At 66.8% G+C, this 57,671-nt stretch carries 45 protein-coding genes and 1 tRNA gene (1 of these 46 running past the window's edge); 8 read left to right on the forward strand and 38 right to left on the reverse strand.

Going from position 1 to position 57,671, the window contains the following annotated elements; all coding sequences use genetic code 11:
- Positions 1 to 2,389: 2,389 nt before the first annotated feature.
- The 3 genes from VF557_14655 to VF557_14665 all read left to right on the forward strand — a co-directional run bounded on the left by VF557_14655 (position 2,390) and on the right by VF557_14665 (position 5,967).
- A complete protein-coding gene (locus VF557_14655; GenBank protein HEX8081449.1) occupies positions 2,390 to 2,827 on the forward strand; it encodes a hypothetical protein in 438 nt (145 codons plus the stop codon).
- A gap of 76 nt (positions 2,828 to 2,903) precedes the next feature.
- Positions 2,904 to 4,451 carry a ParB N-terminal domain-containing protein gene (locus VF557_14660; GenBank protein HEX8081450.1) on the forward strand — a complete coding sequence of 516 codons (1,548 nt, stop codon included), beginning with the start codon at positions 2,904 to 2,906 and terminating at the stop codon, positions 4,449 to 4,451.
- Between the two features lie 511 nt (positions 4,452 to 4,962).
- Complete coding sequence (locus tag VF557_14665) at positions 4,963 to 5,967, forward strand: hypothetical protein (GenBank protein HEX8081451.1); 1,005 nt, start codon at positions 4,963 to 4,965, stop codon at positions 5,965 to 5,967.
- A gap of 744 nt (positions 5,968 to 6,711) precedes the next feature.
- On the opposite strand, the gene VF557_14670 is transcribed toward VF557_14665, so the two are convergent.
- Positions 6,712 to 8,133, reverse strand: a complete 1,422-nt coding sequence (locus VF557_14670) for a hypothetical protein (GenBank protein ID HEX8081452.1) — start codon at positions 8,131 to 8,133, stop codon at positions 6,712 to 6,714.
- A complete protein-coding gene (locus VF557_14675; protein ID HEX8081453.1) occupies positions 8,130 to 9,920 on the reverse strand; it encodes an SIR2 family protein in 1,791 nt (596 codons plus the stop codon). Before VF557_14675 ends, VF557_14670 begins: the two co-directional genes overlap by 4 nt.
- A 559-nt stretch (positions 9,921 to 10,479) precedes the next feature.
- Here VF557_14675 and mobF point away from each other — a divergent pair.
- Both mobF and VF557_14685 read left to right on the forward strand, forming a co-directional pair.
- Positions 10,480 to 16,005 carry a MobF family relaxase gene (gene mobF, locus VF557_14680; GenBank protein HEX8081454.1) on the forward strand — a complete coding sequence of 1,842 codons (5,526 nt, stop codon included), beginning with the start codon at positions 10,480 to 10,482 and terminating at the stop codon, positions 16,003 to 16,005.
- 369 nt (positions 16,006 to 16,374) lie between these two features.
- Positions 16,375 to 19,332 carry a DEAD/DEAH box helicase family protein gene (locus VF557_14685; GenBank protein HEX8081455.1) on the forward strand — a complete coding sequence of 986 codons (2,958 nt, stop codon included), beginning with the start codon at positions 16,375 to 16,377 and terminating at the stop codon, positions 19,330 to 19,332.
- 225 nt (positions 19,333 to 19,557) lie between these two features.
- Here the strand turns inward: VF557_14685 and VF557_14690 are convergent, their stop codons facing one another.
- The 4 genes from VF557_14690 to VF557_14705 are packed head-to-tail and all read right to left on the reverse strand — an operon-like array spanning position 19,558 to position 21,963.
- Entirely contained in the window at positions 19,558 to 20,514 is a 957-nt protein-coding gene (locus tag VF557_14690) for a nucleotidyl transferase AbiEii/AbiGii toxin family protein (protein HEX8081456.1), read from the reverse strand.
- Positions 20,504 to 21,064 (reverse strand): type IV toxin-antitoxin system AbiEi family antitoxin domain-containing protein, encoded by a 561-nt coding sequence (locus tag VF557_14695; protein ID HEX8081457.1) that lies wholly within the window; start codon positions 21,062 to 21,064, stop codon positions 20,504 to 20,506. Before VF557_14695 ends, VF557_14690 begins: the two co-directional genes overlap by 11 nt.
- Positions 21,065 to 21,116: 52 nt before the next feature.
- On the reverse strand, positions 21,117 to 21,419 hold the full coding sequence (locus VF557_14700; protein HEX8081458.1) for a LuxR C-terminal-related transcriptional regulator: 303 nt from the start codon (positions 21,417 to 21,419) through the stop codon (positions 21,117 to 21,119).
- A 37-nt stretch (positions 21,420 to 21,456) separates the two neighbouring features.
- Positions 21,457 to 21,963 carry a hypothetical protein gene (locus VF557_14705; protein ID HEX8081459.1) on the reverse strand — a complete coding sequence of 169 codons (507 nt, stop codon included), beginning with the start codon at positions 21,961 to 21,963 and terminating at the stop codon, positions 21,457 to 21,459.
- A gap of 1,425 nt (positions 21,964 to 23,388) precedes the next feature.
- Between VF557_14705 and VF557_14710 the strand changes: the two genes are divergently transcribed.
- Positions 23,389 to 24,165 (forward strand): trypsin-like serine protease, encoded by a 777-nt coding sequence (locus tag VF557_14710; protein ID HEX8081460.1) that lies wholly within the window; start codon positions 23,389 to 23,391, stop codon positions 24,163 to 24,165.
- Positions 24,166 to 24,449: 284 nt separating this feature from the next.
- On the opposite strand, the gene VF557_14715 is transcribed toward VF557_14710, so the two are convergent.
- The 13 genes from VF557_14715 to VF557_14775 form a co-directional block, all read right to left on the reverse strand.
- A complete protein-coding gene (locus VF557_14715) occupies positions 24,450 to 25,742 on the reverse strand; it encodes a hypothetical protein (protein ID HEX8081461.1) in 1,293 nt (430 codons plus the stop codon).
- A gap of 4 nt (positions 25,743 to 25,746) precedes the next feature.
- A complete protein-coding gene (locus VF557_14720) occupies positions 25,747 to 26,043 on the reverse strand; it encodes a hypothetical protein (protein HEX8081462.1) in 297 nt (98 codons plus the stop codon).
- On the reverse strand, positions 26,040 to 26,654 hold the full coding sequence (locus VF557_14725; GenBank protein HEX8081463.1) for a hypothetical protein: 615 nt from the start codon (positions 26,652 to 26,654) through the stop codon (positions 26,040 to 26,042). The genes VF557_14720 and VF557_14725 overlap by 4 nt, the downstream gene beginning before the upstream one ends.
- Positions 26,642 to 27,895: a TraM recognition domain-containing protein gene (locus VF557_14730; protein HEX8081464.1), complete on the reverse strand. Its 1,254-nt coding sequence runs from the start codon at positions 27,893 to 27,895 to the stop codon at positions 26,642 to 26,644. The genes VF557_14725 and VF557_14730 overlap by 13 nt, the downstream gene beginning before the upstream one ends.
- A gap of 264 nt (positions 27,896 to 28,159) precedes the next feature.
- A complete protein-coding gene (locus VF557_14735; protein HEX8081465.1) occupies positions 28,160 to 28,645 on the reverse strand; it encodes a hypothetical protein in 486 nt (161 codons plus the stop codon).
- A gap of 37 nt (positions 28,646 to 28,682) precedes the next feature.
- Positions 28,683 to 29,855 carry an NlpC/P60 family protein gene (locus VF557_14740; protein HEX8081466.1) on the reverse strand — a complete coding sequence of 391 codons (1,173 nt, stop codon included), beginning with the start codon at positions 29,853 to 29,855 and terminating at the stop codon, positions 28,683 to 28,685.
- 3 nt (positions 29,856 to 29,858) lie between these two features.
- Positions 29,859 to 31,211 carry a hypothetical protein gene (locus VF557_14745; GenBank protein HEX8081467.1) on the reverse strand — a complete coding sequence of 451 codons (1,353 nt, stop codon included), beginning with the start codon at positions 31,209 to 31,211 and terminating at the stop codon, positions 29,859 to 29,861.
- 200 nt (positions 31,212 to 31,411) lie between these two features.
- Positions 31,412 to 32,953 (reverse strand): SCO6880 family protein, encoded by a 1,542-nt coding sequence (locus tag VF557_14750; protein ID HEX8081468.1) that lies wholly within the window; start codon positions 32,951 to 32,953, stop codon positions 31,412 to 31,414.
- Positions 32,950 to 34,461, reverse strand: coding sequence for a hypothetical protein (locus tag VF557_14755; GenBank protein HEX8081469.1), 1,512 nt, complete (start codon positions 34,459 to 34,461; stop codon positions 32,950 to 32,952). The genes VF557_14750 and VF557_14755 overlap by 4 nt, the downstream gene beginning before the upstream one ends.
- Positions 34,458 to 35,255 (reverse strand): hypothetical protein, encoded by a 798-nt coding sequence (locus tag VF557_14760; GenBank protein HEX8081470.1) that lies wholly within the window; start codon positions 35,253 to 35,255, stop codon positions 34,458 to 34,460. The genes VF557_14755 and VF557_14760 overlap by 4 nt, the downstream gene beginning before the upstream one ends.
- A 56-nt stretch (positions 35,256 to 35,311) precedes the next feature.
- On the reverse strand, positions 35,312 to 35,641 hold the full coding sequence (locus VF557_14765) for a hypothetical protein (protein ID HEX8081471.1): 330 nt from the start codon (positions 35,639 to 35,641) through the stop codon (positions 35,312 to 35,314).
- Between the two features lie 11 nt (positions 35,642 to 35,652).
- The gene (locus VF557_14770; GenBank protein ID HEX8081472.1) at positions 35,653 to 36,624 is read right to left on the reverse strand and encodes a hypothetical protein; all 972 of its coding nucleotides are present in this window, start codon (positions 36,622 to 36,624) and stop codon (positions 35,653 to 35,655) included.
- Between the two features lie 76 nt (positions 36,625 to 36,700).
- Complete coding sequence (locus VF557_14775; protein HEX8081473.1) at positions 36,701 to 37,477, reverse strand: hypothetical protein; 777 nt, start codon at positions 37,475 to 37,477, stop codon at positions 36,701 to 36,703.
- A gap of 407 nt (positions 37,478 to 37,884) precedes the next feature.
- On the opposite strand from VF557_14775, the gene VF557_14780 reads away from it, so the two are divergent.
- Positions 37,885 to 39,741, forward strand: coding sequence for an AAA family ATPase (locus tag VF557_14780; protein HEX8081474.1), 1,857 nt, complete (start codon positions 37,885 to 37,887; stop codon positions 39,739 to 39,741).
- A 443-nt stretch (positions 39,742 to 40,184) separates the two neighbouring features.
- Here VF557_14780 and VF557_14785 read toward each other — a convergent pair whose 3' ends face one another.
- The 14 genes from VF557_14785 to VF557_14850 form a co-directional block, all read right to left on the reverse strand.
- Positions 40,185 to 41,462, reverse strand: coding sequence for a restriction endonuclease (locus VF557_14785; GenBank protein HEX8081475.1), 1,278 nt, complete (start codon positions 41,460 to 41,462; stop codon positions 40,185 to 40,187).
- Positions 41,463 to 41,660: 198 nt separating this feature from the next.
- Entirely contained in the window at positions 41,661 to 44,249 is a 2,589-nt protein-coding gene (locus VF557_14790) for a hypothetical protein (protein HEX8081476.1), read from the reverse strand.
- 25 nt (positions 44,250 to 44,274) lie between these two features.
- Positions 44,275 to 44,985 carry a hypothetical protein gene (locus VF557_14795; GenBank protein ID HEX8081477.1) on the reverse strand — a complete coding sequence of 237 codons (711 nt, stop codon included), beginning with the start codon at positions 44,983 to 44,985 and terminating at the stop codon, positions 44,275 to 44,277.
- Positions 44,985 to 45,374: a pilus assembly protein TadG-related protein gene (locus tag VF557_14800; GenBank protein ID HEX8081478.1), complete on the reverse strand. Its 390-nt coding sequence runs from the start codon at positions 45,372 to 45,374 to the stop codon at positions 44,985 to 44,987. The genes VF557_14795 and VF557_14800 overlap by 1 nt, the downstream gene beginning before the upstream one ends.
- An 80-nt stretch (positions 45,375 to 45,454) precedes the next feature.
- The gene (locus tag VF557_14805) at positions 45,455 to 45,874 is read right to left on the reverse strand and encodes a TadE family protein (GenBank protein HEX8081479.1); all 420 of its coding nucleotides are present in this window, start codon (positions 45,872 to 45,874) and stop codon (positions 45,455 to 45,457) included.
- A gap of 38 nt (positions 45,875 to 45,912) precedes the next feature.
- Positions 45,913 to 46,353, reverse strand: a complete 441-nt coding sequence (locus VF557_14810) for a TadE family protein (GenBank protein HEX8081480.1) — start codon at positions 46,351 to 46,353, stop codon at positions 45,913 to 45,915.
- A 16-nt stretch (positions 46,354 to 46,369) separates the two neighbouring features.
- Positions 46,370 to 46,567, reverse strand: a complete 198-nt coding sequence (locus VF557_14815) for a hypothetical protein (protein HEX8081481.1) — start codon at positions 46,565 to 46,567, stop codon at positions 46,370 to 46,372.
- A 52-nt stretch (positions 46,568 to 46,619) separates the two neighbouring features.
- Positions 46,620 to 47,510 (reverse strand): hypothetical protein, encoded by an 891-nt coding sequence (locus VF557_14820; GenBank protein HEX8081482.1) that lies wholly within the window; start codon positions 47,508 to 47,510, stop codon positions 46,620 to 46,622.
- A gap of 5 nt (positions 47,511 to 47,515) precedes the next feature.
- Positions 47,516 to 48,472, reverse strand: coding sequence for a type II secretion system F family protein (locus VF557_14825; protein ID HEX8081483.1), 957 nt, complete (start codon positions 48,470 to 48,472; stop codon positions 47,516 to 47,518).
- A gap of 2 nt (positions 48,473 to 48,474) precedes the next feature.
- Entirely contained in the window at positions 48,475 to 49,860 is a 1,386-nt protein-coding gene (locus VF557_14830; GenBank protein HEX8081484.1) for an ATPase, T2SS/T4P/T4SS family, read from the reverse strand.
- Entirely contained in the window at positions 49,857 to 50,720 is an 864-nt protein-coding gene (locus VF557_14835) for a hypothetical protein (protein HEX8081485.1), read from the reverse strand. Before VF557_14835 ends, VF557_14830 begins: the two co-directional genes overlap by 4 nt.
- Positions 50,717 to 51,400, reverse strand: coding sequence for an SAF domain-containing protein (locus VF557_14840; GenBank protein ID HEX8081486.1), 684 nt, complete (start codon positions 51,398 to 51,400; stop codon positions 50,717 to 50,719). The genes VF557_14835 and VF557_14840 overlap by 4 nt, the downstream gene beginning before the upstream one ends.
- A 15-nt stretch (positions 51,401 to 51,415) precedes the next feature.
- Positions 51,416 to 52,357, reverse strand: coding sequence for a hypothetical protein (locus VF557_14845; GenBank protein HEX8081487.1), 942 nt, complete (start codon positions 52,355 to 52,357; stop codon positions 51,416 to 51,418).
- Positions 52,345 to 53,052, reverse strand: a complete 708-nt coding sequence (locus VF557_14850) for a hypothetical protein (GenBank protein HEX8081488.1) — start codon at positions 53,050 to 53,052, stop codon at positions 52,345 to 52,347. Before VF557_14850 ends, VF557_14845 begins: the two co-directional genes overlap by 13 nt.
- Positions 53,053 to 54,174: 1,122 nt before the next feature.
- Here VF557_14850 and VF557_14855 point away from each other — a divergent pair.
- Positions 54,175 to 55,380, forward strand: coding sequence for a site-specific integrase (locus tag VF557_14855; protein HEX8081489.1), 1,206 nt, complete (start codon positions 54,175 to 54,177; stop codon positions 55,378 to 55,380).
- 57 nt (positions 55,381 to 55,437) lie between these two features.
- On the opposite strand, the gene VF557_14860 is transcribed toward VF557_14855, so the two are convergent.
- The 5 genes from VF557_14860 to VF557_14880 form a co-directional block, all read right to left on the reverse strand.
- A tRNA-Val gene (locus VF557_14860) sits at positions 55,438 to 55,512 on the reverse strand.
- Positions 55,513 to 55,652: 140 nt separating this feature from the next.
- Entirely contained in the window at positions 55,653 to 56,072 is a 420-nt protein-coding gene (locus VF557_14865) for a TIGR02611 family protein (GenBank protein HEX8081490.1), read from the reverse strand.
- A 202-nt stretch (positions 56,073 to 56,274) separates the two neighbouring features.
- Positions 56,275 to 56,730 (reverse strand): hypothetical protein, encoded by a 456-nt coding sequence (locus VF557_14870; GenBank protein ID HEX8081491.1) that lies wholly within the window; start codon positions 56,728 to 56,730, stop codon positions 56,275 to 56,277.
- The gene (locus VF557_14875) at positions 56,730 to 57,203 is read right to left on the reverse strand and encodes a lipopolysaccharide assembly protein LapA domain-containing protein (GenBank protein HEX8081492.1); all 474 of its coding nucleotides are present in this window, start codon (positions 57,201 to 57,203) and stop codon (positions 56,730 to 56,732) included. Before VF557_14875 ends, VF557_14870 begins: the two co-directional genes overlap by 1 nt.
- Before the next feature lie 132 nt (positions 57,204 to 57,335).
- Positions 57,336 to 57,671, reverse strand: the end of a protein-coding gene (locus tag VF557_14880; GenBank protein HEX8081493.1) for an FAD/NAD(P)-binding protein. It continues 1,521 nt past the right edge of the window; the window shows 336 of its 1,857 coding nt (coding positions 1,522-1,857); its start codon lies off the right edge, out of view — the gene reads right to left on this strand; its stop codon occupies positions 57,336 to 57,338.

The raw sequence follows: 57,671 nt of genomic DNA on the forward strand, positions 1-57,671 counted from the left end.
CTTTAAGCGTCACAGTCCTGGCGGCGCCTTCGCCGGCCGGTTGTGGGTGAGCTGAGGCCGCACCGGCCCCGAGGGAGGCCGCCGCGACCATCGCGAGAACCGAAGTGCCGAGGAGAGTCGTCGTGTTTCGCTTCATCTGAGGCTCCTGAGTTGTCACCAGGGAGACGATCTCGCTGGTCTACTCGGAGTTCGTAGCCACTCGCCGAACCGCTTGGAGAGGCTTCGAAACCGGTTTGGCCAGGCACTGCGGCGCCGGGGGGCCTCGGGCCGATGGGGACGCATCCGGCGCCGGGATGAAGGGCCTCCCGAGGGATCACCCCCATCCGTACCGGGGCTGACTCTCGGGGCCAGCACACATGACTCTGCCCACCGGCACCGCCGGAGTCCTCCTCACCCCCGAGCAGTCGAGAGCCTGCTCATCAAGCCCGTCCTGGCCGCCAGCGTGGCGCTCAAGCGCTTCGGTCGGCACTGTCCGAACAACGGTCCCTGGCACACTTGAAGTAATCCGCGCATTTCCCGAACCTCAAGTCCATGAAGCAAACCTGGCCGCCGCGCTCGCTACTGCAGTAGCCATCCTCGCGGCTCAGATGAAGAACCCCATCCCCTCCATCAGTTAGCACGCTGGCGGTCCGTTGAGCCGATGACCATAGGCCGATGACGGGCCACCTGGTACCGATCAGCCCGCCGCGCCGCGCCCATCGTGAGGCGTAAACATCGACGACATGGTCCAAATACGTCAGGTGCCGAGCGAGCCTCAGACAGGTGCTACCGCCGTAAGACACTTTGGGAGTCCCCGCCCGCAGCCACCTCGGGCAGATGCTCAGGCATCACTTTTCCTTCGGAGCCTACCGATTGTTCCCGATATGGGCGGTTCGCGGGCACCCTGGAACACAGCAGGCCGTGCAGTTCAGCGCCGACGGGCGGCACAGTGGCAACCCTGGCGTGTGTCAGGGTCGCCGGTGTAAGACAGTCGCGAGTCGCCAGCCGGAGGTTCGCCGCATCTGGCGGCACAGTGCTAGGCATGACGATCTCCGACGTGCCTGGTCGCCATACCGGTCGCCCGCATTGCTCCGTCACTCAGGCGCATTCACCTGGTGACCGGACAGGCGAACCCATAATCCCCCTCATACAGAGCTGTGGAAGGCGCAAGCGGCCCATCGACGAAGCCGAACTCAACTGCGAGGTCGGCCCTGTCGACACGGCCGCTGGCGCTCAGGAAGTACCGAAGACCACTTCCGCACCTACAGGCATAGCGAGGCCAGGAGTTTCGATGGACGGATGGAAGAGCACTGCCGTCGCCGGGATAGGCGTGAGTAGCGCGAGTGTGGCAGGCACAATGATGCATCCGAGCCTAGGGGACTGGATCTTTCTCCTCCTGCTAGCGGTGCTCGCGTGCGTGCCTCAACTCACCGAGCTGTACAAGGAGTTCAACATTCACCGCGAGGACCGGTGGGTGCTTGATGATGAGGGCCGTACGAATCGCGACATTGCTAGGCGAACGGGTGTGCCGCTGCCGCCGCCGGACCGAACTCAGCCGCCACCGGTCGCGCCGGCGCCTCGCCCAGGACTACCCCGCAGGGTGATGTTGCGTTGGCTACAGCGCCGGGGCGACCCGTGAGAGCCGTCGACGTGGTGGTGAGGTGGCTGGTGACACCCCTGAACTTCTCACAAGCGCGGCGTCGAATCCTGCCAGGGCGTTCGAAGCGGCGTTCTCAGGCAAAGCAAGTCCGAGAATCCGGACGCCCAGGCGGGGCTGGCGCCGCGCCCGGTGGATCACGGTTTGCGCCTCGACGAGCTCGCCGAGGGTTGCGGGGTGTGAGGAGGCGAGGCAGGTAAGTGCGGTGCGCTCGTCGGCAGGTTGAAGTCCTAGCTTCAGCGCCTGTTGGTAGTCGGAAACGACTTTGGCTCTCGACCCGCGCGGCCGTGCCGGGGGTGAGCGACTAGGGCTCCCGTTTTGCATGCCGGCGTCCTGGCTGGCGCGCAGCATCGAGGGAGTGGAGTACGCGGCCACGCTTGTCCGCCCACCGTTGGATGTCGGTAGTGCGGTACAGCTTGCCCGCAACCAGCTCCTGGACGGCCTCTGGCCAGTCCGGCTCCTTCTGGAGCTGTACGAGGCGCGACGGGCTAATGCCCAGGAGCTGAAGCAGCTCGGCGCGCATCACGAACTCGGGAAGTGTGCTCACCGGCGCGCCGTCCTAGACATGCGCGCACTGTAGCAAGTCGCACTAAAGATAAAGATCTGCCTTTCATTATCCTGTTGCTTGCTACCTGTAGCATGCTACACTATGGCTATCGACAGGGGTGCTCGATCCCCTGCCCTACGTGCAGGAGGTAACCAACAAATGTCAGCCACAACCACCGAATGGCGCGCCATTGCGCGGGCGCCACGATGACCGACGGGACCGGCGAAGAAGTCGCCGCCCTGCTGCAGTCGGTCGGAGCGCGCGCGGTCGAACCGCACCGGGTACTCCGCGGCCACGACTTCTTCCCGCCGCCGGAAGAGCTAGCCCAGATCCCGGCCCTGTATGCCACCGACGGCGTACCGCTCGCCCGTAAGACGATCATGTTGCACTACTTCACCGCCGGCTGCGACTGGTGGATCTGCGAACTGGATCGCCGCAGCGGCACAGCGTTCGGCTACGCCTGCCTGGGCAAACCCGAGGGCGCCGAGTGGGGATACGTCGACCTGTACGAGCTGTGCAGGCTGGCCATCCCCACGCTTTCCCCGGTGGTGGTGCAGCGCGATCTCGACTGGCACCCCACCCCGGTTGCCCAATGCCATCTGCCGGGTCACCTGACCTCAGTCGTCTACTCCCTGCAGTCGTAACGGGTGCCCGGCCTACTGGAATTAGGCCGGGCACCCACTCCAACAGAATCCCACACCCGAGAGGAAACACATCAGCATGCCCAGCCGCACCAACACTGCACCCACCCAGGCCGCCGCGCAACCGGACCCGAGCAGCGCCGCGACGGCCACGGCCGAGACCTTCGAAGGCCGCAGCGAACTCGTCCACCTGGACCCCCGCACCCTGCTGATAACGGACAACATCCGTCGCAAAGGCGACCTGACGGACGAGTTCGTCGCCTCCATCCGCCAGCACGGGGTCCTGGTGCCCATCGTCGCCCTGAGCACCAGCCAGGGGGCACAGGTCCGCTACGGCCAGCGCCGCACCCTGGCCGCGATCGAGGCCTGCCGACCCACCGTGCCGGTCATGCTCCTCACGGGCGAGATCGGCGAGGACCTGGACCGCATCGTTGAGCAGTGGCACGAAAACGAACACCGGACCGGCCTATCAGTCTCTGACCAAGCCGCCGCCGCCGAGCAGCTCGCCGCATTCGGCCTCAGCGCTGAGATGATCAGCAAGCGCCTCCGGACGCCTAAGCGGCGGATCGACCGAGCGCTGCAGGTTGCCAAGTCCGAGCTGGCGAGCAAGTCGGCTGATCGCTACGACCTCACCCTGGAACAGGCAGCCGTACTCGCCGAGTTCGAAAAGGACACCGAGACCGTGACGGCGCTGATCGCTGCCGCCAGGAAGGGCCCGGTGTCCTTCGAGCACGTCGCCCAGGTCGCCCGCGACGCCCGAGCACGCGCCGAGCTGATCGCCACCGCCGAGGCCAAGCTGGACAAGGCAAACGTCCGCCGCATAACGAGCCAGGAGGCCAAGCAGACCGGCACCTCCGCCCTGAACGACCTAACCAACGGCACAGACCGCGACCCGATCAAACCCACCCAGCACAAGAAGTGCCCCGGCCACGCCGCCTACGTCTCCGAGAACTGGCGCGGCGTTGAAACCGTGTACGTCTGCACCGACTGGCGCAAGCACGGCCACAAGAACCGCTGGGCCAGCTCAGCCAGTCTCTCCAGCACCCCTTCTGCGCCGATGACCGCGACCGAGGCCGACGCGCTCACCGAGCAGGCCCGCACGGAGCGCCGCCGGGTGATCGACAACAACAAGGCCTGGGCCAGCGCCGAGAAGGTACGCCGGACCTGGTTGAAGTCCTACCTCACCCGCAAGACCCCGCAGAAAGGCACCACCACCTACATCGCGGCCGAGCTGGCCCACGGCGACCACGCGCTCCGCCGCGCCATGGAAAGCCTCAGCATGCTGCCCGAACTGCTGGGCTGCAAGGGACGCCTTGACCTCGCCGCCACCGCCGATACCACCAGCGAGGGCCGGGGCCAGGTCATCGCCCTGGGGATCATCCTCGCCGCGATGGAGTCCAGCGTGACCCGAGAAGCCTGGCGAACCCCTCAGCCCGCCGCCAAGCGCTACTTCCGCTTCCTCGCCACGATCGGCTACGAACTGTCCGACGTGGAGCAACTCGTGCTCAACAAGCCCCGCACCCGCCGCCCGGCCGACTCTCCCGCCGCCGTGGCAACTGTCGCTGGAGCAGCCCCGCTGGAGGACCAGTCCGCGGGAGTCCCAGCCGGTGACCAGGCAGTGGCGTAGCGGCCAGCACTCGGGCTAGCACCGTCCGCACTGCGGACGGTGCTAGCCCGTACTACTTCCTCAATTGCCGCGGAAGCTCAGTACCCTGACCACTTGAAAGCTGCGGCTGATGCCGCGTGGGCTAGCGTCCGCAGCATTGTCGTGAACCCTCCGTCACGATTGTTCAGGCGGACTCTGCATAATCGACGGCCCCTAGGGCAGAGCGCTCACTAGTGAGTGGCGAGCACGGGGCAGGCCCTCGATAGCGTTCGGGTTGGGGCGTAACCAACTTTCACAGGCCCAGGGGACCGTCGGCGCAGCGATCAGCCGGCCGGAGCGGACGAAGCAGACCTTGAGCTAGCCAGCCGCCATGCAGGATCATCTCCGCAAGGATCTTGCCGCGCCCGCTGCTTCTCCCTCAGCGCTCGTTACTGCCTCGGGCTGGATGGCGCCAACGTCTAGCAACTCGACGCTGTGCCGAGTCCGAAAGGGTTCTCTGTTGGACGCTAGACGGCGCTGGGATAATCAAAGTGTGCTGCGCGTGTATTTGGATCAGAACAAGTGGGTCGAGCTGTCGCGCTCACGTAAGACCGGCTTTACCGACGACCTCGCAGGCGTCTGGCATCTCGCCACAGCCGGAGTCGAGCGAGGTCTGCTGTCGTTCCCGCTGTCGGCCATCCACTACTACGAGACGAACAAGCGCGTAAATCAGCAGAGCCGGTGGAACCTCGCGGCGACGATGGCCGAGCTGTCTCACATGCACGCCATCGCCGGCCCGAGCACCCTTGTACCGCTCGAGGTCGAGGCTGCCGTCGCTAAGATCGTCCCCGGTTCGCTACCCGCACCTCCGATCCAGGCGTTTGGCATCGGCGCCGCGCACGCCCTCGGTGCTGACCCGGGCACCTTCACCGGCCTGTCCAGCGTCGAGGAGCTCCATGCCGCTGGTATGCCCGCTGACATGCTGAACCTCGTACATCGAGGGCTTGTCGACGCCGCCGAGCTGGCGGTCCTCGCACGTACAGAGTTTTCTGAGCGAGCAAAGCAGATCGCCGCTCAGGTGCGATTACAGATGGGTACGGTCGACCGCAAGTTCGCAGACGGCCAGCGGTCGTATGCCGAGGGCATCAAGGCGCGAGGGCTGCGTCACCGCAGGGACGAGGGACTCAGCAGGTTCGACCTCATGGACATCATGCCGCTGTTCACGCGTGCTTGCCTTGAACGAGGAGTCTTGCTGAAGCCGGAACAGTTCAGGGACATTGAGGTTGTCGAGCGGCTTCTACGGCAGGTCCCGAGTAAGTGGTTGGTGCGTGAGATGCGTCGGGTTCGTCACCGCAATCCCCAGCAGCCGTGGACCGACAGCGACCTCAACGACGTCAACGCGCTGTCGGGTGCGGTCGTTTACTGCCATGTGGTCGTCACCGAACGCCAGTGGGCGCACCACCTGAACAAGGAAGGACTTGCCGAAATCCACCGCACCACGGTGATCTACGATCTGCATCAGTTGCCGGAACTGCTGGTGGCGCACTCAATAGCGTGATGGGCAGCGGCGGCACTTTCTCACCAGAGCCGCTAGCGTCCTGACACCCCAATGGCAGCGACGTCGAACTGGCCCACGAGCTCAGAGCTATTGGTGGGGCCGCTGCGATATCGGTCCGGTCCCACGCCCACCGAAGGTCGGTGGCGCTGTCCGGTTGGTCCTGGCGGTCAGGTCGAACGCGGTGGTGGTGACGGTGGTCGCCATGCCGACAACAGCGGGTGCCCGGTGCTGCCCGTCATAGAGGTCGTTGCGAGGCGTGCCTCGCCACCCGCTACGACAAACTCGCCACCGTCTACCGCGCCGCCGTACTCAACGCCGTCCTCGCCTGGACCGGCATTTATCGGGACACGCTCGACAGCCCCATACTGGGCGCAGCCAGGTAACCCGAGCCTGAAACTCGACACACCTCATGCACTCTGGCGGGCAGCGTCGCGCTCGCGCCGCCGCAAGCTGGCGAACTGCTCACCGGCTTGGTTCGCTCGGGCAGGCCGGTCTATCCATCGCCGACGGGCTGAGCGCGGCTGCGCTTGAACGACGCCCGGCACGATCGGCCCGCTGCTCCACGCGGCTACCGTGGCTGCCGTCCGCATGCGGACAGGTGGCAGCGTCGCCGCGGATCTCCGTCGACCGTGCGGAGCTCATCCCGAGCTGAGCAGCCTGCCGTGCCAGTCTTCTGATAGGTGCGCCGTGAACGGCTGATCGAAAGTTATCTGACGTGACTGCGATGTGAGGAGCGGCTTCGGGTCACATGAACAGACGGAAGTCGTATGGTCGTGCCGGTAGGTTCTCGGTCTTGACGATGCGCGCCAGCACCTGCGCGTATCGGATGGTCACCGGCAGCGATGTGTATGGGCTGTCGCTATTGAAGTCCATCTTCGACAGCGCCAGGACCGGCCCAGCCATCTCCTCCAACGGCCCGGACCCGGCCCAGCGGGTCAGCTGCAGCGGCCGCGGTGTGCCCTTGCCGCCGGGCAGGTAGTTCCGCCCGCCTGCAGTCATGGCCGGGCTGTTACCTGCCACCCACAGCAGGGCGGAGAACTCATCGAGTTGCACCAGATTCCCCCGCGAGGTCGCGTACGGAAACTTCGGCGCGCCAGAGCCGGTTACCGACTCGACCTCGACACCGCGCCAGGCGGGGGTCGCGATGGTGACGCACGAGAGGTTGTCCGCCGTCCCCCATGCCTGGATGCAGCCGTTGACCTCGTCGCTGGTGAAGTCGGTCTGCTTATGGACCACGATGCTGACCGGGCGTTTGCCGGCGTGCCGGTCGGCGTAGACGTCCAACGCACGCGAAAGCACGGTGCGCATCTGCTCAGTGCTCAGCAGCGGGTTGCGCGCATCGACCTCGTTACCGAAGTCGTGCGCGACGAACTCCAGCCCGCCGCCAGCGGAGTCGAACATCTGGCTGCAGCACACAACGAACTGCTGGTCGGGCCCGCCGGGCTCACGCACACCGTAGGCAAGCCCGACATAGACCGTGCCAGGGTTCATCAGACCGCCGGTGACGAGCTTGTACGGCACCCCCCCGGCTTTGGCGTACAGCGCGCTGGCCAGACGCCATCGCACCGATGCGCGACAGTGGTAGCTCATCGGCTGATCGTTGAGCACCTGCGTGCGGACCGGCTCGTTCAGCTGTGCGGCGAATGCCTTGATGTGGTCGTGCACGTCGAACCCATCGGCGGTGAAGTACCGCGACCATCGCTCAGGCAGATGAATCACGACCACATCGAAGCCGCTGCCAGAATCGCGGACGCGGCGGATCTCGCCGCAGACGGTGTCGGCCAGCAACCTCGCCGGTGTGGAGCTTGCCGCCAACTGGGCGTCGAGATCGCCCGGCAGCGCGACACGCTTCTGCCCCGCCGGGTAAAGGTGAGTGCGGAACGCCGCATTGAAACCGGGGAACGGCGGCAGGTACTCCCGCCGCTCTCGCGGCTGCGCCTCATCACGCAGCTCGCGCAGTAGCCCTGCGACTTTGTCAGCGGTATCTGCCGGGGCGATAGCGAGAACCCGGATGGCGTCTTCGGGCCCGAACAGCACGCTCGAATGTGGGCCGAACTGCTTTAGCCCTGCCAACGGATTTTGGTGGACCGCCGAGGCGTCAGTCGGGTCAAACGACAGCAGCGGCTCCGCCAAGCGCGTGTGCGACAGCAGCGGGTTGTCGGTCATCGGGAACCTCCATTGACGGGGAACTGGCCGCCGGGCGCGAGCACTGATGCCAGCGGCGTGGCCGAGAGCCGGAACGCCGCCTGCACCCCGTCGCCTTCAGGGACGTCCCACACGGGCAGGTCCTCCGGGCTCAGCAGCGATAGCCACCCCCGCAGCAGTTGCCCGGTCCTAGACGTGTACCGCGTCGCGAGCCGCTCTCGGGTGAACTCCTGCCCGGCGGCTCGGACCGCGGCCCGCTGCGCCGCGTCCTCACCGGCCGGGCGGATCCAGATGTCCGGTGTCAGCAGCAGATGCCAGTGCCCGGCGACCTGCGCCAGCGACAGCGTCACCGCTTCCGCCCACGGCACCGTCAGCCCCTCGACCTTCAACGTGCCGGTCACCGGCCCGCCCGCCGCGGATGACAGGACAGACTGCGCTCGTGACGATCCGATCTCGCTCCGCGGTGTGGCGACGCGCACCTGGTGGCGGCGGTTGGTGCGCAGCACCGGCGTCAACCCACGCACGTGGCCGCACGCCAGCGCCGCAACCTCCACCAACAGCCCGTGGACCAGTGTGCTGTCGGACGCATTCAGTGAGACCACCTGCTCTGTGGGGTTCCCTCCGAGCGGGCGCAGCGCCTGCTGAAGATCGAAGTCACGCCCAAAGCCGAGCCAGCGGCCGTCGACCTTCGCGGCGCTAGCCTTGGCGTGGGCGTGCCGTAGAGCGTCCCGGACCTGCTCGGCGGTCACTTTCGAGGGCACATCCAGCACCCGCGCTTGCCCGGGCGCGGCAAGCACCCGCGCGGCACATAGATGGACCTGCGGGTACCGGCCCTCTTGTGCCGGGGCGGGCATGGCTGCGGGTCGGCGCACCGGCGGCGGACTCAGCTGGGCCAGGTAGTCGGTGATGTTATCCGGCAAAACCACGGCACGGCGCACGTGCGTCATCAGGTCGCTGAAGTTGCCCGCGACAAGCTCCTGGACCGGTGACACGCCAGCGGAACGGGCCGCCTCCAGCAGCTCGAGCACCTCCGGCGCCAGCTCGTCCTCGGGCCGACGCATCCACGTCAGCCCGTTCGGGTACGGCGTGTCGTGCTCAAGGACGTCGGTCAGCATGCGCATCACGGCCTGGTCTCTGCCGGAGTAGCCGACAACGATGAGCCCGAACCGCGACAGCTTCGAGCGGACCGCGCCACGAAGCACCTCGTCGCCGACGGCGAGCTCGTCGACGGTGTTCATAGGAGTGACCGTCCCGAGGTCGCCGTGAATCTTCATCAGCAGCGGCGACTTGTCCGTCGCGACCGCGTAGTCAGTGTTGGCCGAACTATGCGGTGCCAGCACCGTCAGCCGCGGCAGGCCCAGCACAGCACGCAGCCCGTCGTAGGCGTCCTCGATGAGCGGATCGAAGTTCGTTGTCACCACCAAGGGGGCGACGCCGGCGGCCATCATGGCCGCGAGCCCACGGTGGCCGAAGTGTGGCCGTCGCCCGTCCAGCTCACCTTCGAGCCAACGCGCGCGGATGTCCTGCTCGGGGAAGACCCGGTCGAACACAGCGCTGTACATGGCGACATCGCGCAGCGCAGGGAGCCCCTTGCGCCCGTCGTAGGCGGCGCGCACATTCTGGAGCCAGTTGGGTCGCGCTTCGACCTCAGCGACGGTGAGGTTGTTCTCTCGCGCGTACAGCTCAGTCAGGAGCCGGTCGATGAGCTGACCGGCGGTCGGGACGGCCGATTCAGCTGAAGCGCCCGCACCGAGAAGCCACGCGGTGCCTGTGGCCCGCATCCCGAGCGCGTGCGCCTGCGTGCGCAAATCTGGAGGTCGAGGAGGGGACGAGGACATGACGGCCTGCTCTCTGGCCGCCTAAAGGAAGGGGAGTGGGTTGGTGCTCGGGTCGTACCGGGATCGACGGCCAGGATCACTGTAAGCCTGGTCACCGACAAAGCGCCGAACAACACATCCGGCGTGTCCGGACCGCCTCACGACAGCCCGGCCGGGTGGCAACACCGGAGCTCTTTGGAGCATGACCGCGCATGACCGCCGCGATGTCCCTGGGGTCGCCGAAGTGCTCGATCCGATCAGAGCCGACACCACCGCCGTCTCCACTGCCGTGACCTCAGTCCTAAATAACTCCGCATTCCGGCGAGTAACGGAACAGCTGAAGAATGCGGCTGCGGCCCAGCCGACCGCCGACACGACCCCAGCATGGGTCGCGAACCTCACTGCCGAGCCGGACACACCACCTCACTGAATCTTTCGATTCTCGAGCGAAGCTCGACATCGGATGGAACCACAAGCGGTATAGCCCTGCTACCGACAATTGGTCGGGTTGACAGGTTAGAGCACCGGGTCAGGCGACTGTCTGGTCGTGATGTCGCTGCACAAGCTGTCGGCGGGTGATGGGTACACCTACCTGACTCGTCAGGTGGCAGCGGCTGACGCCACGCACCGGGGTTACGGCGACCTGGCGGGCTATTACAGCGAGAAGGGTGAGGCGCCCGGCGTCTGGTTGGGTACCGGCCTGTCCAGCCTGACTGATCTCCCCGTGGCCGGGTGTGTCACCGAGGCGCAGATGAGAGCGCTGTTCGGCCAGGGCCGGCATCCGAACGCCGGTGCAATCGAGGAAGCAGCCAGGGCTGCGGGCAAGGATCATTTCGAGATCGACGCGGCCAGCCGGCTGGGCAATCCGTATCGGGTTTACGAGCAAGTGAACATGTTCCACCGGCGGACGGCGGGGGCGTTCCGCGACTACAACAGTAGGCAGGGACTGCACGCCGATACACCGGTCCCTGCTGAGGTCCGCGCTCAGATCCGCAGCGACATCGCGGCCAGGATGTTCACCGAAACCTACGGTCGTGACCCGGTCGATGCCCGCGAGCTGTCCGGTCACTTGGCTCGGATCTCGCGGCAGGCCACCACCGCGGTGGCCGGCTACGACCTGTCCTTCTCCCCGGTCAAGAGCGTCTCCACCCTCTGGGCGGTCGCACCGCGCGAGGTCGCGGAGATCATCGAGCAGGCCCATCACGACGCCGTCACAGACACGATCAGCTGGCTGGAGCGGAACGCGACCTACACCCGGCGTGGCAAGGGCGGCGTCGCCCAGGTCGAGGTGCACGGGCTGATCGCCGCCGCGTTCACCCATCGTGATTCCCGCGCTGGCGACCCGGGCTTGCACACCCACGTCGCGGTGTCGAACAAGGTGCAAGCCAAGGACGACGGCCAGTGGCTGGCGTTGGACGGGCGGCCGTTCTTCAAGAACAACGTGGCTGCCTCCGAGCGATACAACACCCGCCTGGAGGCGCTGTTAATCGTGCGGCTGGGGGTTCGCTTCGCCGACCGGCCCGGCGCCGATCCCGGCAAGCGACCCATCCGGGAAGTCGTCGGCGTGGACGGGGACTTGCCGGGGCATTGGTCCAAGCGCCGGGCGTCGATCGATGAGCGCCGGGCGGTCCTGTCTGCGCAGTTCCAGGCCGATCACGGGCGGCCGCCGACGGCGAACGAGGCCATCGAGCTGGCCCAGCAAGCCAACCTGGAGACCCGGCAACGCAAACACGAACCCCGCGCACACGCCGAACAACGCGCGGCCTGGCGCACGGAAGCTCTCGGAGTTCTCGGCGGCGAGGCCGGGCTGCGCGACTATGTCCACCGGGCCCTGCACCCTCCGGGCCGGCGCCCTTTGCCGCAGCAGGTCACCACTCGATGGGTGGAGCAGACCGCACACCAGGTTCTGGCCACTGTGCAGTCCTCGCGAGCAGTCTGGCAGGACAATCACGTCCGAGCAGAGGCCGAACGGCGGGTACGCGCAGCCGGAATCAGGCTCGGCGACGTCGATCACGCCGTCGATAGGGTCGTCGCGAAGGCATTGTCACCGGCGCTGTCACTGTCCTTGGACAGCGCAGAATCTGTCACCGAGCCAGCCGTGTTACGCCGCTCGGACGGCACATCGGTGTACGTGGTAGCTGGTTCAAAGCTCTACACGTCGCGGGAGATCGTCGCCGCGGAACAGGCCATCATCGTAGCCGCCGCCCGCAGGGACGGGCACAAGATCGGCGATGACACGATCGACCTGGCGCTGCTGGAATCGAGTGCCAACGGTGTCGAGCTCAACCCAGGACAGGTGCGGCTCGTCCGGGAGCTGGCCACCTCCGGCGCCCGCGTTCAGCTCGCGCTGGCCCCTGCAGGCACCGGCAAGACGACCGCGATGCGGGTGCTGTCCCGCGCGTGGACCGGCGACGGCGGCACGGTCGTCGGGCTGGCCCCGTCCGCCGCCGCGGCGGCCGTACTGCGGGAGGAGCTGCGCAGTCCTGGGGCGCCCAGCAGCACCGACACCCTCGCCAAGCTGATCCACTGCCTGCAGACCGGCATCACCGTTCCGCCCTGGGTTACCGCGATCGGCCCGGACACCCTCGTCGTCATCGACGAGGCCGGGATGGCCGGGACCTCCGACCTTGCGAAAGCAATCGAGTACGTCCTTGACCGGGGCGGGTCAGTGCGCCTGATCGGCGATGACCAGCAACTGGCCGCGATCGGCGCCGGCGGCGTGCTGCGCGACATCGGCGAGGTCCACGGCGCGGTCACCCTGTCCCAGGTCATGCGGTTCACCGACCCCGTCACCGGCGCCCCCAACCACGCCGAAGGGGCCGCGTCGCTCGCCCTGCGCGACGGAGACTCGGCCGCGATCGCCTACTACACCGACAACAACCGCATCCACGTCGGCGACCTCAGCACCGCCACCGCCGACGCCTACACCGCCTGGTCCGCCGACCGCGCCGCAGGTCGCGACAGCATCATGCTCGCGCCCACCCGAGATCTCGTCGCCGAACTCAACGACCGAGCCCGCCGCGACCGCCTCGACACCCACCCCGGTCCGGTCGGACGGCAGGTCACCCTCGTCGACCAATCCCAGGCGTCAGCTGGGGACGCGATCATCACCCGCCAGAACAACCGCAAAATCCCGATCGGCGCGCACGACTGGGTCAAGAACGGCGACCGCTGGATCATCGAACAGGTTCGCCAGTCCGGCGCGCTGGACGTCATCCACCACGACACCGGCCGCCACATCACCCTCCCGGCCGGCTACGTCGCCGAGCACGTCTCACTCGGCTACGCCTGCACCGTGCACGGCGCCCAGGGCATCACCGCCGAGACCTGCCACACCATCGCAACCGGGCGCGAGTCCCGCCAACTGCTCTACGTCGCCATCACCCGCGGCCGGCACGCCAACCACCTCTACCTCAGCACCGCCGGCGACGGCGACGAGCACGCCGTCATCACCCGCGACGCTCTGCTGCCGCCCACCGCGGTCGACATCCTCACCCGGGTGCTCGCCCGCGACGACGCCCCAGTCTCGGCCGCGAGGCACGCCCGCAGCCTCGCCGACCCCGCCACCCGACTGGCCGCCGCCGCGGACCGCTACTACGACTCGCTCCATACCGCTGCCGTCGACTATCTCAACCGCGAGCACGGGAACGCGGCGATGAGCCGCATCGACAACGCCGCCGAGGCCGCGCTGCCCGGCCTGACCCGCCACGATGCCTACCCAACCCTGCGCGCACACCTCGCCCTGTGCGCCGTCGACGGGCAGAACCCAGCCGACCTATTGCGCCAGGCGCTCAGCTCGAACCGGGGCCTGTCCGACGCACACGACGTGGCCGCGGTGCTCGACTGGCGGCTGGACCCGACCGGGCGCCGGTCGGCCGTCCCCGGGCGCAACGGCCCTCCACTGTCCTGGCTGCCTGCCGTCCCCGAGGCTCTGGCAGCCGATAGCGAGTGGGGCAGCTATCTGCACGACCGCGGCGGCCTGGTGACCGCGGCAGCCGGCGACGTCGCCGCCCGGGCACGGACCTGGACGCCGACCAGCGCACCGGGCTGGGCGCTGCCGATCATCGACCGGAACCCCGCGCTCGCGGCGGACCTGGCGGTGTGGCGAGCAGCCCACGACGTGCCCGACGCCGATCGGCGGCCCACCGGCCCGCTCGCGCCAGCCGCCGCCGACGCTCGCGCCCAACGAGCGCTGGACCAGCGGGTCACCCGGCTGCTCGGCGACCCGCGAGCTGCGACCGCCCGCTGGAAGCCGCTCGCTGACCGCATCGCCGAGCGGATCGCCGCCGACCCGTACTGGCCCACGCTCGCCGACCGGCTCACCATCGCCGAGCGGGCCGGCATCGACATCACCAGCCTCACCCACGCCGTCGCGGGCAAGTCGCCGCTACCCGATGAGCAACCCGCCGCCGCCCTGTGGTGGCGTTTGTCGAGGCACCTGTCCCCCGCCGCCATCCCGCTGACTGAGCAACCGGTGTCCGACACGCTGCGCCCGGGCTCGACGCCGGCCGCGCTGCCCGAGGCAGACGAGCACTTCGACGACGACTGGCTCACCAGCCTGACCGAGCCCGAGCCCGAGCTTGAAGCCGGGCCGCTCAGCCGCGAGAACCTGACCCCGGCCGGTGATGGTGCAGCTCAGCGGTATGTCACCGATCTTGAGGAAGACCCGATAGCAGCTGCCCACGCCGCACTCGACGCGCAGGATGAGGCCGGCGACTTCGCCCGCGCCGACGAGGAGCACTTCTGGGCCACCGCCGCCGTTCCCCGCGCCCGCCTCGTCGAACTCAACAGCCTCGCCGAGGACTTCTTCACCGACCACTATCGCGACGCGTGGGCGCCGACGTATCTGTCCGAACGACTGGGCACCGACCTGGCCGGCGACGCACGGTTCAGCGTGGGCTACGCCCCCGGCCGGTGGACCGCGCTCACCGACCACCTGCGCAGACAAGGCGCCACCGACGAGGAGATCGTGGCCGCGGGCCTCGGCCGCGTCGCCTCCACCGGACGAGTGATCGACCAATTCCGTGACCGGCTGGTGTTCCCCATCAAGGACATCAGCGCCGACGGCGGTCCCGAGATCCTGGGCTGGATCGGTCGCCGCAACCCCGCACATGACGGTGACGACGGCCAATCCCGCAACGCGGGACCGAAGTACCTCAACACCGCCGAGACCGACCTGTTCCGCAAAGGCAATGCCCTGTACGGCCTCACCGAAGCGACACCCGCGCTGGCCACTGGCGCCGCCGTGGTGCTCGTCGAAGGCCCCCTGGACGCGATCGCAGTCACCCTCGCCGGCGACGGTGACTTCGTCGGCGTCGCCCCGCTCGGCACGGCGTTCACCGACACCCAAGCCGACAAGCTCCTACCACACATCGGATCGGGCAGACCGCACCCGGTTGTCGCCACCGACGCCGACGCTGCCGGCCAGCAAGCCGCCCACCGCGCCTTTTGGCAGCTCACCGCCCGCGGGGCCAGCCCCCAACACCTCGTCATCGCCAACGGCAAGGACCCGGCCGAGATGCTGCAAGCCACCGGGCCCGAAGCACTTCACACCGCGTTGTCCCGGGCCACCGGCCTCGCCGGCGCGGTGATCACCGCCCGGCTCAGCGAGCACACCGACCGACTCAACACCGCCGAGGGGCGCATGGTTGCCACCCGCCGCGCAGCCGAGGTCATCGCAGCGCTCCCTGCCGGCTGGATCCAGCACATCGACCACCTCGTCGACGAGACCGGGATCTCAAAGCAGACGGCGATCTCGGAGGTCATCGACGCTGTCGAGGCGTGGACCGCTGACCCGCGAGGGCTGGCCAAGAGGCAACTCGCGGAGCGTCTACCGATCCTGCCTTCCCCTGAGCCAGGCTCGTGGGGTACCTCAACATCGGCCCTAGCGGGCGACTTGCCTCAAAGTCAGCGGTGGGCGGCACCCGCAAACTCCGTTCAGGCCCGGGCCCGCCGCGATGCTGCTGACCGGGTGACCACAGTTCGCCGACGGACACCGCACTTCCCGTCTGCACCGGTCGAACCTGACCTCGCACCACCGGCGTCTCAGCACCCGCGTCGTGTTCCTCGCCGCTAATGCGCAATCATCGACACAGCCTCGCGAGTGCCCTGAAACCGGCAGCGAAACAACTTGGCGAAACGACGTGCGACCTGCTTCCCGTCGAACCACGACACCCTCGTCGTCCCCATCAGCCGCCCATCGCCAGCATCGCAACGATCCCTCTTCCGCGGGCAAACGGCATCGCGCGCCAGGCGAGAATGAGGCGGCAACGCCGAATATCGGGCTAGCACCACGTAGGCCTGTAACGCCGCGACCACTCCATGCCCCGATATCGGCTTGCTAGTACGGACACTGGTGGCCGTTACTGTCGGCAGAACTGAATGGGATGCGGCTCCATCCGAGCGCCTAAGCGGATCGCAATGATCCCGAGGAAATAATGGTCGAGTGGCGGTAATCGGGCAGGCGGGCAAGAAGAACCCAATCTCCGGTGCAGAAGGACCGCCACCTGAAGCAGTTGTGCAGTCGTGGGACAAGTGCTTCGACTGGCAGGCAGCGACGATCGGTCTTCGTCGACCGCAGCTAGGTGCGCTCCACGCAGTCATCGGGTACTGGACGACCGGCGAGAGCGAGTCAGCCACGGTCGTGCTTCCGACCGGGGCGGGCAAGACCGATCTCATGATCGCTCTACTTGTCGCGCAGCAGCTCGGACGAGTCCTCGTCCTTGTGCCCTCAGACGGTTTACGAGAGCAGATTGCTTCCAAATTCGAAACGCTGGGCGTGCTTCGCTCAACGGAGATCGTGGGCGGCGGTGCGGCCGCACCTCGCGTGGGGCGTGTCTTGCACAAATTCGAAACGACAGAAGATGCCGCCGGCTTCGCCGCGGCGACAAATGTAATCGTCGCGACGCCTCAAGCACTCGCTGCGTCACCTGAAGCAACACAACAAGCCTTATTCGATGAGTGTACGCACTTATTCGTCGACGAAGCGCACCACATCGCGGCCCCAACTTGGAAGCGAATCAGGGACGCATTAGGCGATAAACCGAAAATCCAGTTCACCGCGACACCGTACCGGCAAGACGGTCGCCGCCTGGGTGGCCGCCTGGTCTACACGTTCTCGCTCCGCGGAGCCCAAGATATCGGCCTTTACGCACCCATCGATTACCTGCCAATACGCGGGGCCGAAGACCCCGATAAGGCGATAGCCGAAGCGGCTCTGCAACTTCTGCAAAGCGACCTCGACGCCGGCTTCGATCATCTGGCTATGGCGCGCGTGGCGAGCATCTCGATGGCAGAAAAGCTTCGGGAACTCTACGCGGCGTTGGGACCACAGTTTGACCCGCAGGTGATCCACAGCAGGTTGAGCGCACGAAAGCGAAAATCGGCGCTCGACAAGCTGGCTACGCGTGAGTCCCGCGTCATTGTCTGCGTCGACATGCTGGGCGAAGGCTACGACCTGCCCAATCTCAAGATCGCAGCCCTGCACGATGTGCATCGAAGCCTAGGAATCACCCTCCAGTTCATCGGGCGCTTCGCCCGGACTAGCTCCACCGTCGGTACGGCAACCGTGATCGCCGCACGACCGGAGGGCCAACTCGATGAAAACCTGCGCGCGCTCTACCTTGAGGACGCGGACTGGAACAATCTGATCGTGGACCTCAGCGCCACTCGGACTACTTTGGAACGTGACGTCGATGAGTTCGAAGCCGGCTTCACTGGGCAAACGGCAAGTCTTTCCGTTCGTAACGCGCTGCCGCGAATGAGCACGGTTGTCTATCGGACTACCTGCATCGACTGGAACCCTGCCAACCTCGAGACGATGTTCCCGCCTGAGCGTCTCGTGTCCGGGCGAATGCAGCTGAACGCCGACTGGCGCGTTATCTGGTTCATCGTCGAGGTGCACACGCCTGTTTCGTGGACAGACCTTCAAACGGTGGAAGACGTCAACCATGTCTTTTACGCCCTGTACTGGGACGAGGCCCGCGCCCTGCTGTACATCAACTGCTCCGGCCTCGATGGGCACTACGAACGGGAGGCGCAAGCGCTCTGCGGTGACTCGGTCCAGCTCATCCGCGGACCAAACGTGTACCGCACCATGGCACGACTCGAGCGCCGCATTCCAACGACGGTCGGTCTGCTCGATAACCGCAACCGCTGGCGGCGCTTCACCTCCCACGTCGGCGCAGACGTGTCCGAGGGCTTCCCGACGGCCGAGGCACAGACCAAGACCCAAACCAACATTTTCGCGACCGGCTTCGAGGGGGGTGAACGCGCAAGTGTGGGTGCCTCTTTGAAAGGACGGATCTGGAGCTACGCTCCCGTGCCCAGCTTGAAGCATTGGATCGACTGGTGCGACAAGATCGGCGGCTTGATCATCAACGATGCGATCAATGTCGACACGGTCATCGCGTCCTTTATCCGACCGGAGATTTTGACCCAGTGGCCGAACCGAGTTTCTCTGGCAGTCGAGCTTCCAGACAGTTTAGAAAACACCTCCGGCGAAGGACCGCTCCTAGACCTGGGTGATGTTCAGGAAGCCCTGGCGTTCGCTGACCTCCGAGTAATGACGTTCGAGCCCGAGCCCCCAATCATCGAAATCGCGACGCCAAGCTGGACTGCTCGTTACCAGGTCGATGTCAATGGCGAGGGCATGCTTGTTCAGCCGATCGGCACAGAGCCGATCGTTCGGCGGGCTCGTGGCGATGCACCGCTCTCCCAAATCCTCAACCGGCTCGGGTTTCGCGTGATTCTGGAAGACGACGCGATCGTCCAGCAGCCGGGGATTCTTCTACGGCCCAATAGAGACCTCTCTCCGTACGATCGCGACAAGTTCGAGATGTTCAACACCAGCGGCATCGACATCCGCCGCGAGTCACAGGGACAAGAACGCGATCAGCAATCGATCCAAGCTCGGGCGATCAAGAGTCTCATGGCCGAAGACTGGCAAGTGATCTTGGACGATGATGGCGCAGGCGAAGTCGCGGACATCGTCGCCATCATGCGACAACAGCAAACACTGCGAGTCCGTCTCACGCATTGCAAGTTCTCGTGCGAAGACGTCCCAGGGGCGCGCGTCAAGGACCTCTACGAACTCTGTGGCCAGGCCCAGAAGAGTGCCCGACGCCGAGGCAGCCTGCCGGTAATGATCGAAAGGCTTATTGCCCGCGAGAGAGGGCGACTACGGCGCGGCCGACGAAGCGGCTTCGAACGCGGTGATCTCGACGCCCTTTACGACATGCTTGACCGAGCTAGCCGAAGCCTTCCCGAACTTGAGATCGTCATCGTGCAACCCGGCCTCAGCCGCGAGCGAGTCAGCGAGCAGATTCTGCACCTGCTGGCCTGCACAGAGGTCTACGTCCGCGAGGTCGGATCTGCTGACCTGACTGTTATCTGCAGCCCGTAAACCCACCGACACGTGACTGCGGCGCATGTCGCGGGCTTCGGCGGAAACCAGCGTGACAAAAGGTCGCCGGAGCGCTATCCGCGACGTCAGAATGGCTGGTCATAGATGAGACAGCAGCCAAGTATGGCCTGGCTCCGTTTCATCTGTAGGTTTTCAAGTGCAACCCATTTTATTTTGCGACAGCAGTCACCATCTAATGGGACACATCCAGTAAGTCCAGCGTGGTTACCCGGCCGCGTCTATCTGGGCGATCCAAGTGTTGAGTTCGCTGACCGCGTTCGCGAGGGAGACAGTGACGCCACCTGCTGTTGCGGCGACCGAGTAGTCGCGGGACCAGTGCTCGTGGGCAGTCGCTATGGGTGGCCAGCTGCGTTCGAGGCGCCCTAGCTCCCGGGCTTCCGCGGCCCGTGACTCGAACAACGACACGCAAGCATGTCTTACTTCGTAAGTTGTGGGCGACTGTTCTGCGTTTACCAGGTCGCGCAGTAGTAGCAGGTCGACGATGTCGCGGGCCCGGTCGTTGCGCAGGTCTGGTGGGTCGTGTGGGTCGGTCCCGGCGTGGATTTTCTGTGCGATCTGGAACCGCATGGCGATTCCGACCAGGTGGTCCGGGCTGGGCAGGCCGAAGTGGTGCAGGCCGGGTGCGGCGAGGATGTCTTGCTCGCCCGACGCCCCTGCCTCGTCGGGTGCGATCTCGATCTGGATTCGTCGCCAGACTTGACCCTTGAGCGAGACGAGAACGTCGAACCGTCGGGGTTTGATGATCTTGCCGGGGGTGTTGATGACCTCGATGGCGTCGCGGGTCAGTACGAGCGGGCCCCACGGCAGCCGTAGTGCATCGTCGAGGGCGGCCAGGAACTCATCGATGTCGCCTTGCACCATTCCGTCGATGTCTTTCGTCGGCCGGCCGGTCCAGGACAGGCGGTGCTGCAGGTAGGTGCCTCCTTTTAGGAGGAAGCGTGTCCGGCCCTCCTCATCGATGGCGCGCTGAAGGGCGGCGACGACCACGGTCGAGGCGACCAGCCAGCCCAGCCGGCCTGTGTCGAGGCCGACCTGCGCCTGGGCTTGGTTGACCCAGGCGTTGAGGATGCTCTTAGAGGCCGGCTCCTTGCCGCGCTCACCCAACGAGGTGAGACGTGTCAAGGGATCGGATTGTGCTGGGCCGAGGCCGTCAGCCGCCATCCCGCGCCTCCAGCTCATGGGACAGCTCATCCGCAGCTGCCCGGGTGAGCGCGCCCCGCTCACGCGCGGTGGCCAGCGCTTGCCGCACAAGATAACCAGGCACACCGCTGGCGATGCACTGGGCGATGGCGGTTGCCAAGGTCACCGTCGGGATCTGCTGCCACCACCCGATCTGCTCAGTGACGAGGTCCTCGTGATGCACCACGTACAACTCCCCGCCGCGGCGCCGGATCCGGCGGCCCTTCGGCAGCGTCACGTGGATGCGGTCAGGGTTGATGTCGCACACCTCGTAGGAGGCCAGGGCGGTGTCATGGCTCAGACACGCGTCCGCGGCGCCGGTCCACAGCACGGCCAGCATGTACGGGTCGTACTCGCCGGCCGGGAACTGCGGGAACCGGTACACGCCATGCGCCACCCGTTCGAGCTGGCCCCGGGCGGCCAGCATCCGCACGGCATACCCATCGATCGCGAGGTCGTCAGCGTTGCGGAGCGTGACATAGCCATACTGGTCCACTGCGACATCCCACAGCCGCTTCCGCGCTAGATCCACCCGCCCACCTCCGTCAAAACCATAACGCTTTCGTTATGATTTTGGCAATCGCTTACCCCCGCCGTGTGGGTGGCCGGTTGTCAGTGCCACCAGGCGTGAGGCAGGCCGCGCATAGCGGCCGTGGTTGTCGCAGCACCTCGGCGCCTAGCAGGGCGGCCGGGGTGCGCTTGTCGCGCCAGAACCCGTGAAACAGCAAGATCAGCTCCTGCTGCGAGCTGACGCCCAGCTTTCGGTACACCATGGACAACTGGTTGCGGACGGTGCTGGGCGACAGGTAGAGCTGCCGAGCGATAAGGGGCACCCGGAGGCCGGACAGCAGCAGCCGCACCACTTGCGCCTCACGGTCAGACAGCACGCACGCCTCAGCGTGCGTTTGGCCGGGCTGCACCGGGCTAGGAGTCAGTCAGTCCCTGGCTGATGTGCCGGGGTGGTCGCCAGCCTTCCTCTACGTCGGCCGTGTGGGCCAGGTACGCGGCGAGGTTGCGGATGCTGGCAGGGTGCACGGTGCACCGGAACGGCTCCCCGCCGGTGTCCTCGGCCGGCTCGAACTCGATAGCCAGCCGGGTCTCATCGGGCGTGTGCCCGAGCTGGCCGAACCGGAACGGGCGCACCAGGTAGGCCGAGAAGTACCCCGGCCGTCCGCCGTCGTCCAGAGCACCGAAGAAGCCGTCATAGCTGCGGCACTCGGTGCGGTGGTGGTTCGGTGACGGATACCCGCCGTGGAACTGCGGATGGCTGGCCCGGTCAACGCACCAGTCCGCGCCATAGTCGTACTGGAAGCTGTCTCCGTCCTCGCCGTCAGGGATGGGTCGCCAGGGCTGGTCGGGTGTGGGCACCCACTCCGGGGTTTCGCCGGGGTCAGCCGAGCTGGAACGGTCGGAGCCGTTAGATTCGTTCATTGGGTCGTTGCCTATCTCGCGTAGGTAGCGATCAAGGCCCTGGTCGGTGCTCGCAACACCGGCCGGGGCCGCCTCATGGGTGGTACGAGGCCCGTTCACTCGACAGGGCCACTCGGCTCCTACCGCCACGTCGTCAACATGGCGGGGAAGGTAGACGCCGCCACGACAACTTCGGCCAGCCGATCACAACCCCGCCGCTGGGCTTGTCAGCCCGCATAGCACCGGTGCAGCGCAGCCACCACAGGGTGCGGTGGCCCCAGATTCGGTGAACGACCTCGTCGCTGCACCGCGGCCGGGGTCGGGATGGGGGTTGGGTAGTTTCGTCATCGGGTCGTCTCCTGTGATCGCAGGGTTCGATCAAGGCCCGGTCCGGTGCTGCTAACACCTGGCCGGGCCGCCTCATGGGCGGCTCCTCTAACCTATTGACGCTATCGGCCAGCTCACCCCAGGACGGCAGAAGTCGTGGACAACCAGCCGTCTGTCCACAGGCGCGGTTAGTTCCGCGGTTCGTAGAGACTGTGCGCAACGGCTGCTTATCCTGCGCTGTGAGGACTGACTGACCAAGCGTTGATTCACGCTCGTTGAGCTGCAGCGTTACAGCGTCCCCTTCAAACTGACCCACTACCGGATGACCCACAGTTTGTATCCCCTGATGCGAGCCGCAATGCACGCATCCACAGGCTGACCGTTTCATTAGTGGTGACGTCCCCGGTCCGCAAACTGAGCAGGATGCTTCGGTCCATGCCACTGCTTCGCCCCGCTTGCGGCTGGTAATCGGTGCCGTCCCACGTCAACACGGTAGCCGGGTTAGGCGACAACGTTGGTTGTAGCGGCAAACGCGGCCATCATGACGCCGCCTGCCCCGACCAGGACGGTGCTAAACGCAAGCCCGCCTCGTCTCGCGCTGGATCAGCACGGCCCCCCGCTAACATCCCCCAAGGTCACCTATGCAATCAAAACAAGGTTAAATCGATCGGCACAGCCGCACCTGCAGCTTCAGCGCCACATGTGCCCGCTTAGAATCGTAAACCCTGCGCGCCACAGCGCCATGCCAGAACCACCTCAAGCTGTTGCGTCGGGTCTTCTCGGCCGACGCCTGGGATCGATGCGGCAAAACCCTTGCAGTACAAACCGATTCGGCAAAGCTGTCCTTCGTACCGTAGTTGCCCGGGCTTGGAGTTTCATGATCAGTTGCCAGGTCTTTCACCAGGAACGGCCGGTGCAGGCAGAGCCACCCAGCCCCCCGGGTTACTTCGCCATATGATGTCAGGTGATTCCACGTAAAGGCTAGGTTTCATCCGACTAGTCGTGAAGTGACAAAGCCATCCGATTAGTCGTAGGGTGGGGTGTCATCCGATAGTCATACAGTGACTAGGCCGTCGCAGGGGTGACGGTCATTCCCTCATTGAATAGGGAGGACAAGCCATGAGGTCCGCTAATTTTCCGAGAACTCGATGGTTCAGATCGACGCTGCTTGGGGGGCTGATTGCCGCGCTTATGACGTTGGTGTGCGTCGCTCCAGCCGACGCCAAAGTATTCTCGCCGGAAGACAGGGTCCAGCCCAACACTACCGTATTCCCATACCGCGCCGTGGTGGAGATCTGGAGTACTGACACCCAGGATGGGTGCACCGGCTGGATGTACGGCCCTGACATGGTCGCAACCGCAGCGCACTGCCTATACACCAGCACTGGCTGGATTGACTTCTCCAAAGTGGAGGTCTGGCCCGGCCGCCAAGGCGCGACCACACCGTACCCCATGTGCAGGATTAAATCAGTCGGTGTGCCGCCTGAATGGACCACCTCCCGGGACGAGCGCTTCGACTACGCTGCGATCAAGCTCAACTGCACGGTCGGTAACCAGACCGGCTGGTTTAATTACGGGTCGCAGACCGGCACCCTTGTCGGTTACCCGCAGAGGATCTGCGGATATGCGAAGGACAAGCCGATCCACACGCAATGGTGCAGCGATGACCAGGTCCGGGCGTCCGATGCCTATCAGCTCTTCTACCAGAACGACACCTACTATCGAACGAGCGGCGCCCCAGTGTTGCAGTACAACGCCAACGGCACATGGTTCGTAATGGGCATCCACACCTATCAGCCTAACCACGGTACTGGAAACCACAGCCTCTACAATCACGGCACCCGTATCACGGATATCTTGGAAGCCGACCTGTACAGCTGGAGATACAGCGCATAACTAGTTCGCCGCCCTGATCATCGGGTACCTAAGCCAGAGAACCGGAACGGCAGGCAGGCATCGCCTGCCTGCCGTTCCTGTGTCGGCCGTGTCGCCAGCAGTTGGTCATGGACTGGCTCACGCAGCGCGTACCCGGTCCGGTGACGGTTCAGCCGACAGGTTGAAGCTGGGTTTGCCAGCCGCCCAGCGCCGGTTATCCACAGACACACTGATTCGCTGACCCGACTGTCCGACTCCACGTAAGGACCTCTGATCTTTGCTCTGATCCTGCTTTCGGGTCGCGGTCATCTCGGCCGCGAAGCTGCTTGCCCAGCAACATGCAGGCGGGCTTGGTTCGGTGGGTCTGGGACGTGAGCCGTTGCAGTCCGCCTGGGTTCTGTTCGCCAGTCGGTTAATCGTTGGTGGTTGGCGGCGGTGAGGCGTTGGAGCGGGCCAGTTGCTATAGAGCTGGCGTCTGAGCCTGCTGGTGGTGCGCCGATGCTGAGGGCTGCTGTCGCCGATTCGGCGGTGTGAAGGGCGTGCAGGACCGGGGTGAGGTCACCGATGTCGACGTGGATGAGTCCTTCGGGGCGGTGTCCGGCCAGCTGTTGCGCGACTCGGTCCTCGCGGGAGGGCAGGTCTGCTGCGTAGGCGCATAGCTGTCTGGTTGCCGGCCATTGTTGTACCTGCTGGCGCAGCTGTTCAGCGATTGCTGGCAGCAGCTGAGTGGCCGTGCGGAGGCCTGACAGTGGCCCTAAGTCGTCGGATGATGAGGCGTCTGCCCGGCCGGTGACCACAGAGTCGTGTAGCCGTATAGCCGCCGCGACGACCACGGGCCTGGTGTCGTGCCGTTGCCGGCTGCCGTCGTTGATCGGCCGGAGCGCGACTCGGACCTGCCGCCAGGCGTCCGCCGCAGCCTCGGCGAGCGCCGGGCCGCTATCTGCGCTGACCGGTGTGTGCCGGCAGGCCGTTTCGGCGGCGATGCATACCGCGAGCACTTCGGCCACGGACAGGTTGGTGCCGGGCCGGCTGTGGTGTGCCAGTGCGACCATCGCGTCGCCGATCGTGTCTGGGGTTGCTTCGTGGGCAGCGACCGGTGAGGGCAGCGGCCGGTCCAGTAGCCATGCCTGCCGGGCGGTTGGGGGTTCGATCGCGCCGGTCCGTTCGACGAGAACCGTTGCGCGGCGCAGGTAGGCCAGCTGCGGGCCCATTGTGGGCTGCTCGCCGGCGCTGAGTACGGCGGCGACCTGCCGGGCGGTTTCGGTGACTGCCAGCGCGGCGGCCCACCGGCCAGCGTGGCTCCATTCCGGGCGCAGGATGCCGACGAGGTCGGCGGCGGCGCCGCAGAGCAGGCTGAGCGGTGCACCGCTGAAGGCAGCATCACCTGCCGCGGCGGCGCAGGCGTTGGCGAGTTCGGAGACGAATCGCTCGCGGTATCCGCCGACGTCTTGGGAAAGGCCGTCATTGACTAGCAGCCGCAGTGCGCGGCCGAGGTGTCCGATCGCGCTTGCTGCGTCCGCGAGGCCGGCTGGGGTGGGGTCCGTCTTTGCGGCATGGAGGTTGGCGGTGTCGAGCAGGTCGTGGATCGAGGTGGCCACGGGGCTAGCCCAGGTGGAGCAGGGCGCGCCGGCCGGCTGCGGCGGCGTCGAGAATGGCCGTCTTGTCGAATTCCTGCGTCGGCAGGGTCGCGAGCAATCGGAGTGCGGCCCGGATCAGCGCTCGGGCGTCAGCGCTTTCCATCGGCACCGATGCCGGTGGGCTGAGCGGATTGAGGTGCTCGAACGCCGCTAGGCAGAGCAGCCGGGCGCCGTTGTCGAGGTCGGTGGCGCTGGTCGCGGCGGCTCGGAACAGCGCCGCCGCGGCGGAGGTGATTGCCAGGTTGTCGGCGTGGCTGGTCATCGACGGGTTCCTTCCGGTGAGAGATCAGCGGTGAGCATGCCGCCGCGGTGGGTACTGAACAGAGCGCCCGCCGGATCTGTGGATGAATCGCTGTCGGCGGTGAGGAGGGCCCGCCGCTCCGCGCTGGCCGCCGGTTGGGTGTAAGCGGTGACTCGGCTTTCGGCGGGCCAGTCCTGGTGCTTGCCGGTGCGGCAGGTGCTGTCGCCGAGCCGGCCGGCCATCCGTTCGCAGAACATCGGATAGCTGTAGCGCTGCCAGTCCTCGAGCAGATGCGGGCCGGTCGCTTCTTCGGCCTCCCAGCGCAGGAAGGCGAGCACCGCCAACTCACGGGCGATATGGGGGTGGCGTGGCCAGCATGTTGGGATGAGATGAGCAGGTCGCCAGGCGTAGTCGGTGTTGAGCCACACCGTGACCGCGTCGCACCAGCGCCATACCGCGGCCCGCAGGTGCTCCGGGCACGTCGCCGGCTCCCACGGGCGAGGAAGCTCGGACAGGTCTTCCAGCGCCTGCAGCTGCTCAGGGTCGCCATCGCGCAGCATCGCAAGCATCTCCAGGGCTTTGAGGATGGACCCAGAGGGCTGCGGAAATCGGTTCAGGATCACCGTGACCACCCCGCCTGTGCGGAAGAAGTGCTGCCGTGCGGTGAGGCATCCTCTTCAACAGCTGCCGGTATTAGCCGATGCTGGCGCGCGTAGGCGATGGCGTCGGCGGTGCGCCGGGAGACATCCGGGGCTACCGCGCGGGAGCCGCTGACCAGCGCGCGGGTGGCGTCCAGTTCGGCCTTGAGCAACTGGCCGTCCTTTCCGTCGAGGCAGCGGCGCAGCTTGGTGATGATGGGCGGGGCGTTGCCGGCGATGACGAGGGCGTGCCGCTCGGGAATGCGGCGGAGATCGCCGGGGCGCAGCACGCGCACGTCCTCACCGGAGCGGGAGGTGCCGATGCCTCCGGGCCCGTCGCTGATGGTTTGGCGGCTTATTCTCACGTCGTCGATCAGATCCGAGACTTCTTTGTAGAAGTGGATGTCCTTGCCGCCGCCGAAGATCACCAGGTTGTTGGTGAGCCCGAACAGCGATCGGGCTTCGTCCTCGCCGTAGGACACGACCATCTGCTTCCAGGTCTGGCTGGCGTAGATGAAGGACAGCCCCAGCGCGCGTTCGTTGGCCATCCGCACCCGCAACGTCGGCAGCGGAGTGGTGGAGGGCAGCTCGTCCAGGCAGGCAAGGAAGCAGGGCGTCATCCGCCCGTATGGAGAGCTGTTCGCGATCTCCAGTGCGGTGTCCAGGACGTGCTCGGCGACCGCTGTCATCAGTGGTGCGGCCGAGGCGTAGGGGTCTTCCCGGCCGAGCAGGTACACCGTGCCCTGCTTGGCGATCAGGTCGGCGATGTCAGTGGCCGGCCGCTCACGTGACGGCACGCAGCGGGCTCGGATCTCGGGTTGGAAGAACAGCGACATCGCCTGCTGGACGGTGGTAACGGTGTTGCCGACGGTGTCGGCCGAGCCGTGCAGGGCACCCGCGAGCAGGCCGTCCCAGAACTTCGCCGCATGCGGGTGCTGCTGGAGTAGTTCGGCGGGCTGCTCGGCCGCGACGGGATTGGCCACCCACTCCAGAACGTGCTCCAGTGTGCGCCCCGTCAATGCGGCGGCGTGCAGGAATCCCTGCAACACCTTGGCCGTCTCAGCGGCGTAGAACCGGGCCGCGCTGTCCTGCCGCCCGCCGGTCACCGCTCCGGTGACCGTTCCGGCGGCGAACGCCTTCGCTCGCTTCTCGGCGAGGATCGGGTCGACACAGCCGGCAATCGGGTCCCACACGAACTCTGGCAACCCCGAGGCGGCGCCGAACGGGTCCAGCACGGCGATCGGGCGCGGCGGGCCACCGGGGGGTGAGCGGCTGGTGGCGCCGATGAGCCGTCAACAGCAGGTCATCCACCTTCGTCAGGGTGGCCATTCCGGCACCTCGGTGCGCGAGCAACGCCGGTGCCAGGACGTCGAGGGTCTTGCCCGAGCCCTGCTCGCCGTAGACGCCGGTGGTCCGGTCATACCGGCACCACAGTTCCACGCCGTGAGGGGTCTGCGACCGCCCTAATCGCCAGCCGATGTCGGTCGGTTCGAAGCTCATCAGCCGCTCCCCTTCGATGCTTTTGGCCCGTGAAGATCAGGACGGATGATCGCGCGAGCAGCACGCAGGCGGCTGATCCCGAGCACCTGCTCGGCCTCGCTGCGGGTGGCCATACCGCCGCGCGCGTCACCGGGTCGCCGGTAACGCGTGACCAGCACAGCACCGGTGATCGATGCGGCGATGGCTGCGACCTCGCATACCGCAACGCACATGTATATCGCTACCGGCCCGGCCACCAGCGTCGCTTGGTGATCCCCGAAGCCCTGGCCGGGACGTCCGGTCAATAACCCGCCGATGACGTGACCCATGGCTTCTGTCCCACTCGGCCACACCCAGCCCCGCCCGAACAATGCCGACGCCGCGCCCAGCCCACACAGCGCGGTGAGTCCGAGCACCAGCAGCGCGCTGCCGAGGATCGCCACCGCGGTCTCCCAGCCCTGGCCGATCGGCTGAGGGTTCCGGCGTCGCTGCTGCGAGGCGGTCATCGTGCTAGCTCCATGAGCTTCTCCTGATCCACGGTCATCAGCCGATGCGCCGGACGTGGGTGATCTGCCCGGACCATTGGGTGGCCTCGGTCAGCTGGACGGGCACGCCGGCCATGGGCGCCTGGACGATGTAGAGGTGCCGGCCGTCGGGCTTGTCAACGTAGCCGGCGATCATGCCGACGTGCCCGGGGTTGGCAGCGGTGCCGTCCGAGCCGGGAATCATGACCAGGTCGCCGCCGACGGCCTGGCTCAAATTGGTGGGCTCGGCCGTGCCGCTGGATGTTTGCCCGGCCGCGAGGTGTGGCAGGGCGACGCCCGCGGCGGCCCAGGCCGCCATCGTCAAGCCGCTGCAGTCGAAGGCGTTCGGACCAGCGGCGGCGAACAGGTAGGGCTTGCCGAGCTGCGCGAGGGCGTACTTGACCGCCAGGTGACCCTTTGCTGAGCCGCTGATCACGAAACCGCTCGGAATCGTCGTTGTGCCGGCCATGTTGTTGCCGGTCGGCCCGACGATCTTCCCCGCGACTGTTCCGCCGCCACCGAGGATCGCGCCGCCGCCGCCCGCGCAGATCGCCGGGCCGGAGCCGATCGCCGGGCCGGAGCCGATCGCCGGGATGGCCGGCGCAGTTCCGCCAGTGCCGGCGGGTGCCGGGCCGGCAGCGGCCGCAGCAGCCGGCCAGAACTGCCCGACGATCTGCCGCGCGAGCGGGGCGGTGGGCTGGTAACGATCGGGGTACTTCGAAATTTGAACGGTCTGCGCGTTGACGCCGACTGTGTTCGTCTGCCAGTTAGGGATCTTCACAAGTCGATCAAGAAAGGCGTTGGTCGCCTTCACCGGATCGTCCGCGACTGGCCTGGTGTAGATCGAGATCCGCTGCTGGAACAGCCCTTCGGAGTCGTGGTCGGTCTGGGTGAGCTGGTTGCGCAGCTTGACCTCGGTGTAGGAGGTGGCGACCGCGACGACCGCTGCGAAGGAGGGCAGGTGCCGTCCGGCGGCGACGGACACGATCGTGCGCGCGTTACCCATCTGCTCGGCGTCAAGCTGAACGACGCCGATCGTCTGCGCCGTGCCGCCGCCGCCGCAGACGCTGGACGGGGGTGCGGTGTTGGCGCCGCCGCCCGCGATCACCATCATCATCGAAGCCATCGCCAGGAACGGCATCGCGGCAACACCAATCGCCCACTGCGCGCTGCTGACCCTCTGATCGGTCATGACTTACGCCATCCCGGCAACACCGACGCGGGATGGGGCGGCTTCTGGCCGTTCACCTGGGGCGGTGATCGCATCATTGGTGTTGGTCAGCGCCACGTCGATCGACGTGCGGACGGTTTGTACCTTCGCCGCGCGTGAGCCCACCAGCCACAGGGCCCGGCCCTTGGCCGCGGTGGCCCACCCGGTGACGATCCGTTCGGCCATCGGGGTGAGGCCAAGCAGGTCGGACAGTTCATCGCCGACCTGATCGTCCTGTCCGAATAGCACCTTGGTGGCGCATAGGTGCATCAGGTCCTTGGCGATTGCCACCGCCTGGCTGCCTGCGTCGCCGACGGTGAGCATGTCCGAGGGCTTGTGCGCGATGACGGTCTGGATGCAGCCGTCGCGGCGCGACAGCCGGAGGTCGGCGTCGAGGGACTTGACCGCGTCGATGCCCAGCCGCATCTGCTTCCAGCACTCATCACGGACGATGATGCGCAGGTCGCCAGGTTCGGCGACCTGGGTCATCGCTCGGCCCCACGAGTTGAGGCAGGTCAGCGCGACACCGACCGCTTCGTCTCCGAGCGGGTCCAGCCGGGACAGCGACAGCGATTGGATGGGAGCACGCCAGTCGACGTTGACGGTGGTCGGTGCGTCGAACAGCCCGGACAGGTGACCCTTGACCAGTGAGCCGAGCGCGTCGCGCATCGGGCGGGTCTCATCGAGGAAGTGCTGCCGGTCGGAGTAGCGGCAGTCGATGATGAGCTGATCGGTCGGGTTGTTGAGCGCCTCCCACATCTGCGGGATGGTGATCTCGGCCATCCGGTCGGCGCCGGAGGCGTAGCCGGTGAGGTCACGGATCACCTGACCGACCGCGGTCTCGGCGGTCGGGTCGAACGGCACGTGCTGGGAGCCGACCAGGCCGCGGACCAGCAGCAGCCAGCGGGAGAACACCATCGCCGCGCGGCGCTGTGCCTCGGCGCGGGGCAGCGCGGTCCAGTCGCTGCCCAGTGGCCCGAAATCGAGGGGGTTGATGCGGGCGGGCAGGCCGTGCCCGACGGCGTGCGGCTGGACCCCGAGTGCCCGGCACAACGGCTCGTACTCGTCCTTGACATCGCCCAGGATCAGGGTGCGGTAGGCGAAGGCCATCATGCGCAGGCAGAACATCTTCACAGCGCCGGACTTCCCTCGCCCGGGCGCGCCGAGGAACATGATGTTCGGGTTGGTGATCCCAGCGGTGCCCTGCAGCGTCCAGGTGATCGGGTCGACGTGGAACGCGCCGCCGGACAGGAAGTCGATGCCCATCTGCGCGCCGGTCGGCGGGAGCCCGTCACCGGCGATCAGCGGCCACACTCCGCCGACCTGCTCCGATGTCATCCGGTAGGCCGCGACCGGGGCAGGAACCGGAGCCCAGCCGCAGGCACGGCCAGAGCGACCGTGCCTGCCGACCATCACGTGAAATGGGTCGACGTCCTTCGACCGGGCCGGGGTTGGGGCTGGCGGCGGCAGTTGATGGCCGAAGTCCGCCACCAGCTGCGCGACCCCTCTCCCATCGCGATGCCCCTGACCTCGGAAACTCATTTGGCACCCCGTCGCTTCGGCAAGCCGATCCCGAGCGGGATGCAGGCGGCGGCGAACCCTGAGTCCTGGGCCAGGTCCAGCCGGAGCGGCTTGAAGCCGGAGCCGGTGATGTCAGATTCCAACCGTCTGCCGAAGTCGGTGATCGACAAGGTGTTGGGCACGGTCACCGCGGCGGCGATTCCCACCCGCACGAAGGCGTTGCCGTCGGCCAGCCGGACGTCCTGGCCTTCGACCCTGGCGACGTCGCGACGGTGCGAGGCGCGAACCTTGAACCCGCTCTTGCGGCGGATCTCGGTCGCGAGGTCTGACGACATCGACTCAGCTCCGACCATCCGGTCGGCCTTGTCGTGGCTGATCGGCTCGAAGAACACGGTCACCGAGCGCCGCTCCCCCGCCGTGGTCGGCGTGAAGACCGGCGCCAACGCCCCCATCACTGCCCCCTTGTCGGGCAGGAGGATCGTGCAAGTCACCGAGTGCCACGCGTCGTGGGCGTAGTAGCGCCGCTCCGGGTTCGGCGTCGACGTAGGGCCGGCAGCGGCCATCGGCAACGTCGCCGCGATGTGAGGGTCGCTCTGGGCGGCGATGTCAGCCGCGATGAGCCCGACCCGGTCGCCCGGCGCGAAGCCGGTTCGGATCGCTGCCGCCAGCGCGGGTGAGTCCAGCCAGGCCACGCTGGTGCAACCGACCGGCCCCATCAGTCGCGCTTCGATCCCGCCCATCACCCCGTACAGCACCCGGGCGCGGCCGTCGACGCCGCCGCCGGCCTCTTTGGCCTGCTTCGCGATCCGCCCTTCCGGCACCACGACCGTCACGAACGCCTCGTGCCGCACGCCGGCCTGGGTCATCACCTGCGCGAGCTCTGCGTTAACCGCCAGCGCCAGGCTCGGTGCGTCCTTGCGCAGGTTGGCCTGCAGCCATGCGGAGCGTTCGGCGCCGTCGTCGGAAACAGTGCGGATCTGTAACGCCATCACCGACACCAGCTCCGCGGACGCGGCGCCATCGAGCAGCTCGGACAGGCCATTGCCCATCCGAGTCCGCGCCAGCCCCTCCGACAGGCCGATGCCGGGGTGCGTGATGCGGGCGACGACCGCCCAGGTGCGCTCGCGGTTGTCGGCGACGATCGCCGGGCGGGCCAGCAGCGGGCCGAACGGCGGCCCGTCATGGGTGCGGATACCTGACAGCACGCCTGGAAGATCGGCCTCGTCGAACCTGTCCACGGCACCCGCGGCAGCCTTCGACTGCCAGTCAGTCCAACGCATCACAACCCCTATGCAACGAAGAAGGGAATCGATCGCCCAGCGCAACGCCGAGCGGCCCCGAACGGGAACCGCGACAAGCACGATCAGCACCGCCCACGCCGGCAGCCAACCCAGCGCGGCCAGCCACTGGTGCGCTCCTGCGGCGATCAGCAGCGGCAGGCCGCCCAGCAGGATCGCGATCCACGACCCGCCACCGAGGCCGAGGAACCAGCCCTGCCTGTCCTTCGACCAGCCGCCGTAGCGAACCGGGCTGACTTGGGCATCGAATTGGCGAGTCACAGCGCGACCACCGCGGCCGCTGCCTCAGACCCGCCCGCCGCGCCCGCGCCACCGGCGCCGCCGCCGGGACGGGCGCCGCCGCCTGGCATGGGGGGCGTGGGGGGCTCAGGCATCGACCCGCCGCCAGATTCGCCGCCTGCGCCGCCGGGTCCGCTGCTTGGATCAGATGACCCGTTGCTGGAAGACCTACCGCGGTCGGAGCTTCGGCTGCTGCGCTCGTCGGTCGGGGTCATGCTGTAGCCCGGTGAGCCGACACCGGCCTGGCCTAGGATGTCCGAGCTGAGATCAGCTGCCTTGTACGCGAATGAGGTGGCGACCTGCATGCCCGTCCCGAACGCGCCCAGCGCGCTGGACAGCCTCGTCTGCGTCTGCGCCTCGGCTCCGGACTCGCCGCCCGAGCGGCCATCGCCGCTGCCCTGAGTCGCGGCCGAACTGCCGGCGGACTGGGCGCCGCCGCCGATGATCCCGGACATGCCACCAGCGTTGGACCACGACTGCCGCAGCGCCGCACCCGAGGCGGTGCCAGGCTCGACGAACGCGAGCAGCCGGAACAGGATCATCGGGCAACAGGCGCCGATCGCGATCACGATGCAGCCGACCACCGCCATCCCGGCGTGCGCGGTGTTGGTGGCGTTCGCGAAATCACTAACCTGCTGGGCGTCCAGTGGGTCGCACAACGTGCCACCACACATCAGAGGTTTTGGCGCGTCGATGACGCCGGTCGACAACGTGACCCCGACGCCGAGCACTAACGCGGCCATCGGCGAGATCAGCAGGCAGGAGAAGAACCAGCGCAGCGTCTTCCAGAACCACACCTTGCCGATCTCGCTGACGAGGCCGCCGGCCGAGATCGGGGCGGTGGCCACCAGGATGATCAGCGCGGCCTCGCGGACGAACATGATCAGCACGTAAAAGAACGCGGCCGGGATGACGATGAACAGCCCGAGCACGCCGAGCACGGTGGCCAGGGTGATGTCGGTGATCTTGTCCGGGAACGACGCGCTCAGATCGACCTGGGACAGCTCCTGCACCTGCAGCATCTGCTCCAAGATTCCCCGCTCGAGACCGGAGGCCGCCGCGACGAATCCGGCCGCAAGCCCGAGGTAGGCGACCCACACGAGCCCGAATTGGGCGATGCCTATCAGGACGCGCCCTATGGACTCGCCGTCGCGGCGGATCAGAGCCACGCTCAGCTGGACGAACATCATGATCACGGCCAGCGTGGCGCCGAGCCACAGCGTCGTCGGAAGCACCGAGCCCATCGGCCCGGTAGCGGATAGGTCGGGTGTGGTGAAGGCGTCGATGATCTGAAAGGCCAGTTTCAGCAGCCAGAGCGCGGCCGACCACAGGCCGGTCATCGAGGTGAGCCAGGCATCGCCCGCGGCGGCTGAAGCCGCAGTGCCGAGCCACTTCAGCGGGTTGGCATCGCCGAGATCGAACGCCTCGACCTGCTGCCCCGGGCAGGGCAGTCGGGTGCAGCCGGAGGCGAGCACGGCGACGCCGGTCATCGGCTCGCGACCTGTCGCAGATCGCGGTAGCCGACGGCAAGCGCGGTGTCCGTACCCGGCCAGACCGACGGCGCGGGCGCGGGCTCGGAGCCAGGGCCGATCATCCAGCGAGCGCCGTTCCAGACCATCCGCTGGCAGTCCGCCGCCGCCCCTCGTGCGGTCTGCTGCAGGGTCACGTCGATCTCGAAATTAACGCAGGGCAGCACGAAGTCCGCACCGACACTGCCCTTGATCAACCCCGTCAGCGGGGTGGCCACGATCGCCAGCCGGCTGTTGCCGCCGCCGGATAGCCCGGCGGCGTTGAAGAACTCGGCCATGGCCCGCACTCCCGACCAGCTGCTGATGGTGGGCCCACCGGGCAGAGCCCAGGCCCGAATGACTTCGCGGGCGCCGGCGAGGGTGCCAGACTGCAGCGCGATCTGGTCGATCGCGGCCAGCTGAGCCAAAGCTCCCTGTGGGGTGCGCGGGAAGCCGGTCGGAACCTGCGCCGGCCCGATGCTCGTCGGAGCCGGCAGGATGATCGGCACGCCAGGGTCGTTTGTCGACACAGGCCCAGGGCGAGAGGCGTCCTCATCGACGATGGGCATCGGCTTGTCGGCCAGTGCGTCACGGGGGTCTACTGCGGTGCCGGATCGCATCGACGTCCCGATACCGCCGCCCCTCGAGCTGCTGGGGTTGGTTGTTTCTTGTTCTGCCATGTGCCCGACAGGGGCAACGGCGTAGACCACGGCCAGGACGATGCCGACGACGAGCAGCACCACTGTTGCAGCCGCGGCGATCAGCAGGGCGAGCATCTTCTGGCGAGACCACTCCGCGGCTGAGCGGTGGTTGGTGCCACGACGGCTAAGCATCAGCAGCCGCTTCCGGTGATGCTGCTGATGATCACGTAGCCGACGACGTAGATGATCGCGCCAACCAGGCACATCATCAGCCCGTCGAAGCCGAGCCGGGCCCCCTTCGGGTGGTGCGTCACGCGGCCCCAGATCAGCATCCCGACGGAGACGAAGAACGAGATGGCCAGGATGGCCAGCACACCCCACTTCACCCACGCCAGGACTTGGTCAGCCCAGCTCTGCATTCCTGGTGGCGCCTGCGGACAGACACCACCGTTGGACGTCGGTAAGGGGGTGGGCGTCGCAGCCATCACCACTAGAAGCTTCGTCGCGAGCACGTCGCTCATCGCAGTCGTTATCACTCGGTTCCATTCCTTAGCGGCGCCGACCAAGTCGCATCGCCTAATCGGGTGGCGTCGATCAGTTCCAGCAGCGACCAGCCCGCCGCGGCGACCGGCTTCGGCAATGGGGAGCTGGTGAGGCCGGTGACCTCAAGCCGCCGAACGGTGGGCACGGTCACGATGGCGTTGTCGGCGCGCAGTGCCCGCAGCCGCGGACCGAGGCTGGCGCTAACCTCACCCGGCCATCTATCACCGCCTATGAACGCGACGATTGCCGGCCCGGTGACCGCGTTGAGGAGCTGCTCGGCCAGCCGCACTCCGGGCACAGTCGGGCGGCAAACGACCACCGTGCGGCAACCGCCGGTGGAGAGCCGGGTCAGGCTGTCGGGCATCGGTGAGCCCAGGTCGATGACGACCAGGTCGTCCTCCGAGGGCGCCAGTGCGGGCCAGCCGGTCGGGATGTCGCTGGTCGCCCGCCGGTGGATGGTCACCCGGCCGCGGCTCCCGCGCCGCCACGCCCCGCTCGGGTCGACGCCCAGTTCAGCATCGGCTACGGCGACCAGGCCGGACCGGGTCGGATGAGCTGTCTCGACGAGGTGCGCACCCCTGCCCGCGACGGCTGCCGCGTCAGCGATCGCCAGCGCGACGGTGGACGCACCGGCTCCCGCGTGAGCCGCGACCACACTCACCCACCGCTCCGCCAGCCCACCGGCCGGTTGCACGAAGGACATGTTCGCCGGCCAGCCGCGTCGCCCGGCGTCGGTGAACAGGTCGGTGCGGGTCGGGGCCGTCCCACCCCCGTGAGAGGCGGCCCCGACCTGCCTCTGCTTCGACGCGGCCAACATCGCCGGCTCGGATGGTTCCCGGGCCCGCAGCGCGCGCAACGCCTGCTGTATCTCCGCCACCGACAGCAGCTGGCTGCTCGGAGCGCCCTCGTTGCGGTTGGCCTCGACGCGCTGATCGAGTGCTTCGACTCCGGGCGGGTTCATGCCGACGCATCGCCCGACACGCGGGCCGTGCCTAAGCGGGACGCCGAGTTGGCGGAGTCGCTGCTGTTCAGCTGCCTCATGCGGCGGCCGTCAGGTAGTCACGGCTAGCGGCGCGAACCGCAGCCAGAGCCCGCGCACGATGCCTGAAGAACGTCCGTCGGGGTAATCCGAACTCGGCAGCTACCAGATCGTCGGGCGCATTGAGGGCCGCGTCGGCGCGAGCCTGCTCGGTTCGGACCAGCAGCGCGATGTCATTCTCGTCGACCCCGCAGCGCGCCGCCCACCACAGCAGGTCGGCCAGGTCGATGTCCTCGTCCTGGGACGCGGTGATAGGTCGCCCGAGGGGCGTGGCTTGCCACTGTGGGCTCATCGGATCCAGGAGGCGCTCGGCCCGGTGCCGGTGCCGCGGCGTGGACGGTCGGAACTGCGCGAGCACAGCGCGGCGGGTGTCCCAGCGCAGACCCGCCGCAACGGCGCGCCTCCGCTGCTGCCACCGGTAGCTCCGGATCTGACAGGTCAGCTCGCTGACGATCACGCCGACCATTCCAGGCGCGAGGTCGCGCAACTGGACAGCCATAGGGCAGACCCAATCGCTGAACAGGTGCAGGGTCAGCAACAAGGCATCATCGTCGACACCGCCGTCAACCGCAGCCCGGCGTACCAGGGCACCTAGAATGTCATCCGCACGAGCCGCATCGGCCCCCACCGCAAGCAGCGGCAGCAACTCATCGACGATGTCGTGCAGGCCGGCGATCCGCTCGTCGTCCACGGCCCACCGCCCGAGAGCGTCCGTGGCCTCGAGCCGCTGAACCAGTTCCTGCCAGCTTCCAGCAATGCTGTCGTCGTGAAACATCCCTGCGATCCTCCGTCATCGGTTGCTGATGCCGATGACGCTCCGCAAAGATGTTCAGCGATCTGTCATCCCGATTCGGGGTGACAGATCGTCGAACCCTGTAGGAGCCAGGAGCCGACCGTGAGAGACATGGCCTCCCTCGACTCGGTACGGGCGAGGGTTAACCCGGCGGCGGAACCGGCGACCTATGGCGGTCGGGTTAAAAGTGCGGAGTGCCTGCGGCCTCAGCGACTGCCTGGTCGCGGCTGGCCTCGATGGACTCTTGCACCCGGCAACTTCGGACAACCTCATTCACAGTCGGCCCCGAGAGGTCGCCCTGGCCTTCTTCGGAACTTGGTTGCGCAACTGCGAGTAACGTCTCACACTGATGTAAGTCCGAATGCCTGTTCGATAGCGCGGGGTGCGATTTGAGGCTGAGCGAAGCTCACGTCACAAGGTTTAAGAGCGTTACTGACTCAACGCCGTTCCAGGTCGACGGTTCCGTTACGGCCTTGGTCGGAAAGAACGAGTCGGGCAAGACCGCCGTCCTTGAGGCGATGTACCGCGTGAAGCCGATTAGCGCTGGGTACCCCGTTTCGTTCGAGGAGCTGCGTGACTACCCGCGCCGGTATCGAGCGCGCGACAAGAAGTCCATCGGAAGCACAATGCCCGTGCAGTTGTCCTTTGAGTTGGGCGAAACGGACATCGCAGCTCTAGAGGCGTCCTTTGGCGCGGGCGTGATCAAGAGCCCCACCGTGACGGTTAGCAGGACGTACGGGTCCAAGCTCCCCGGCATCGGCGTTCAGACCGACGAGGCCGCGGTGTTGCGGGCAATCCTCGACCGGAGCGGTTTAGACGTCCAAAAGTACGCCAAGGAGAACCGAGATGCTGTAGTCGCGGCGCTCAAGGCCGACGGTGCAACCGAACCGGCGCTCGAACTTGCGACCCAGCTCGCCGACCGCGATCTACTTGGCGAGGTTCGCACGGCTGTGCACAGGATGGTGCCGCGCTTTCAGTACTTCGACGACTACAGCATCCTCCCCGGCGTCGTCAGCATCGAGAAGCTCCAGAACACTAATGAAGATGACTTGAACGCCGGCGACCGGACCGCCCTCGCGCTGCTGCGCCTGGCAGGAGTCGACACCGCAGAGTTCACCGCCGACCATTACGAGGAGCGAAAGGCCGCCTTGGAGGCAGCCGGCAACGAGTTAACGTCCGAGCTGTTCGAGTTCTGGACGCAGAATGACGGCCTGCGGGTCGAGTTGGACATCGAGTTTCGGCCGGTGGCAGCGAACCCGGCGCGTGCGCCGGAGCCGTTCCTTCAGGTCCGCGTACGCAACGACCGGCACCAGGTCACGCTGAACATGAACCAGCGCTCGAAGGGCTTCATCTGGTTTTTCTCGTTCCTCGCCGCGTTCTCGGAGTATGCAGACGAGGACCGGCGCATCATCCTGCTCGACGAACCCGGACTGAATCTTCACGCAAAAGCTCAGGGAGATTTGCTGCGGTACATCGATGAGCGGCTTGCCCCGTCGCACCAGGTCATCTACTCAACCCACTCGCTATTCATGATCGCGCCGACAAAGTTGGAGCGGTGTCGGACGGTCGAGGACGTCGACAACGTCGGCACGGTAGTCAGTGAGGACGTGTGGGACGCACGGCCAGACACGGTCTTCCCATTGCTCGGTGCGCTCGGTGTCGACATGGCGCAGACCCTGATCATCGGAGCCGATCAGTTACTCGTCGAGGGCCCGGCCGACGTCGTCTACGTGTCGGTGATGAGCGACCTCCTCCGCTCCGAGAAGCGGACAGCGCTCGATCCTCGCTGGACGCTGACCCCTGCGGGCGGCATTGAGAAGATCCCCACCTTTATCTCACTCCTCGGCGGGAGCGATCTTAACGTCTCGGTGCTCGTTGACGTGGCCGGCGGCGGTAACCAGCGGCTCGACAACCTAGTGCAACGTGGCCTGCTCGATGGGCGCAAACTCATCCCGCTCACCGACATCACCGGTACTTCTGAGGCTGACATCGAGGACATGTTTGATGAGGCTTGGTACCTCAAGCTTCTCGATGCGTCGAAGGTAGGGAAGGTCGCGAAGTCAAAGCTGTCGCCGGGTGGTCGGATCGTGAAGCGCGTTGAGGTTGCCCTTGGCTCCAAGTTCGATCACTACCAGCCAGCGAGCTACCTTCTGCGTTCGACGGACGGCCTAGTCGGTGAGATCGACGAGCCGACCAAGGCGCGGTTTGAGGCACTGTTCGCACGGCTGAACGGGCTGCTCGCGTAACCCGTATCGGTAGGCCACGCGACCAGCAGTGCAGATGTGATCCGGTTCACAGTCGGGTCGTACTCTACGACCGCCTACAAGACCACCTAAGAGATAGGGAGTACCACTCCGTATTCCCACTACAGAGAGGTGGACTGATGTCCATATTCGACTGCGGCTGGTGTGGCCACAACGGTGTTCACGGCGAGCACATCCCGACCGATTCCAAGATCGGGCGTTGTACGCAATGCCGGAAGTGCGAGGCTGAGATGAAGCGCGAGCAGGCTCCCGGCCTCGGAGTAGGAAAAGCTCAGAAAAGTCCCCCGAGCATCCCAGCCTGAGCTTCTCTTATGCGGGGGCTAGTCGTCCTGTTCGGAGCAGCCTCTTGACGTACTTGGCGACCCCCGGATGCGGATGGGCGAAAGACATCGGCTCGACAGAACTAGTCTACTGCGGCCACATTATTAAACTCCCAGCTGGACGACTAAACATTGAGGCTCTTGACCGCTGGCCATTCTGTATGCGAGCAGATACAGGAAGCCATCGGAGGTGGCGGCCAGGCTGCTAACGGAGCCGCCCAGAGCAACATGTTGGACCACCCGTATCGATAGATCACTGGTATCGATGCGGACAACCTCCATCTCGCCGGCAGCCACGAATACCTCCTGGCTGTCCCGAACTGCGATACCCATCGGGTTGGCTTGGTCAAATCGAAGCCGTTGCACGGCTCGCACCTCAGTTGATGTCACATCAGGTACGAGCTCATAGAGCCAAGCCCCCGGGTTCCCCACTACTAGTAGCTGCGTATCACTTAGCCATTGGGCGTTCATGGCTGACATCACCGGGTAGTCAAGCTGACGCGGCGGTAGTGCAGGGGCACGAAGCTCGGCCGGTAGACATTGGACGAGCGGTTCGTGACGCCGTAACCCGTCGCTACCATTGCTGAACAACCAGCGCGATCCATCAACCCCTAGGATTGCGCGCACCGCGCCTTGGATACCACCGCCCAGCACCACACTCAGACCCTCCTGGTAGAGAGCTGCCCCCTCACGACGAACGATCAGGTAGCCCTCAGCGGTTCGCCACACGGGATTGCTGATCCCGGCGATCGGGACAACTAGCTCTACCTTTGACGTTGCCGGTTCCACGCGCCAGACACCATCGGTGGTGGTGAGCAGGAGGGCATCGCCATCGGCGCTGATGCCGCTGCTATTCAGGCTGGAATGAGTCAGGATGATCGGAGCGTGCCCGTCTATGGGTGGCTCCGCAGGTCGAACACGTGGCGGCTCAGCGCGACCGTTGGTTGCGAACAGCCGCTCGATGGTGGCGTAAGGGTCGCCGAAGTAGGAAGCCTGGTCGAGTAGGCGGCCCATCAACTCATCGGCCGAAGTCAGGCCTGCCAACAGCCATTCGAGGTGGTGCCGATCGAGCAGCAGGACTTCCGTGCGGCCGCCTTGCCTCAGATCATCGAGCGCCGCGGTCGTGTAGCCGCTCATTGAGAGGAAGATGCCGAGCGTCCCCGTCAACCGCTGACGGACTCGCTTCTCCAGCTTGGCGATAGCGTCAGTACTGACTGGCGGTTTTTCCCACTTCGCCTCAATGACAAAGCGCTGGTTATTCACGGAGAAGGCGACGTCTATCTCGCCACTGCCACGTAAATTCGAGTGGGCCTCAATGCCATCAGCGTGGAGCAGATCGGCTACGAACCTGTTGAACAGCTGTCCGCGGGCCTGTGATGTCAACCCGTCAAGGGTGGTCAGCCTGGCGTATTCAGCTATAAGTTCCAAGCGGGTGGGATTGGCCCTATTTCCTGTCATCTCCCTACTCATCCCGTCCTAAGTTGACGCGTCCAGCTCAGCGGCCGTTCTGCAGAGTAACGGTCATCGAGGTCAATGCCGGATCACATCCCTCCATCGGTGGTGCGGTCGGCAAAATGGCGCCTATCTCAGCCACTGGCGACGGTGCAAGATCTCGGCGGTGCGGGGCGGGAGGTCTTCTTCGACTTCGGCGTCGTGGTTGGCGAGGATGCGTTTGATGTAGGCGTCGGCTTCGGCGCGGTTGCCCTGAGCGTCGCAGGCCGCGACGAGGTCCAACAGGGGAACGTCTTCGCTGCTGCCTGCCTTCAGGGCGATATGGGCGGCGCTGGCCGCCAGCTCCGGTTCGCCTGCAGCGAGGTGGTGGGTGGCGACGATGTGTGCGACGTCGACGATCATTCCGGCGTAGATGTGGTCGAGGGCGTCGTCAGCGAGCCACCGATAACCCTCCGGTCGGCGCTCGGAGAACGGCACGCCGACGACCAGGTCAAGTGCGGCCCACAGGTCGGCGATGCCCTCGGCTCCTCGAGCGCTGCCGCGTAGCCGCAGCCGGCGGAACAGTTCGGCATCGACGAGGGCTTCCTCGAGGCGGTACGGGTTGGCAAGCCCCGCGCCGATGCCTTTTGGAAGGTGCTCCCGTCCGGTTCGCTGGTTGATGCCGAGCCATTGGCGCACGATCGAAATGGACTGCCGCGCCTTGGTCTTGCTGGCGATGTTCGGGTCGTCGGGCCAGAGGGCGGTGCCGTAGGTCTCGACCGACACTCCGCTTGGACGGGTGGCGAGGTAGGCCACGATCTCGGTGTTCCACAGCAGCCGGGGGTTACGCTGCGGCAGCGACCCCTGAGCGGTCACGCTGACCGGTCCGAGCAGCCGCACCTTAGGCTGGGTGCAGGCTGGGTCGTGCCAGGCGGCCAGGTCACGATCCAGCTCGGGGTCGATGCTTTCGACTTGTGCCCTGGTGGCCTGGTCGACGTGCGGGACGAGCGCGTCCAGGTCCGCACGGGTGGTCGCGGTCTGATCAAGGTAGGTGTCCGGCGGCAGCGGAAGCAACGACTGTGGGACGGTTAGCACCGAACCGGCTTGGTCCCCAGCCGAGTGCATTGCGGGAATGTCTGCACTCTCTTGCTTGGTGCCGCGGCTGGCGTCGGGCACCGGAGCGGGGCGTGTAGTCGCCGCAGATACGGCCTGGGAGTGGCGCAGGTTGCCGGCGGCGTCGGAGTACTCATCCCACGGCTTGTCGCCTGCGGCGTCCGGGACGGGGTTGTCTTCAGTGGTGGCGGCGAGGGCGAGCATCTGCGCGAGCTGTGCCGCTTCGTCGGCCGGAATCTGCTGCGCGATCAGCTCGACGTCGAGCGTGGGGATGCGAAGCGTTCCGTGTTCGTCGATCCTCAGCTGCCATCGCGTTGCGTCGGCGTGGTGAGGATCATCGATCAGGACCAAGGCTGTCGCGGTCCGCGACGGGTGCGCCCGCAGGGTGGTGAGCAGCTGGTCGAGCCCTTCGGTGTCCTCTGCCGCGCTGGGAGCGATGAGGAGGACGTGCGGCACCCACGCGTCGCCGGCGATGTTGTGCAGCCGGCCGGCCAGCACGTCGATGCCTGCGTGGCGCAGCGCGTCGGTGGTGGAGGCAAGTTCGCCGTTCAGTGACGCAATCGCCTTGTCGAAGTCCTCGGTGTGGGTCAGCCGGCTCGGATTGATGTCGGCCATCTCCTTGCCGAAGCCGACGAGGGTTACCTGCAGCATCTCCGACCAGGCGTTGTGCGCGAGCTCTGCGGCGAGGAACCGTGCCAGGTTCAGGCACTTTTCCGAGTCTCCGGACAGCGACATGGCGCCGATCCGTTCCAGGTCGAGCAGCCAGTGCTCCCCCGCCGCGGTGTAACCGACCGATGCGAGAGCCGGGAACGGCGCGAAGTGATAGGCCCGCGCGGCCGGGTCATAGCCCAGCTCATCGCCGCGTCCGATCAACCAGCGGGTGCCGGTCTCGTCGACCACCCACGGCTCGGGGGCATCGGGCTGGGCACCGGTCAGCACCAGCTCTAATGTGTCGGCGGTCATCCGGACTGCGACGACGTCCGGCAGGCGTCCGCTGTCAGTGGCCGCCAGCGAGTGGACCAGGCCGCGCAGCGCCGCGTTCAGCCAGGTCACGTCGGCCATCCCGGCCATGCCGGTGGACAGCAGCGCATGCTCGACGCGCTGCAGCTCCGGCGGTGTCGGGCTGATGGTCCGGCCGGGATGCCGCCACCGGAACTGACGCCGCCGATAGCGGAGAAGCGCGGCCAGTGAGACACCTGCCAGCAGGATTCCTCCGCCTGCGAACGCCTCCATCAGTGTCTGGGAGGAGCTGCTCGTGGAACGGCTGGCCGCTGGGCTGTCGTGCTGTTCGTGGCGGGATGCGGCAGGAGCCGAGGGCTGGGCTGGTGCTGGCGAGTGCCCGGCCGGGGCCTGCCGGTCCGGTATCGGCTCGGCAGGCATCTGTCGCCCGGGCGTATTCGGCGTCTGCTGGGTTGGCCTCGATGGTTTCGCCGGGTGGTTGGTGGGCGGCTGTGTGGTCAGCGTGGCGACTGGAACTTTGACGGTCCATCCGGGCTGGATCAGGTCGGGGTTCGTCAGATGCTGCCCGCCCGGCTGGGCCATGCCTTTGCTGGCCTCCCAAACTTGGTGCCAGTCCGCTACGCCGTGCGCCTCGGCGATACCTGACAGGGTGTCGCCCTCCTGCACGGTGACATCCTCGACCTCGCTACCGTCAGCGGTCGGTGCCGCCGCCGACGCGGGGGAGCAGGAGCGTCCAGCCGGGCTTGAGCAGTCCCGGGTTGGTCATCACTTCACCATCGGGTTGGGTGCGGCCGCGGTTGAGGTCCCAGATCTGTTGCCAGTGCTCGCCGCCGCCGAGACGGGCCTCGGCGATGTCCCAGTAGGTGTCCGGCCCGCGACCGTCAGCGGGAACGACGTAGCTGACGGTCCGAGGCTGCGCGGTCCCGGTCTGGGAGCTGCTCTGCGTGCTGGCCTGCTGCGGTGTGTTCGCAGTCGGGGGAGCGGCGGCCTGGCCGTGGGCGTGTGCCGACGCTACCGCCGCCGCTGTATGGACGGGTGGGGCGGCCATCGCTTGCGCGGGGCTGGTCAGCGCTGCGGTGGCGGTGCCGAGCAGCAGCGCAGCGCTGACGAGGGTGTGGGCGAGGTGCTGGGACGGCCGCGGCACGAGTGGGATGCGGGTCGGGGTCGGCACATGCCTGACCGCGGCGCCGATCTCGACGAGCACCGAGACCGCGAACTGCGCCCAAGCCGCCCACACGATGACGGCGAGCAGGTCGATGAGGACCGTGTCGGTCAGGTCACCGACCTTCAGATCTGCCCAGCCATGCACCGGGTTGCCGATGGTGGCTGCCATCGCGATCGGGATGCCGATGACCAGGACCGCTAGAACCAGGGTGGCGCCGAGCGCCCTCAGGCGACGCATCAGGAGCCTCCGGTGGTGCCATGCAGGGCGGTCGCTGCCGCGGTGGCCCTGCCTTTGATCGGCCCGACCCCGAACGCCGACAGGATCGTGGTGTCCTTGTGCACGACAACGGTGACCGACACGCTGGCGCCGTCGACGTTAACTGTGCCGGTCACTCCCGCTGTATCAAGAACCCGGTTGGCCGCTGCCTGCGCGGCCGCCGGCGACGCGGTCAGCCCGGTCGGGCTTCCCCGCAGAGACTCAGGCGACAGCGCGTCCGCGCCGGCCCGCGCCGCCTGCTGAGCCACGTCGGCGGCCTGCTCCCGTGCGGCGAGGGCGTTGCCACCGTCGATGACCAGACCAGCCATGGCTAGCAGCCCGACGGTGATCACCACGACGTACAGGGACACGAACCCGGCCTCGGCTTGCCCGCGCAAATGAGCCCGCCTTCCGCGCACCACCGGGGGGAGGCGGGTGAAGGGTCGCCAGATCATCCCCCGCCTCCGAACTGCCGGTACTGCTCCAGCGGCACGGTGGCCGATGCGGTCAACGTCTTGCGCCCGGGAAAGCCGACCACGGTCAGGTCGGACAGGTTTGTGACGCAGCTGATGGTCACCTCAACCTGGCCCCCGGCGTAGAACTGTGAGGTGTCGACCGTCGGCGGCGAGGGGGATTCGCAGCTGATCCCGGCCTGCGCCAGGTTTGCGGTCGCTTCTTGCTGTGCCGCGGTCTGCGCTTCTCCGGGTGTGTTGGCCAGCGATGCCGCCCGCGCGGCCGCGGCTGCGGCGTGCTGTACTTCCTGCCGGCCGTGGGTGACCCGGCCGAAGCCGACCACGAGCAGGACGAAGGCGAGCAGGAACGGTGTGATGAGAACCAGTTCCAGGGTGCTGAACCCGTCGTCGCCGGTCATCCGGGCGGCGCCTGCGCGGACACGTCGCAGCATCCTCTTCACCGGCCGGTTCCGAACGTCTCGACCGGGCCGGTGGCCTGCTCGGTGACTGAGAACGACCCGAACGGCACCACCGAGGCGACTTCGGCGTGGCAGACCATGACCACCGTGACGGCGCTGCGTTGCGCATCGCAGTTGCGGGCCGCCAGCAGCTTGGGTGCGACGTCGGTCAGGTACTGCTCGGCTGCGGTCTTGCCTTGTGCGGCGGAGGCTTGGTAGCCGCGCGCCACCCGCAGACCGTCCCGGGCGGCGGCCTCGGTGACGTTGCGGGCGTGGTACAGCATCACGTACTGCACGACGATCATCGTCAGACTGACCACCAGCGGGATGACGATGACGGCCTCGACTGTCGAGAACCCACTGTCCCGATCACGGCAAACGCCTCCGATCACCCGCCGCCATCGGCTACGTCGTGCGTGACACGTCCACTGAAGGTTCATGGGGTTCGGGAGTCGCCTACTGGACGTTGACGCTGTTCGCGCCGTCCTTGGCCTTGTTCATCAGGATCGTGGCCACCACGATCGCTGCGACGATCACGACGCCGGCGATGGCCACCCATTCCAGGGTGGAGAAGCCTGCGTCGTCGCCGGACTCCGCGCGGATCCTGCCGATCCGCTCGGCGGCCCAGGCGCCAAGCAGCTGCAGCTCTATCAAGGTGATTCCTTCCTCAGGGGTGAGGTACTTCGTGGGTGAGGGTGGTAGGGAGCTAGAAGTTGATGTTGACGAATGCGGGGTAGCCCACGAAGACCATGAATCCGACGGCGATGAGCATGTGTGCCAACCGCATCGACTGGTTGCGCTCCTCGGCGTTGCCTTCCTCATCGGCCAGTCGCGCCCGGCGCATGGACGCGGCGCGTGCGGTGAGGGTGGTCCGGACCTGGGCGCCGTCGTCGGCGACGAGTTTGATGAGCGCGCCGAGCTCACGTAGGTCCGGCACGGCGATGCGCTCACCGAGCTGGCCGAGGGCGTCCCACTCGTTCTGCCCGGACAGCCGCGCTCGGAAGAGGGTGTCGCGGATCAGCATCATCGGCCAACCCCCACCACGCTGCGCCGCCTCCGGCAGCGCGGCTGCGGCGGCCGCGTGCCCGGCCATCTTCAGCGACACCAGGTCGAGGAAGATCGACAGCTGCTCAGTGAACTCGGCCCGCCGCTTCGTGGCCTCCTTCCGGATGTCGAGGTCCGGCGCCACGAAGAGCGCGACGGCGACGATCATGGCTACCGCCAGGGGTGCCCCGGTCGGCAGGCCCACGCCGGCGAGGTACCGCAACGTCGCCAACGCCACCAGCCCGATCAGGAACCCGCTGACCGACGCGATGACCTTGCGGCCCATCAGGGTCTCGAAGGACTGGCCGGTGAGCGCCAGATCGTGGCGCAGGCTCGTGTATCTGATTCCGCGTTTGGCCAGCTCCGCGCTGGCCCAGGCGCCGATCCGGCCCTGGGTGTCCGACGCGGTCGGCGACGAGGCCACCGCCGTGTCCGAGGCGCGGTAGTGGGCGTAGAACTGGCCGAGTTCGACGATGGCGCTGCGCTTGGGCGGCACGATCTTGAGGATCAGCGAGAACAGCATCGCTCCCAGCGCGGCGCCGACGACCGCCATTCCGATCACCGGGCACCGGCCCGCGGAGTGCCCGCCATCGCCGCCGGCTCCGGACCGGTGGTCAGCGCCGTGATGAGCCGCTGCTCCATCGGATCGACCTGCTGCCCGGCGCGCGGCAGGAACGGCGTTGCGGGCTTGGCCGACGCCAACTTGCGGATCCAGGCGAAGGACGTCGCGAACAGACCCATGACGACGGCGAGGACGACCTGGCCGGCCACCGACCGGTAGGGGGCGGTGTAGGTGTGGGAGAACAGCACCAAGAACGTCGCGACCGCCAGCACGATGCCGAGCATCAGCTGCACCGCGCGACGGTCACCGGCCCGGCTGGCGGTGATCTTGCGGCGCAGGTCCAGCTCTTCCCGGCCCGCGACGGCGAGGTTGGTGAGCACGCCGACCAGGCCGTCGCCACGGGTGCGGACGTTCATCTGCAGCGCGGCGATGATCAGGTCGGCCGAGTGGTTCAGCTGCTCAGCGAGATCCTGCAACGCCTGGTCCAGCGGCACCTTCGACCGAAGCTGCCCGGTAAGCCGCAGCAGCGCAGGGCGGATCGCGGGTGCTGCGTTCTGCGCGGTCGCCGGGATTGCCTGCTCCAACCCGGCGTGGCCGGTCGTGGTGTCACGCAGCGCTTCACACCAGGTCACCACCGCCTCCAGGCGCACGATCTGCTGCTGCTCTTCTTTCGAGCCGCCCATCAGGGCCGGCCAGAACGCCACCAGCCCGCCGAGGCCCACCGCGGCAACCGGCCATCGGGTCACCACAAAGATCAGCACCGCGAGCAGCAGGCCAGCGGCCAGGCGCAGCATCAACAGCGGCGACCGCGGCCGTTGCAGCAGCGCCTGAAGCCGGTTCGGCGGCCGGGTCGGGTCCGGCACCGTTCCGCGCACCGCGACAACGAGCAGCAGCACCGAAGCCCCGATCCCGCCGCAGATCAGCGCCGCGAACAGCACGTTCAGCCCGGGCACGTTCACCACCCGCCCTGCTGGTTCGCCGCCGCCCAGGACGGCATTCCGTCGGTGTAGCCGGCCCGGGCCAGCTTCGGCATCCGCCCGATCGCGACCTCCGGGTTGCGAACCGCGCGGCCGTCCTGCGGGGAGGGGACAAAGATGTCGGACCGCCCGACTCGGCCGTTCATCACACCGCTGACCTCGACGATCTCGGTCACGGTGCGGCGCAGCCCCAGCTTCGGGTTCTTTTCCACGAACACCACGAAGTCGATCGCCCCGGCCATCAGTGAATGGGCGACCTCGAAGGAGGGCATCGCGTTCTGCACAGCGTAGGTCGCGATCCTGTTGAACACCTCGGACGCGTCGCGGGCGTGGATGGTCGACAGTGACCCGTCATTGCCCTGCGCCATCGCCGACAACATTTCGACGACCTCCGGTCCGAGCACCTCTCCGACGATCACGCGGGAGGGATTCATCCGCCGCGACCGGCGCACCAACGTGGCGATGTCCAGCCCGCCCCGGCCTTCAGCATCGGACAGCACCTCCTCCATCTCACGCACGTCGAAGTGCAGCTCCGGATGACGCCCCAGGCCCAGCTCCAGCGCCTTCTCGATGGTGATCAGCCGCTCCAGCGGGTCGATGCAGTTGATCAACGCCCGGAGCAGCGTGGTCTTGCCCGCGTCGGTGGCCCCGCCGACCACGATGTTGCAGCGGGCCCGGACTGCCGCGTGCAGGAAGTCGGCCACCTGCTCATCGACCGTGCCCAGGCTGACCAGATCCGGCAGCCGCTCGCCGCCCGCCTTGCTCGCGGCCTCAGCCAAATCCGGGCGCAGAAACATCTGCGGATAGCGGTTGCGCCGGATGCTCACCGACGGTGTCTCAGTGGCCGACATCACCGCCGACAGCCGCGACCCGTCCTGCAACCGCACGTCCAGCTCCGGAGCCGCGGGGCTGAACGGCCGGGCATTCATCCCCGCGTAGGACCCCAGGTTCTGCACGATGCTGATCAGGTCCTCGTCCGTGGCCGCGACCGGCCGCCACAGCTCCTTGACCCCACCGGCGTAGGTGACCCAGGTCTGCTCGCAGCCGTTGATGTCGATGTTCTCGACCAGCTCGTTGTCCAGCAGCTCCTGCAACTCCCCCGCGCCGTAGATCGCGCTGAAGATCGCCGCCCGCAGCCGCGTCTCGAACGCCGGATCGACCGGCAGCTCCTCACGACGGGCGAGCAGGTCCTGCAGATGCTGGGACACCACCCGGCGGATGATGCTCTGCGCCTGCTGCTGCTCATCCGCCGAAGTGCGCACCGGCCGCCCGGACGCCTGCAGCTCGCGCCGATCCGCGAGCTGCGCGTCCGCGACCTGGCCCTGCAGCTTGCGGATCAGCGTGTAATCCAGCAGATCGCTCACTGCGACCACCCGCCCACGTCCATCCACGGCGCCCCACGAGTGGCCGGCGCGTCGAGAGCCTGCGACGGCGGACCTTGACCAGTGGCGGGATCGGTCGGCCACCAGGCCAGCAGCGTCCGGGTGAGCTCGCGCGCCGACGCAAGCAGGTCGCCACCGAGAAGCTTCTTCGTCAGCTGCCCGTCCCTCAATGCCTGCACGCTGCGCTCGTCCTCAGCGATCCAACCGGCCACCGGGATCGTCGACGTCGACGCCTCAGCCGCCAGGAGCTCCTTCACGTCGCGGAGTCGGGCCGAGTGCTGCCGAGCCGGGCAGATGATCGCTACCGCCAGGGGCGACCGGCCGTGGGTGCCCTGACCGAGGCGGACGGCGAGCGCGCCGGCCCGCTCCCGCAGGTGGTAGAGCTCTTCCGGAGTGCACCGGGCAATGAGCAGCACGATCCTCGACGCCGCGGCGACCGGCCCGGCCGAGCTGTCCTCCTGCAACCGCCCGAGATCGGCGATCACCGCACCGGGCCAATGGTCCACCGCCGCGGCGACCGCCGGCCACTGGCGGGCGATCAGCGCGAAGTCCTCGGTCCGCATGTCGGTGGCCGGAATGACCGGCACCCCCAGGCTCGTCTGATGCGCATAGCTGAGCAGCGATGCCGGCAGGTTCCCGCTCCGCCCGTCGACTGCTAACCCCCGCAGCCCGGATTGCGGCGGGAGCAGCTGCCCCTCCGGTGTCCGCAGCCGCAGCGCCGCGTCACCGCCGGACGGGTCGGCCTCCAGCAGCACCCGCTCCCCCGGCCACACCATCCCCAGAACCGTCGCCGTCCAGGACACGCCGGGCGAGCCTTTGTCCGCGCACACCGTGATGATCACCGGCCCACCAGGATCAGCGCGATCAGCCCGGCGTTGCTGGCCACCGCGACCGCGCCCGCCGCCGACTTGGGCACAACCAACGTCAACAGCGTGCCACCGGACCGCGACGGGTCATTGGTAGAGCTGTAGACCGTCGCGCTGTCAGCCAACATCGACGGAGCAGGAGTCGCCGCGCTGCTGCTCGCGTTGTTCTTCACCGGCAGCTGCAGCACCTGCACCATGTCACCCGGGTTCAGACCGTCGGCCGGAATCTGCCCTGGGCTGACCGCGACACCGACCTGCGCGGCCGAACTGGTCAGCGCCGGCGCCGAGGTCACCATTGCCCGCTGCAACAACGTGTTGGGCAGCAACTCCACCACCGCCGTCTGGCCGACAACGGAGTCAAGATTCGCACCGCCGATCGCGGTCACGTTGCCCGCGATCTGCACCGTCGACAAGTCCGAACGCTCGATCGTGTGACCGACCGGCACGCGGGTCGTGACAACGACGACCGGCACCTTCTTCCCCGCCTGCGAGTAGAAGTACGCGCCCAGAGCGGCGAGGCCGACGATCAGCACCACCGCCAGCGCGGCATAGCCGGGCCGCTTCTGCCGGATCGGCAGCGGTGCGCCCACCCTGGCGACCGGCAGCGCGCCGTGGCCCGTCATTGATGCCGCGGCGTCATTTTTCAAAGACGTCATGCGTGCTCCACTCGGCTACCGATTCACGGTCTTGATTTGCAGCACATTCAGCTGGCCCGAAGTCGAGGTGGACAGAGCAGCAATCTCGCCACCGGAATTGCCGGTGCCCGTCCACGTGATCTTCCAAACGATGGTCTGCGTCGAGGTGATCGGATGGCCGTAACCCGGACCCGTCACGCGTGAGTACCGATAACCGCACGCACCCTCGCTCGGTGCGCTATCACCGTCTGACTCCAACCACGGCCTCCCCGGACCGGCGCAGGACTGACTGCCCGATCCATCACCTGGGTCGAAGGACAATGAGCTCGGTGTGGCAGTGACCGTCGCGGTCAGCCCTGCCGCCGATGCCGTTGCAGTCAGCGGCCTCCAGATGGCCGGGTCCGTCCAGTAGTAGGTCCACAACCCCACATAGGTAAACGGGTAACCGTTGTAGCGCTGGGCCTCCGACGGCGACCGGTGCCCCGATGGACGAGGAAATACGATCGAGTCGAACGCCCGCTGAGCGAGCGTCGCAGTTGTCACAATCACTGGACAGCCGCTTCGCGCAAGATTCCCATTGACGAGCACGGCCTGCGCAGGAGTCAGGTTGTTGACGCTCGGATACTTCAGCCCATCGAGGATGTCGCCCAGGATGGCGTTGCAGTACTTGCCTTGCAACTCATCTGCGCACGCGCGCGAAACTGTCGGTGGCCTGTCTCCATACACCGCATCCGGATACACCGCGCACGGGTCCTTCGAGACTCCGCTGCTACCACCGTCACCACCGGCGCCGGTGCTCCCACTGCCGCCAGCACCGAGGCCGCCGACGCTCACCGTGCACGTGGGGTCCTTCAGCACGTTGCAGCCGCCGCTCCCGCCGTCGGCATGTGCTGACGCCGCCGAAACGATGTAGAGCGCGAATAGGAGCACCATCAACAGCCACGCGGGGCAGCTACGGCGCACCATCAGCCAGTGCACGTCTTGCTCGCGTTCTGGACGACATCGGACAGCTTCCAGTGGTCACCGACCTTCACCATCGGCAGGATCAGCAGATAGGGCGGCGGCGGATTGCGTTTAACTGCGGCAGCCACAGGTTTGCCGTTCGACACCGTGTACTCGACGTATGGGTCGGTTGTCGATAGCAGCGGGCAGCTCTCCAAGAAGATTGACTTAGCCGAGAAGATCTGCCGGACCTTCACGCGGGGGTTCGGAGCCGTACCCCGGTAGGCGAGTCCTGACTTCTTCATGCTGGCGTAATTGCTGTCGAACAGGATTTTGGCTTTGCCTGTCAAGTAGCGGTCAAGCGCTGCGATATCAGCATGTGCCGGATCTCGGTCCGCAGCGCCGGACGCGTTGTAAAAGGCGATGTAGGCATCTACTGCGCGCTGCGCCTGAGGCGTGACGCTCGGAGTCGGTACGCCAAGGGAGCCGGGGGGCGTCGTCGTCCTGGCAACGGAAGTTGTCGAGGTCGAGGGGGTAGCTGATGCGCTTGTCGACGGCCCCGGATCAAGACTGGGTGTTTGGATGCGTACGCCGCTGGTACTTCCGCAGCCGGCGAGAAGCACCGCCGCCAAGAGCACCGGCAGCCCAGAGCGCACCACACGACCTTGTCCAGCCTGCCCGGATATCATCACGCGTCCTCTCAGAGGTGACTGCACGCATTCGATGTTCATCCTGTCATCACGACTTCGGACCTTTTACGCCTAAAACAATGTATGTGAAGTTGATCACGGCGCAGCCGCGCCTTGTCGGGTCGAAGCCCGTCAACCGGCGGCGGTAGTGGTCGAGTACCCGGTCGAGACCAGTTCGATCAGTGGGCGAGAACTCCACGGAACAACCGCGCGTCAGGTGCCGTGAGCGCTGCGTCCCCACGGCCCTGCTCCGTCCGGCCCAGCGCGATGTCATCCCTCTGCGTCCCTCCGTCATGGGCTGCTCATGTCGATGACGGTCTACAGAGCTGTTCAACAAACCGTCACCCCAGTGGGGTGACGGTTTGCAGACCTTCACTCCGCAGGGGGTGAGTCCGGTGGAGAGGCCTGGCCCGGTTAAGCGGCTGGCGACCGTGGTACTTCCTGAGAGCGGACCGGGCGAATCAGCCGCTCAGCGGCTGGGTTAACCCCGTCGGCGCTCATCGACCCTGAGTAGCTGACCGCGGTCGGATCGAACAGCGCCTTCAACAAGCACCGCTCGCTGCTGGATCGCCCACTGATGGGCTTAGTCGTTTGCCTTGGCTCGTATCCGAACATGAACCTCGCAGGGCGAGCCAGCCCCGCACCGTGTGTATGCCGACCTCGCCGAATGGGGCGCGCCCGGCTCCAGACGAATAAGGACGACGGGCCTAGAAGGCTTCGGATGAGCGGTTCATCTCAGTCATTCGTTATAACGCTGTTACCCGGATGACTGGCACCAATCAGCGATCTCCTTCACCTGATCCTAGTAAGCGGACGAACCGCGACCGCCCGTTCGAAGGAATCGAGATGCCCGTCCTTGGCCCAGACGATGACCTACTCACTACGGCAGAGGTCGCAGTCATTACCCGAGCCCCTGCTTCCACGGTTCGCTATTGGCGTCACATCGGTAGCGGCCCGTCGAGCTTCCGGCTCGGCAGGCGCGTGGTGTATCGCCGAGGGGACGTGCATGCGTGGATCGCCGAGTGTGAGCGCAACCAGACCGTCTGTCGGCCAGCGAGCTGACGCTCTCGCTCCGGTGCCGCGTCGCGTTCGATCGGGGTCAGCGGTGCCGTGGGCCTGTCAACCCCACCCCATACCCTCCGCTGCAATGGAAAGGGGTGGAAAATGGCGAGTGTTCAGGATCGCTGGTATGCCGAGCAACGAGGCATCGACGGCCAGGTCATCAGGACTGCGACCTCGCGCCACGGCACGGGTAAGCGTTGGCGCGTCCGGTACCGGACTCCGTCCGGGGACGAGCGAAACAGATCGTTCGCACGTAAGGCCGACGCCGACCGGTTCGCAGTCAACGCGGAGTCGTCGAAGCTGGACGGCACGTACGTCGACCCGGTTCGGGCGAAGATCACGGTCGGCGAGATGGCATCAAAGTGGACGGCGTCGAAGTCAAGCTTAAAGAAGTCCACGCAAGCGACCTACGGCAACGTGATGAACGAGCACGTCCTGCCGCGTTGGATCAAAGTTCCGCTCGCGGCCGTCGAATTCGAGGACGTGCAGTCATGGGTCGCTGAGCTGGTCGCATCCGGGTTGTCCGGCGCACACGTCCGCAAGATTCACTTCATCCTCGCCGGGGTGCTTCAAATGGCCGTCAAGAGCAAGCGACTGCCAGCCAACCCGGCGAAGGGAGTTGATTTACCTCGCGCCAACTCGAAGGGCAAGAAGTACCTCAACGTGCAGCAGGTGGAGGTAATGGCGGTGGCGGCCGGCACCGTTCCAGCAGGTGCGCCTCGTCGTGGATCCTTCACCCATCGGGATCAGTACCGCCTGGCCGTCTTCATGCTTGCCTACTGCGGTCTTCGGTGGTCTGAGATCGCTGCAATGCGAGTCGATTCGGTAGACCTGTCGCGGCGGCGCATGCACGTCAAGGCGGCGGTCGTAGAGGTTGATCGCGCAGGCCTTGTATGGGGCATGCCGAAGAGTCACGAGGCCCGCTGGGTGCCGATCCCCGGCTTTCTGGCCGACGAGTTAAGTGTCTACATCCCGAGCAAGAGCCCAGACGATCTGCTGTTCACCTCACCGGACGGCCAGGTGATGAGGAACCGAAACGCACGGCGGGGGTGGTTCAACCATGCCGCAGCCCATGCAGGCGTCCCCGGGCTCACACCGCACGAACTCCGGCACACCGCCGCCAGTCTCGCCGTGAAGGCGGGCGCCAACGTCAAGGCGCTGCAGCGAATGCTGGGCCACGCCTCAGCAGCGATCACGCTGGACGTCTACGCCGACCTCTTCGACGATGATCTCGATGCTGTCGGGGGCAGCCTTGATGCGCTCCGACGCGATTACCTCGTGGCCCCAGTGCGGCCCGAGGGTTTGTGAGCGATCTCCGATCAACCTCGTGAAACCGCCAGAGGACCGGATTACAAGGGCTGTAGATGGTGGGCGATACTGGGATCGAACCAGTGACCCCTGCCGTGTGAAGGCAGTGCTCTCCCGCTGAGCTAATCGCCCGCACCTGGTGCGGTTGGAACCTCGCTAGCTTACATGGCGCCCGCCGGAGCCCGAGGGCACCCACCGCGGGCTCCGGAGCAGTCCGGCAGGAGTCCAGAACCCCCTCGCAGAACCCCGCCGGACAGCCGTAAGCGCTCGACTCAGAAAACCGTGATCAAGAAGAACGCGGCCACCCCGGCCAGCACCAACAGCCCGCCCAGGCCGATCAGCATCCGGGTCATCAGCGAGCGGCGTTTCACCCACTCTGTCCACTTATGCAGCACCCCGCGCCCGTACTCCAACAGCCGCTGGGCCCAGGTGAACTCGGTGGCCCACACCGCGACCCCGACGAACACGATCAGCCAGCCCGGCCCCGGCAGCGGGATCAGCACCGCCCCGACGACCACGATCACCAGGCCCAGGGTGCCGACCATGATCCGCCAGGCCAGCGCGCCGCCAGGGATGCACCTGACCTTGTTGCGGATCGGGCGCAGCCACTTGGGCGGCTGCGGCCCGGACTCGTCGGGAGGCGTGGCGCATTCGTCCTGCTCGGTGGTGCTCCCCACCGGGTTCTCAGCCACGCGTGCTCCGCTCGTCCTGCCGCCGGCCCCTGCACCGGGCGGTCTCAATGGGTGGCTGAGCCTGCTGTCAGGTCCAACGCCCGGCACCATTCTGTCAGCTTGACCCCGTTACCACGTCAGTCTGCGAGCCCTACTTTTCACCCACCGGTCACCCTGACCCGATGGGTGACGGCTGGCTGAGGTCGAGAATCCCCGCAGCGGCTCAGCCCTGACCGGGCTGCTGCTCGCCGTGCTTCATCTCGGCCTCATAGATGTGCGCGGCGCCCCCGGCAAACCGCTGCCGGACGTCGGCCTCGACGGCCCGGAACGGCTGCCAGTACTGGGCGTCGTACTGCTCGACGATCTGGAACGTCCAGCACCCCGGGATCACGTCACGGCCCACCAGCACGTCGGCGACCTGCCCCGCCGTCTCGTGCTCGCCGGCGTCGCGCAGCGCTTGCACCGCCTCCTGCAGGACCCGATCGGCCGTGCCCGAGCGGCGGTGAAAGGTGTAGAGCAGCCCCCGGGCCTCCTCCACCACCTCCAGCGCCTCGGACAGCTTGCCCAGCGCCGCCACCAACTCGTCGCTGGCGCCGGGCGGGCGCTGCTTGGCCACCCGCCGCTCCGGGTGGGCCGCCCGGCCGAACCGCTGCAGCAAGTCCTCCCCCGTGTCCGCCATCAGCCCAGGCTCCTGCCGCCAGGGGCGTTCTTGCGCAGCGACCGGCGCAGCTGCATGATCCGCAGGGTGCCGGGGATCGCGACCAGCAGCATGCCCAGCACCGCCGCCAGCAGCAGCGCCAGCGCGAGCGAGAACTGGCCTTCCCAGCCGAAGTAGTTGAGGGTGACCCGCCGGGAGTTCTGGGCGATGAAGATGATCAGCAGGATCACGAACAGCGCGGTCGCGATCAGCCCGATCCAGACCCCGCTGGTCTTGGTGGCCCGGACGTGGCCCTTCTCGTTGAAACCCGGGGCCGGATGGCCCGAACCGCCTGACACCGGAGCCCCGGCGGGGGGTGCGCCCAGCGGCTCGCGGCCGGCCGTCGCGGCCGGGTCCACACCGAGGGACGGTGGGGTCACGCGTGGCCCGGTGCCGGGTGGGCCACCGAGGTCAGAACTGGATCGAGGCAGCGACGGATCGTAGGGATCGGTCATCTCAGAACTCCTTCGACGCCGCGCCGATACCACGCTGCTGGACATCTCACGGCCTGAAAGACAACGCTACTCGGTAGCTGCCGTGCCACCTCGCGGACGTGCCGACCGGCCGGCCCGGCTCACCAACGCCGCTCAGACCGCTAGGTACGGCACCCGGTCGGCGGCCAGCAGGGCGCTGACGCAGCGGTGCGCGTCATGCACCGGCCTGGAGTGGCCCCCCGGTGAGGGCACGAGGTGGTTGTAGAAAGTGGCGCCCTCGCACAGCGGGCCGAGCACCCACAGCCGCGGGTCGGCCCGGCCCTCGACATCGATCGGGTGCTGGTTCGAGTCGATGTCGATGCCCACCAGCTGCCGGCTGCCCGGCTGGTGCCGGCGGATCCAGCCTTTGCCGAACAGCGAGTTCAGCAACGGGCTCGCTGAGCTGTCCACCGCCGGCGGCTCCACCCAGGCAGCGGCCAGCCAGTCCAC

Origin of the sequence: Jatrophihabitans sp. (assembly GCA_036389035.1) — a bacterium.
GTDB lineage: Bacteria > Actinomycetota > Actinomycetes > Mycobacteriales > Jatrophihabitantaceae > Jatrophihabitans_A.

Coding starts and splice junctions, on each gene's coding strand:
- VF557_14655 (HEX8081449.1), top strand. CDS start 2,390: ATGACCGACGGGACCGGCGAAGAAGTCGCCGCCCTGCTGCAGTCGGTC.
- VF557_14660 (HEX8081450.1), top strand. CDS start 2,904: ATGCCCAGCCGCACCAACACTGCACCCACCCAGGCCGCCGCGCAACCG.
- VF557_14670 (HEX8081452.1), bottom strand. CDS start 8,133: ATGACCGACAACCCGCTGCTGTCGCACACGCGCTTGGCGGAGCCGCTG.
- mobF (HEX8081454.1), top strand. CDS start 10,480: ATGTCGCTGCACAAGCTGTCGGCGGGTGATGGGTACACCTACCTGACT.
- VF557_14690 (HEX8081456.1), bottom strand. CDS start 20,514: ATGGCGGCTGACGGCCTCGGCCCAGCACAATCCGATCCCTTGACACGT.
- VF557_14705 (HEX8081459.1), bottom strand. CDS start 21,963: ATGAACGAATCTAACGGCTCCGACCGTTCCAGCTCGGCTGACCCCGGC.
- VF557_14710 (HEX8081460.1), top strand. CDS start 23,389: ATGAGGTCCGCTAATTTTCCGAGAACTCGATGGTTCAGATCGACGCTG.
- VF557_14720 (HEX8081462.1), bottom strand. CDS start 26,043: ATGACCAGCCACGCCGACAACCTGGCAATCACCTCCGCCGCGGCGGCG.
- VF557_14735 (HEX8081465.1), bottom strand. CDS start 28,645: ATGACCGCCTCGCAGCAGCGACGCCGGAACCCTCAGCCGATCGGCCAG.
- VF557_14740 (HEX8081466.1), bottom strand. CDS start 29,855: ATGACCGATCAGAGGGTCAGCAGCGCGCAGTGGGCGATTGGTGTTGCC.
- VF557_14745 (HEX8081467.1), bottom strand. CDS start 31,211: ATGACATCGGAGCAGGTCGGCGGAGTGTGGCCGCTGATCGCCGGTGAC.
- VF557_14755 (HEX8081469.1), bottom strand. CDS start 34,461: ATGACCGGCGTCGCCGTGCTCGCCTCCGGCTGCACCCGACTGCCCTGC.
- VF557_14760 (HEX8081470.1), bottom strand. CDS start 35,255: ATGCTCGCCCTGCTGATCGCCGCGGCTGCAACAGTGGTGCTGCTCGTC.
- VF557_14765 (HEX8081471.1), bottom strand. CDS start 35,641: ATGAGCGACGTGCTCGCGACGAAGCTTCTAGTGGTGATGGCTGCGACG.
- VF557_14770 (HEX8081472.1), bottom strand. CDS start 36,624: ATGAACCCGCCCGGAGTCGAAGCACTCGATCAGCGCGTCGAGGCCAAC.
- VF557_14775 (HEX8081473.1), bottom strand. CDS start 37,477: ATGTTTCACGACGACAGCATTGCTGGAAGCTGGCAGGAACTGGTTCAG.
- VF557_14795 (HEX8081477.1), bottom strand. CDS start 44,985: ATGCGTCGCCTGAGGGCGCTCGGCGCCACCCTGGTTCTAGCGGTCCTG.
- VF557_14805 (HEX8081479.1), bottom strand. CDS start 45,874: ATGACCGGCGACGACGGGTTCAGCACCCTGGAACTGGTTCTCATCACA.
- VF557_14810 (HEX8081480.1), bottom strand. CDS start 46,353: ATGAACCTTCAGTGGACGTGTCACGCACGACGTAGCCGATGGCGGCGG.
- VF557_14820 (HEX8081482.1), bottom strand. CDS start 47,510: ATGGCGGTCGTCGGCGCCGCGCTGGGAGCGATGCTGTTCTCGCTGATC.
- VF557_14840 (HEX8081486.1), bottom strand. CDS start 51,400: ATGACGTCTTTGAAAAATGACGCCGCGGCATCAATGACGGGCCACGGC.
- VF557_14850 (HEX8081488.1), bottom strand. CDS start 53,052: ATGAACATCGAATGCGTGCAGTCACCTCTGAGAGGACGCGTGATGATA.
- VF557_14855 (HEX8081489.1), top strand. CDS start 54,175: ATGGCGAGTGTTCAGGATCGCTGGTATGCCGAGCAACGAGGCATCGAC.
- VF557_14870 (HEX8081491.1), bottom strand. CDS start 56,730: ATGGCGGACACGGGGGAGGACTTGCTGCAGCGGTTCGGCCGGGCGGCC.
- VF557_14875 (HEX8081492.1), bottom strand. CDS start 57,203: ATGACCGATCCCTACGATCCGTCGCTGCCTCGATCCAGTTCTGACCTC.